The organism is Burkholderia sp. BCC1988 (assembly GCF_905339895.1).
Classification (GTDB): Bacteria; Pseudomonadota; Gammaproteobacteria; order Burkholderiales; family Burkholderiaceae; genus Burkholderia.
In genome coordinates, this window is record NZ_CAJPHA010000009.1 from 56,278 (window position 1) to 112,327 (window position 56,050).

Sequence of the window (56,050 nt, forward strand, 5' to 3'; positions counted from 1 at the left end):
GTGCCGCGAGCGCGCATCTCGCGTCGCACCTTATTAGTAGCACGTTGAGTGCAGTGCAGCAGCGAAAGCGACACTTGCTTACATCCGATACGAATCGAAATTGAAAGGGACTTGGCGAAGGCCGGCGATCGATGGTGTTCGATCGGCGAGTCGGGCGCCGCGCGCGAACGAGGCGGGGCGATGCGAACGCGTGAGATCCCGTTTGGGCGCACCGGCGTTCGGCGCTATCATCGCGTCACGTTCCATTTCGCCGGCGCGTTGCACGCCGGCCCAGCCTCATGCGTCCTCCTCGCCTCGACCAACTCGACGACCTCGACCGGCAACTCGTCGCGCTGCTGCAAGCGGATGCGCGCGCAAGCGTCGCCGATCTCGCGCGACAGCTCGACGTTGCCCGCACGACGGTCGTCGCGCGCATCGCGCGGCTCGAGCGTACCAACGTGATCGCCGGTTACAGCGTGCGGCTCGGTCAGGACGTGCTCGACGCGAGCATTTACGCATACGTCGGCATCATTCTCACGCCGAAGTTCGGCAAGGACGTGCTGCGCAAGCTCGACCGGATGCCCGAGGTGCAGCTGCTGTGCGCGGTGAGCGGCGAATACGACTATGTCGCGTGGTTGCGTGCCGATTCGCCGGAACGGCTCAACGACCTGCTCGACCAGATCGGCACGCTCGAAGGCGTCGAACGCACGACGACGTCGATCATTCTGTCGCGCAAGATCGATCGCGGCACGATCGGCGGATGACGCGTCGCATGCGGTGTCGCATGTGACGCCGCGGCGCGATTCGATTCGTCGCGCAGGCTTTTCCTCCTTTCCCTTTCCCTTGATGCCTTGATGCCCGCCGCCTGCGCTCGCGGCGGGGCGGGGCGTTGCCTCGTGCGTCCGCACGCGAGCGTCGTTGTGTCGAATGCGTGCCCGGGCGCGCGCAACAATTCATTTGCCTGCCATGTCCCGCCTTGCGTGTTCCTTCCTGTCCGGCCACACGCGTCCAGACGCGTCGATCGCGGCCCGTCTGACGCACGCCGTATACGCGTTTTTTAGATGATTTGGTCGTTGTGACGAAATGTGTGGTCATTTCGTCGAAAGTATCGGTCGTTTCGCATCATTCTTCGTCTTGGAACTGATTTTGCACGTCCCTAAACTGTGTTCATGGCTCGACGCCGTACACCAACACCAAACCCATCATCAGGAGATAAGCGCATGAAAATCGCCATCGTCGGCGCAGGTCTGATCGGCCACACCATTGCTCACATGCTGCGTGAAACCGGCGACTATGAAGTCGTCGCGTTCGACCGTGACGCTGATGCGCTCGCCAAGCTGTCGCGTGAAGGCATCGCGACGCAACGTGTCGATTCGGCCGACGCCAATGCGATCCGTGAAGCCGTGAAGGGCTTCGATGCGCTCGTCAACGCGCTGCCGTACTACCTGGCGGTCAACGTCGCAGCGGCGGCCAAGGCGGCAGGCGTCCATTACTTCGACCTGACCGAAGACGTGCGCGCGACCCACGCGATCCGCGAACTGGCCGACGGTTCGGACCGCGCGTTCATGCCGCAGTGCGGCCTCGCACCGGGCTTCATCGGCATCGCCGCGCACGAGCTCGTGAACGGCTTCAGCGAAGTGCGCGACGTGAAGATGCGCGTCGGCGCGCTGCCCGAGTATCCGACCAACGCGCTGAAGTACAACCTGACGTGGAGCGTCGACGGCCTGATCAACGAATACTGCCAGCCGTGCGAAGCGATCCGCGACGGCCGCAAGCAGTGGGTGCAGCCGCTCGAAGGCCTCGAGCATTTCTCGCTCGACGGCACCGAATACGAAGCGTTCAACACGTCGGGCGGCCTGGGCACGCTGTGCGAGACGCTGTCGGGCAAGGTCGAGACGCTCGACTACAAGTCGGTGCGCTATCCGGGCCACCGCGAACTCGTGCAATTCCTGCTCGAAGACCTGCGCCTGTCGAGCGACCGCGACACGCTGAAGTCGATCATGCGCCGCGCGGTGCCGTCGACGAAGCAGGACGTCGTGCTCGTGTTCGTCACGGTGACGGGCGTGAAGGACGGCCAGCTCGTGCAGGACGTGTTCACCCGCAAGATCTTCGCGAAGGACGTGTGTGGGATGCACATGAGCGCCATCCAGATCACGACGGCCGGCGCGATGTGCGCGGTGCTGGATCTGTTCCGCGAAAAGAAGCTGCCGCAAAGCGGTTTCATCCCGCAGGAAAAGGTGTCGCTGAAGGCGTTCCTCGCGAACCGCTTCGGCAAGCTGTACGAAGGCGGCACGATGGAGCGCGTGCACGAAGTCGCCTGACGATCGGTCTCAGGCACGAGGGCCGTGCGACGCCGGGAGCGCAACAGCGCTTCCGGCGTTTTTTTTGACGAGCGCGTCGAAGCCCGTCACGGCTTCACGGATCGCATTGGCGTCGGCCGAATCGACACGTTGCGTCGCGATGCCTTCACGCGACACGGTGAAGCGACGAGGAGCAGGGCGGTGCGCGCCGCTCAGGCGGGCAGCGGCGGAACGATCGTTGCCGCCGGCGGGGGCGGCACGATGCGGTACAGCAGCGCATCGATGTCCGCGTCGGACGGTGCGGTGTTGTCGAACATCACGATGCCGTCGCATTCGTGGCCGGTCGGCACGAAGCGGCGTTGCCGGTATTCGTCCCAGTGCGCGAGCTTGTACGCGTCGTTCGGATTGCCGCGCGCGACGATCCGCTGGTGCGCGACGTCTTCCGAGGTATGGACCCACACGACCGTCAGCGCGACGTCCGGCCCGATGCCGAGCCACGTGCGGTCGAGGATGCGCCGGTCACGCACTTCGCGCGACAGCGGGCCGACCACGAGCGCGCCGATGCCGAGCGCGAGGTTCTCGCGGGCCGTGTCGAGCAGGCCCTGGTATTCGGGATCGCGCAGATGCTTCAGGTAGAGCGGGCTGTCGCGGTCGTTCGGATCGGAGGTGAGGGCGCCCATCGCGGCCGAGCTGTAGCGGCCGTAGAGCGTGTCCTTGTCGAGCAGGCAGAAGGCTTCGCCGGTCGCGCGCATCAGCGGCCCGATCAGCCGCTTCGCGAGCGTGGTCTTGCCGGTGCCGGCATGACCGCAGAAGAACACCAGGTGCGTCACGAATACCGGCTCCCCGAATCCGTGCGCGGTGCGGCGGTGCGCTTGCCGTCGCGCGAGAACACTTCCGCTTCAAGCCACATCGCGTTGATGATGCCGAAGCCGAGCGCCACGCCGATGCCGAGTATCCACGAGAAATACCACATGGGTCTGTCTCCTTGAAGGTTGGGCGGCACGGCCGTGCCGTGCACCTGTCGAAGCGATGCCGTGCGCGAGCCGCGGCGCACGCAATCCGATCATGACCAATATCGGCGTGCCGCGCAAGCCGGGCCGCCCGCGCGGCAACCCGGTAAACTGGTGCGATAACGGCAACATGACGGACATCATGCTCATCAACTGTGCTGCATACCAGGACGGCCGCAAGCTGGCCGATATCGATATCGACGCCATCAGCGAATACGTGTCGAAACCCGAGTGTTTCGTATGGGTCGCGCTGAAGGATCCGACGCCGGACGAGATCGACCTGATGGGCGAGGAATTCGGGCTGCACGAACTCGCGCTCGAGGATGCCCGCAAGGGGCATCAGCGGCCGAAGATCGAGGAGTACGGCGATTCGCTGTTCGCGGTGCTGCACACGGTCGAGCTCGACCACGACGGTGAATTCAATGTCGGCGAGCTGAACGTGTTCGTCGGCCCGAACTACGTGCTGTCGATCCGTAACCATACCGAACAGGACTTCCGCGCGGTGCGCAAGCGCTGCGAGCGCGAGCCGCATCTGCTGCAGGAAGGGTCGGCATTCGTGTTCTATGCGTTGATGGACCAGGTCGTCGACCGCTATTTCCCGATCCTCGAGACGCTCGGCAACGAGCTCGAGGAGCTCGAGGACCGCATCTTCACCAAGGCCACGCCCGCGTCGTCGCGCGCGATCATCGAGGATCTCTATTCGCTGAAACGCCGGCTCGTGATGCTGCACCAGCACACGGCGCCGCTGATCGAGCCGCTCGCGAAGCTCACCGGCGGACGCATTCCGCAGGTCTGCAGCGGGATGGAGCATTACTTCCGCGACGTGTACGACCACCTGCAGCGGATCGTGAAGACGATCGAAGGGCGGCGCGAGATGGTCGTGACCGCGATCCAGGTCAATCTCGGGATGATCTCGCTTGCGGAGAACGAGGTGACCAAGCGGCTCGGCTCGTTCGCCGCGCTGTTCGCGATACCGACGATGATCGCCGGCATTTACGGGATGAACTTCGCGAACATGCCCGAACTGCACCTCAAGTACGGCTTCTACGGCTGCATCGGCGTGATGGTCGTAGCCGATCTCGCGTTGTGGTGGCGCTTCAAGCGGGCGGGGTGGCTGTAGCCGTGGCCCCGTGCACCGTCAGCGCGGGGCGTGCTTGCCGACCACGACGCGCCACGGACGCACGCGCCAGGACTTCACGAGGCCGTTCTGCACGTAGGGATCGGCGCGCGCGAACGATTCGGCGGCTTCCGGCGAATCGCCTTCGAACACGAGCACGGCCTGGTCGGCCGGATCCTGCAATGCGCCTGCGAGCACGAGTTCGCCGCGTTCGGTTGCCGCCCGCGCGAGTGCGAGGTGCTCGGCGCGGTACTGTTCGCGCCGGGACAGGTAATCGTCGACGAGTTCGTAGATCAGCTGGTAATGCATGGTCGCTCCCGGAATCGGCCGCCGCGGGATGGCGGGTGTTGGCTCAGTATAGGGCGAGGTTCGGTCTTTGTCGGCGCGGTTTGCGGCGGCCTCGTGGGTGCGTGGCCGGCCGATCCCCGGCGGCCGATGACGACGGTTTCAGGTCTCGACGTTCTTCCTTAAAATGCAACTAACGGTCTGGCGCAGATCCGCCGTCACATGTGGTGGGGTCCTCGTACGGGAACCGTTACCGCCCGTTGCGTCTCGTTGTGTCTTCAGGAAAGGCGGGGCAGGCAGACATGTTCCATGCGGATTCCGGGCCCGGATTGCGCGCGCCGGAAAAAGGGGGCCGAAGCCGGGGCGAGCGTCGGTGCGGGCGCTGTGCGAGGGCGTTTCCATTGGCCGCAATGCGACCTATGCTGAACAAACCCGGAGCGAACTTCGTTCGTCCGATTCGTCCAGAGAGGTGTGCCATGCCTGTATCAGCCACCCTGCAGGATTGCCTGCGCCAGAAGTCATCGCGGTACGAAGTCGTGTACCACCCGTATAGCCATACCAGCATGGAGACGGCCGCCGCCGCGCATATCCCCGGCGATCGCCTCGCGAAAACCGTGCTGCTCGAGGACGACGAAGGCTACGTCGCCGCCGTGCTGCCGACGTCGCACGCGGTGCGGCTGTCGGACCTCTGGGTCAAGACCGGCCGCCATCTCGTGCTCGCCAGGGAAATCGAACTGCGCGAACTCTTCAAGGATTGCGACCTGGGCGCGTTGCCGCCGGTGTGCATGGCGTACGGGATGAAGACGTTCCTCGAGGAACATCTCGCGCAGCAGCCGGAAGTGTATTTCGAGGCCGGCGACCACGAAGCGCTGATCCACATGATGCAGGATGAATTCCTGTCGCTGATGGAGACGGCCGAGCGCGCGTATTTCTCGCACAAGATGCAGGGGATGTGGTTGTCCTGATCGTCCTGTTGCGGGCGGTTTGCGGTGGTTGGAGACGGCGTCTGGCGGGCGGCCGTCGGGGGCATTGCGTGCCGCAGGTTTTGCTGAGGCGGGGTTCACGCTGCAAGAACGGTGGCTGCGCGTGACTGGTGAGGAAGGATTCGGGCGGTGTCTGGCAGGGATTTCAGGGGTGTTTTCGGGTAAATTTATGATTTGACATAATCTCAATTATCGATATGACTGGTGTGGGAGCAAAGTTGTAATGTCGCATCTGGGCAAAGTTGAAATGTCGTAGTTCGAGGGTTTCGGCGCATGCTGGCGGCGGTTTGAACTGCTGGAGCGCATCGTGGGCCAACCTGGACTGATCACCATGAGCATGCGGGAGCTGGATCGTCTGAAGGTCGTGGAAGCCGTGATCGAGCAGCGTCTGATGCCTTGGCGAGCCGCGGAGCGGCTCGGGATCAGTCGACGGCAGATTGAACGGCTGGTTACCCGATATCGTGCTGCGGGGCCGGCTGGACTGATTTCTCAGCGCCGTGGCCACGCCAGCAACCATCAATTGCCCGAGGATCTGGCGCACCGTGCCTTGAGCCTGATTCGTGAGCGCTACGCCGATTTCGGGCCGACGCTGGCTTGCGAGAAGCTGTGGGAATGCCACGGGCTGCAGTTGTCGAAGGAAACGGTCAGGAAGCTGATGACGGACGCTGGGCTGTGGATTCCGCGTCGGCAACGACCGCCCAAGGTCTATCAACCGCGAGCGCGCCGGGCTTGCCTAGGTGAACTGATCCAGATCGACGGCAGCGATCATCGGTGGTTCGAGGAACGGGCGCCGTCCTGCACGCTGCTGGTGTACGTCGACGATGCGACGAGCCGGCTGATGCATCTGCACTTTACGGCGACCGAATCGACCTTCAGCTACTTCGAGGCCACGCGAACGTACCTGGAGCGCCATGGCAAGCCGGTGGCGTTCTACAGCGACAAGTACAGCGTGTTCCGCAGCCCGAAGGCCAGCAAGACCGGCAGCAGCGTGACGCAGTTTGGCCGGGCCATGTACGAGCTGAACATCGACACGTTCTGCGCGAACAGCAGCTCGGCCAAGGGGCGCGTCGAACGTGCGCACCTGACGCTGCAGGACCGGCTGGTCAAGGAGTTGAGATTGCGCGGGATCAGTACGGTGGCCGACGCCAATGCGTATGCGCCCTCCTTCATCGCCATGTATAACGCGCGCTTCGCGAAGCCGCCGAAGAGCGACTTCAATGCGCACCGGCCGCTGCGAAACGACGAGAATCTGGACCGGTTGCTGACCTGGCGCGAAACGCGCCGGGTATCGAAGTCACTGACGGTGCTGTATGACCGGGTGCTGTACCTGCTGGACGATACGCTCGAGAACAGGAAGCTGATTCATCGCTATATCGACGTCTGGGAGTACCCGGATGGACGAATCGAAATCCGGGCCGACGGCGAGGTATTGCATTGCCGCCTTTACGACAAGCTGGCGGCGGTCGATCAAGGCGCGATCATCGAACACAAGCGTCTGAGTCACGCGCTGCAGGTGGCTGAAGCGGTTCAGGCGCAGCGTGATAACCGGCGGATCTCGGGTTCGCCCTCGCGCGCCAATCGAGGGCTGCCAGTGCGGGCCAAGACATCGTTACCAGGCGCCAAGAAACAGCGTGCGTTCACGGAAGCCGACATTGAAGCGGCCATCCTGCAGGTCGCTTCGCAAACACATCAAGCAGAATCGAACCAGCGGTCTGCCAAGGCCCGCTGATCGAGCGTAAGCACCCTGCTGCTTCAGGCCCGGCACTTCAACGCTGAATGAAGGAAAACCGATGAAACATGCGACATCTGTATTTAGCTGGCGCTACGACATCTGAATCCGGGTATGACAACTGGTTGTAGTAGCTTTTTAGAAATGTCGTGTTCTGGCTACTTAGAAATGTCGTGTTTTGACCTCGGTATGCTGGCCGGTTCTTTGCGGGGACCACGGAGCCGGCCATGTATCCAGGTGCACTGGTGACACTGAACATGCGAGAACTCGACCGTCTGAAGGTAATCCAGGCCGTGGTGGACATGGGACTCAAGCCCGGACGCGCGGCCGAACGACTGGGCGTGACCGTGCGTCAGCTCCAGCGTCTGGTGGATCGTTACCGTGAGTCTGGCGCCGCCGGACTGGCTTCGCGCAAGCGTGGGCGTCCCGGTAATCGGCGGCTGGACGCTGATCTGGCCGATCGAGCACTGTCGATCATCCGTGATCGCTACGCCGATTTTGGCCCGACGCTGGCCTGCGAGAAGCTCCCCGAATGTCACGGGCGGAGTTGCCTTCCGTCCGGACGCATCGTTGCCGGTTCACATCGACGCCCCGGGCGGGACCGTCATCGCCCGGAGCGCACCTGCCTACGTCGTCACGCTGGCGCTGGGTTCGAGCGCAGGATTGTTTTCCCCTGCCCCGGGACGGATCTTGAACCAGATCGAGTACATAGCCGGCAGAAACACCAACGTCAGAACCGTTCCGGCGAATGTTCCTCCGATAAGCGTATAAGCCAGCGTGCCCCAGAACACGGAATGGGTAAGCGGAATGAACGCAAGCATCGCGGCGACCGCAGTCAGGATCACGGGCCGCGAGCGCTGCAGCGTGGCCTCCACCACCGCATCGAACGGCGTCATGCCCGCGCGCGCGTTCTCTTCGATCTGGCCGATCAGGATCAGCGTGTTGCGCATCAGGATGCCGGAGAGCGCAATGAGTCCCACCAATGCGTTGATGCCGAATGCCTGATTGAACAGCAGGAGTGTCGGCACCACGCCGATCAATCCCAGCGGACTGGTCGCGAACACCATCATCGTGGCGGAAATCGAGCGCGTCTGAAAAATGATGATGAGCAGCGTCAGCGCAATCATGATCGGGAACAGCGGCGCGAGCGCAGTTGTCGCCTTGTTGGCCTCCTCGATGGAGCCGGCCTCCTCGATCCGGTAGCCGCCCGGCAGCTTCGCGATGATGGGCTGAAGCTGCGCGAGCATCGCGGTCGACACATCGGGTGGCTGCAACCCTTCGGCGATATCGCCGCGCACGGTGATCGTCGGCGTTCGGTCGCGCCGGCGCAGGATCGGATCCTCCATGCGGATGTCGACTTTGCCGACCTGCGAGAGCGGCACCCGCTGCCCTGCGGCGCCGATCAGCGTGAATCCGTCGATCCGTTGCGGGTCGAGCCGGATGTCGCCCGCCGAACGCGCGACGAGCTCCACGGAACGAATGTCCTCGCGCACGTGCGTGACGGGAATGCCGGTCAGCAGGAATTGCAGTTGTTGCGCGACCGAGCTGGACGTCAGTCCGAACGCCCCGAGACGATTTTGATCGAGCGTGAAATGCACGGTGGGAACGCGCGGCCCCCAGTCGGCGTTCACCGTTCGCATCATCGGGCTGGCGTTCATGGTCCGTTCGACCTGTGCGGCGATGGTGCGCAACGTCTGGGCGTCCGGGCCCATGACTCTGAACGCAACGGGGTAAGGCGAGTAAGGGCCGAACACCAGCTGCGTGACGCGAACCTGCGCCCCGGGCACCAACCCTTCCGCGATGACCTTGCGCAAACGGAATTTGAGCGCTTCCCGTTGTCGCTCGTCATTCGTGCGGATCACGATCTTCGAGAAGGACGAATCCGGCAACTCCGGAGACATGGCCAGATAGAAGCGCGGAGCGCCCTGCCCGATGTACGAGGTCACGATCTGCGCTTCCGGCTGCTTTGCGAGCCATGCCTCGACTTTTTCCGTTGCGGACGCGGTCTGCTCGATCGAAGTCCCATAGGGCATCTGCACTTCGACGAGCACTTCCGGGCGATCGGAAGTCGGGAAGAATTGCTTCTTCACGAGCCCCATGCCCATCACGGCGACCACGAACGATGCCACCACGATCCCGGCGACCATCCACTTGCGCGCGACCACGCGCCCGAGGAAGCGGCGAAAGCGCCGGTAGTTCGGCGTGTTGTAGATCGCCTCGTGGCCGCCTTCGATCACGGCGATGTCGGGTAACAGCTTGACGCCGAGATACGGTGTGAAGACGACGGCCACGATCCACGAGGTGACCAGCGCGATGCCGACGATCCAGAACATGTTGCTGGTGTATTCGCCGGCCGTCGAGCGCGCAAAGCCATTCGGCATGAAGCCGACAGCCGTGACCAGCGTGCCCGACAGCATCGGTGCGGCCGTGTGGCTCCATGCGTAAGCTGATGCCTGGACGCGGCTATAGCCCTCCTCCATTTTCACGACCATCATTTCGATGGCGATGATCGCGTCGTCGACGAGCAGGCCGAGCGCGAGAATCAGCGAACCGAGCGTGATGCGGTCGAAGCTCTTGCCCGTTGCGGCCATGACGACGAAGACGCCCGCGAGTGTCAGCGGCACCGCCGCCGACACGACGATGCCGACACGCCATCCCATGCTCGCGAAGCTCACGACCATCACCACGAGCAGCGCGACAAAGAACTTCACCATGAATTCGTCGATGGCCGAATGGATGTTGACGGCCTGGTCGGTCACCTTCGTGAGGCTCACGCCCAGCGGCAGCCCGGCATTGATCGATGCGACTTCCGTGTCGAGCGCCTTGCCGAGATTGAGCCCGTTCCAGCCGTCCCGCATCACGACGCCGAGGAGCAACGCCGGTTCGCCTTTGTTGCGAATCTGGAACGTGGCCGGGTCTTCGTAACCGCGTTCGACGGTCGCCACATCGGAGAGCTTCAGTGTGCGGCCCTGAACGACGATCGGCGTGTCACGGATGGTCTGCAGCTTGTCGAAGGCGCCTTCGACACGAATGAAGACCTGCGCGCCCGCCGTATCGATCGAACCAGCCGGCGTGAGAACGTTCTGGTTGTTCAGCGCGGCAAAGATCTCCTGCGGGGTCACGCCGAGCGTCGCGAGCCGGTCGTGCGAAAACGACACGTAGATCCGTTCCGCCTGCTCGCCGATGATGTTCACCTTCTTGACGCCCGGCACATGAAGAAGCCGCTGGCGTAACCCCTCGGCGTCGCGCACCAGCAATCGTTGCGGCTCGCCTTTCGCCTTGAGCGCGAACAGCGCGAACGTTACGTCGGAATACTCATCATTGACGAGCGGGCCGATCACGCCGGGCGGCAGGTTGCCCGCTTCGTCGTGCAGCTTCTTGCGCGCCTGATAGAACTCCTCGGGCACGTCCGCGGGCGGCGTACTGTCGAGCAAGGTCACGGTGGTGAAGGCCAGCCCCGGACGCGTATAGGTCTCGGTCCGGTCGTACCAGCGCAGCTCCTGCATGCGCTTTTCGAGCGGCTCGGCCACCTGGTCCTGCATTTCCTGCGCGGTCGCGCCGGGCCATGCCGTAATGACCGTCATCGACTTGACGGTGAATGGCGGATCTTCGGCCCGCCCCAGTTTCAGGAAGGCAATCACGCCGGCGATCGAAATCAGGATGATCAGAAACAGCGTGACCGAGCGCTCCCGCACCGCAAGAGCCGACAAATTGAAGCCGCTCATTGCGCTGCTCCTTGCGTGGAGACGGATGCCGCGGCCAGCTTGTCGTTGGCGAGACGCACGCGCTCTCCATCGTGCAACAACTGGGCACCGAGCGCGACGACCTGGTCGCCTTCGCGAAGATCGCCAGTCACCGTCGCACTGTCGTCGCTCAATGCGGTGACACGAACCTTGTGCCAGGTCACACGCGATTGAGATCGATCGACGGTCCAGACGCCGGTGCCGGTTCCCGTGCCCGGATCGAACAAGGCGCCGACCGGCACCACTATGCCGGCCTGTGTCTGGCCGGCATTGCCGGCGAGATCGATGGTCACGGTCGCGCCGAGCGGTGCATTCGAGAGCGCGCCCTCGAGGACGTATCTGGCCTCGTAGGTTCGTGTCAGCCGATCCGCAGAATCGGAGAGCTGGCGCAGGACGGCGGGAACGGGCTTCTGGTCCGCGCCGTAAAGCGTCGCCGTGGCAATCGAGCCGGACGCGGGACGCAGCGTCTCGGGAAGCTGGACGACGGCCTCGCGGGGGCCGGCATGCGCGAGCCGCACGACGATTTGTCCCGGCGCGACGACCTGGCCCGGCTCCGCCAGCGTCTCGACCACCACGCCGTCGGCGTCCGCCATGACGACGGCGTATCCGGAAGCATTGTTGGCGAGCACGGCCTGCGCCTGCGCTGCGACGAGCTGGGCCCTGGCGGAATCGGCGGCCGCCTTGAGCTGGTCGTAGGTCGATGCCGACACCGCCCCCGCCCCGACGAGATCCCGATACCGCGCCTCGTCGGCAGCCGTCTGCGTCGCGCGCGCCTGCGCCGCGTCCACGAGTTTCTGCTGCGCACGGGCCTGCAGCCCGAGATCGATCGGATCGATGCGCATCAGGGGCTGGCCGCGCTTGACCGTTTGGCCCGCGTCGACCAGTCGCTCGATGACTTTACCCTGAACGCGGAAACCGAGATCGCTCTGAACGCGGGCGCCCACAACACCCGAAAACGACCGGCTCGTACGCGCCGCGCCGTGAACGGCGCTTGTACGCACAAGTGGCGCCTCGGTACGAGGATCAGCAGCCGGATGCTCGCCGCATGCTGCGAGCGCAAGCGAAGCCAGGCCCAATGTGTAGACAAGACGATGGCGCCGGAACATGAGATCCCCTCTCGCAAAGAACAGGAGACCTCATTCTGATACCAGTGACCAAATCAGTCAATAGTCACAACAAGATTCATGGAGCGAGACTTCTAAGGACGAGGTTCGCGAGTTGGGCCGTCGCCTCTTCCGCACCATCGAGGTTGTACTGGAGCATCAACGGATTGAAGTAAGGCTTCATCACCAGAAAGATCGCATTCACCGCTTCGTCTGGCGGGGTCTTGCGTTCGAATTCGCCGGTTTCGCGTCCGAGTCGCAGGATATCGGCGATGAGTTGCCGGATCTGGTCCTCGTAGCCTTTGACGGAGGGCCAGGGCGATGCGGCCGCCTCGGCGGCGATATCGTAGAGCTTGCGATCCTGGAAGAAAAGCTGGCTTCCAGACGCAAGCAAGGTCTTGAACATACGGCGAAATTTCTCGGTTGCACCGTGCGCGCCGTCGACATTTTCGCTGACTGCGGCCACGATCGCGGCGAGCCGATTGGCGCAGATGACCTGACCGATCGCCTGTTTGGAGTCGAAAAATTTGTAAATATAGGCTTTTGAAAACCCGATTTCCTTCGCGAGGTCGGAGACCGTGGTTTTTTCGTAGCCATAGCGGCTGAAGTATTCCGTTGCGGCGTCGACGATCTGGGCGCGAACTTCGTGGTCCGAGGGGCCACGGGACGAAGAGGTGGAGGGAGTCGGTTTGTTCATGCGTCAAGCTTAGTCCGACGCTCGTCAGTTGACAACGTGTGACCATATTGTATATTGGTCACTATATTTCCTCTCCCGTTGTCGCTCCCGAGATGATCATGCCCTTGCGCCGTCCACTTGTTCTCCTGACTAGCGTCGCCGCCCTTTCGGCGTGCGCCGTGGGTCCCGACTACCACCGCCCGGATGCGCCGCTGGCGCAGCACTACATGACCCAGCCGCCCGCCCGCGCGGCAAAGGCTCCGGTTGCCGACCTGTCCGCATGGTGGGAAAGCTTCAACGACCCGCTGCTCACGCATTACGTTTCGCTGGCGCTGGCCGAGAACCTGGACCTGGCCCAGGCCGTCGCGCAAATCACTCAGGCGCGCGCGCGCCTCGGCACGGCCAACGCGGCGCTCCTGCCGTCGGCCTCGGTTTCCGCGTCGGCGGCACGAGCCTATCAGTCTGTCGATACGCCGTTGGGGCGAGTGCTCAATGCCACGCCGGGGTACGAGCGCTGGGGCACCGCGTACGAAACCAACCTGGAGGCCGGTTGGGAGATCGACATTTTTGGCGGTCTGCGCCGTCAGCGTGAAGCCGCGCTCGCCGATTACTCGGCAACGCAGGCGGCGGCAGTTGCCACCCGGCTTGCCGTCGCGGCCCAGACTGCCGATATCTACGTCACGATCCGAGGGCTCCAGGCCCGTCTGGATATCGCGACCCGGCAGGTGCAGACGCAGCAGGCGCTTCTCGCAGACGTGAAACTCCTGTATTCGAAGGGCGCGGCAGCCGACTATCAGGTTCAGCAGGCGCAAGGTGCGCTCGACCAGGTGCAGGCCAGCGTGCCCGTCCTCCTCGCGGCGCTCGATGCGGCGTCGAACGCCCTCGACGTGATGCTCGGTACACCTCCTGGCACGCACCGCGCAGAGCTGGGCTCGCCTTCCCCGATCCCCGTCGCGCCGGCGCTCGCGGAAATGGGCACGCCAGCCGATCTGCTGCAAAGACGTCCCGATCTGATCGCCGCCGAACGTCACCTCGCCGCCGCCAATGCGCGCATCGGCGCTGCGATCGGCGAGTACTACCCGACGGTCTCGCTGAACGCCTTCCTCGGCAGCGCGACCTCGGCCGCCGCCGGTACGTTGTTCTCGGGCGGCGCCAACCAGGCGGCCGGCCTCGTCGGGCTGCGCTGGCGCCTGTTCGATTTCGCGCGCATCGGTGCCGATGTCGACGCGGCGAAAGGCGCCGACGCGCAGGCGCTCGCGGCATACCGGCAGGCCGTGCTCCGCGCCTCCGAGGACGTCGAAAACTCGCTCTCGTCATTGGTGAATCGAGAGGCGCAGGCTGCCACGCTGTCGCATGCCGAGTCGTCGTTTTCCCGCGCCAAGGATTCCTCGATGACCGCGTACCGCAGCGGTGCAGCGAGTTTCATCGACGTATTGCACGCCAACGAGACCCTGCTCCAGGCCGCCGACGCGCGTGCACAGGCACAGACGGAATCCGCTCGTGCAGCGATCTCGACGTTCAAGGCGCTCGGCGGCGGCTGGGACCCGGCATCGCACGATGCGCAGACGACGCTGAGCTCACGCTGACGCCGCCGCCCTGCACTGGCGCGCGCAATGGAGCCTGCACACGTTCCTGGTTCGCGCAATCGCGGACCACGGGCGACTCGATTGCTCGCGGGGATTCGGTCTTTCGTCCAAAGCGCACGCGGAACGCGATGTGCAGCAACTCGATGGCGATGATCAAGGCGTCGTCCATCGATCTGCCGCGGTATCGGGGCGGTCAGACATCGGCCAGGTTGGTCGCGGAACCCAAGCCCTCGACGCCAGACCGGCTCGGAGATCGGCACGCAGATGCGCTCCCCGATCTCGAACCGCACCTCGCCCGACTGTTCTCCGAGGCTTGAGTCGGCGGCCGACGTAAGCGAGAAAACGGAGACGTACGGACCGTTGCCGTGATTGCAGTTCGATTCGATGCGCCAGCAGACGAGTAAGCCTGAGCCGCGGAAGGCACAGGAAGCGTATGCAGGTCAGGTCAGACGCGTTTTCGTACTCGCCGGTTTCGATTTATATCGATGCTATTGTGATAAGAAAAGTTATCCAGATAGATTCGATAAACCCTCGAAGTACCCGACGTGTCCGAGTACACCATCGCGCGGCATTGACAGCACTTCCTCGCACGAATCCCGGATTTCACGGCGATTCGACGTGCGGTGTCGCCCCCGATTGCTGCTTCGTTCTCAGCCGTGTCGATTCCCCTTCCGCCGCAACGATCGCGGTCGCGGCCGCCCCGTTCTTTCCCGCATTTGTTCCCGCGACGCAAGACTGTTGGTCCACGGTGGGTGTTCGAACTCCGGCGCGACGCGCCTAAAGTCTGGTCCATCGGATTCATCGATCCGGTCGGCACCCACGCCGAAAACCAGTCACCTGTCGAGGCAAATCATGAGCACATCCAAAGTCATCATCGTCACCGGCGCATCGCAAGGCATCGGCGCGGAGACGGTCAACGCATTCCGCGCCCAGGGCCATCGGGTGGTCGCGACGTCCCGTTCGATCGGCGCGTCGGACGATCCCGATCTGGTCACCGTCGCGGGCGACATCGGCGACGCGGCTGTCGCGCGGCGGGTGGTCGATACCGCACTCGAGCGCTTCGGCCGGGTCGATACGCTCGTCAACAACGCCGGCGTGTTCATCGCGAAGCCGTTCACGCAATACACCGCGGACGACTATGCGACCATCACCCGCGTGAACCTGGACGGGTTCTTCCACGTCACGCAGCGCGCGATCGCGGCGATGCAGCGCAACGGCGGCGGACACGTGGTCAGCATCACGACGAGCCTCGTCGACCATGCGAACAGCAACGTGCCGTCGGTGCTTGCATCGCTGACGAAAGGCGGACTCAACGCGGCGACGAAGTCGCTCGCAATCGAGTACGCGAAGGCCGGCATCCGCGTGAACGCCGTGTCCCCCGGCATCATCAAGTCGCCGATGCATGCGCCCGACACGCACGCGACGCTCGCTTCGCTGCATCCGGTCGGCCGGATGGGCGAGATGAGCGACATCGTCGGCGCGATCCTGTATCTCGATTCGGCGCCGTTCGTTACCGGCGAGATCCTGCACGTGGATGGCGGCCAGAGCGCCGGGCATTGAGTGGCGACGATGGGAGACTGCGCTGACGCGAACAACGCGAACAACGCGAACAACGCGAACAACGCGAACGGTGAGCGGAGCGCGGCGGTCCGGCAACGGCGCAGCCGCGCCATTCGCGCCCCGCTCTGCCCCGTTGCCGGCATTCCCCCAGACGCAGCTAGCGTGCCCGCTTGCCGGGCGCCTGTTGCAGATGTTCGACGAGAAAGTCGACGAACACGCGCACGCGCGAAGACAGATAGCGCGCATGGGGATACAGCAGCATGAACGGCCGCGACCGGCCGCCCTGGCCGGACAGCACCTCCGTGAGCGTGCCCTCGCGCAGATCCCGGTCGACGATGAAGCGATAGGTCTGGAACAGGCCCGCACCGCTGCGCGCGAGCGTGACGCCGGCGAGGACGTCGCCCGACGTGCCGTAGCCGCCGGTCGTCGCGACGTCGATTTCCGCCGAGCCGTCGTTGAACAACCACGGAACCGGCCGGCCGCTGCTCGGGAGCTCGAACTGGATGCATTCGTGCGCGTGCAGATCGTCGACGGCGCGCGGCACGCCGGCGCGTTTCAGGTAGCCGGGCGTCGCGACGACAACGAGTTCCGCATCCTCCAGCTTGCGCGCGACCAGGCTCGAATCCGCCGGCGCGCGGCCGCGGATCGCAAGATCGAAACCCTCCTCGGCGAAGTCGATGTTGCGGTTGCTCAGATGCGTTTCGACGCGCACGTCCGGATATCGCTCGCGAAACGCGGGTAACAGCGGCAACACGCGATAGTGTCCGTACGGCGTCGGCATGCTGATGCGCAGCACGCCGGCCGGCGTGGCCTGCTGGCCCGTCGCTTCGCGCTCGGCGTCGACGAGCTGCGACAGCGCATCACGGCATTGCTCGAAATAGCGCCGGCCGGAATCGGTCAGGCGGATCTGCCGTGTCGTCCGCACGAACAGGCGTACGCCGAGACGCTCCTCGAGGCGCGCGACCGAGCGGCTGACCGCGGCCGGCGTGACGCTCGCAGCCGTCGCCGCGAGCGTGAAGCTGCCGAGTTCCGCGGCCAGGCAGAACAGCTCGATGCTGCCGAGCAGCAGGTCGTCGAATTTTCTCTGCATGGGGCGCTCCTGCTGCTTCGTGCGTGGCGTGGCCGGCAACGCGAACGTAGGCATCACGGAATCGCGCTCGCGGCGAGCCGGTGCGCGCCGTTTCGTCGCGTGACGCTGAAGCAGCGAGTGTGCATGAATCCCGGCCGGGAAACCAGCGTACCGATGACCGTCGCCGACACCTGTTCGCGCCGTGTTGCGCCGCGCGCGATTCGTTACATCGCGTGTCGATTCAATTGCGCGAACGATATTTACCGGCTTCGACCGCCTCAATAGAGTGACTGCCAGAAACCCGTGCGAGTGAATCTTCCGAGCCTGGGCGCCTCTCAATTTTCCCCGAAGGAGCAAGCGATGACGATCGAACAGAAGCTGGCCGAACTCGGCCTCACGTTACCCGAACCGCCGCAACCGCTCGGCAGCTACACGGCCGTCAGCGAAGCCGGCAACCTGTTGTTCATCTCCGGACAACTGCCGCTCGTCGACGGCAAGGTTGCCTATACAGGCCGCGTCGGCGAACGGCTGAGCGTCGACGACGGGCGGCATGCGGCGCAACTCGCCGCGCTGAACGTGCTTGCGCAGATCCGCAAGCACCTCGGCGGGTTCGACCGCCTGCATCACATCGTGCGTGTCGAGGGGCACGTTGCGTCGGCGGACGGTTTTTTCGGCCAGCCGGCCGTGATCGACGGCGCCTCCGATCTGTTCGCCGCCGTGCTCGGCGACAAGGCCGGACACGCGCGCTCGGCGTTTTCCCAGCGCCAGTTGCCGGCCGACGCAGCCGTGATTCTGGTCGTGATCGCCGAAATCCGGCCGGCGTAGCCGCGTTGCGGTTGCGCGGGCAGCCGCCGTTCCGACGGCGGCCGCCCTGTCCGCGCCCGGAATGTCGCGCGACGCGATCTTTTCGATATAAGGGATGGAACGCCGCACATCCTTTCCCGGCAAGGACGTACACGATCCAGATACATTGAAATACAAAATATCGCATGCGATTTAATCGAATCCGCTTGACGAGGTTCGGCGTCTCGACCAAACTGCATCGCATGCGATCGAATCGCATTAGATAGAACCTTCCAACCTGACGGAGTGAACGATGAGCAAGATCGAAAAAGTGCTGTACACGGGCAAGACGCATACGACTTCCGGCGGCCGCGACGGCGCGGCGCGCAGTTCCGACGGTCGCCTCGACATCCAGTTGTCGTCGCCGGGCACCGCCGGAACCGGCACGAATCCGGAACAACTGTTCGCGGCCGGCTGGTCGGCCTGCTTCATCGGCGCGATGCAGCTCGCGGCACGTGCGGCGAAGGTGACGCTGCCGGCCGATCTCGCGGTCGACGCGGAAGTGGACCTGGGCATGGGCGGCAACGCGTACTTCCTGCAGGCCCGCCTGAACGTGAGCGCGCCGGGGCTCGACCGTGACGTCGTGCAGCACATCGTCGACACCGCGCATCAGACCTGCCCGTACTCGAAAGCGACGCGCGGCAACATCGACGTCGAAATCCGCATCGTCTGAACGTTGAATCGGGCGGCCAGGCGCCGCCCTCCCGAATCTCCTGCCATTTTCTTGTCGAGGTAAATGATGAAGACTCAACTGATCGCCGCCCTGCTCGTCGCCGTGTCCGCTGCCGTTGCCGCGCCGGCCTTCGCCAGTGAAGCCGTCGTGACGCGTGCGCAATTGCGCGCCGAACTCGTGCAGCTCGAACGGACCGGCTACCCGCTGAACCGCGCCAGCGACGCGACCTACCCGGACAACCTGCAGGCCGCGCTGACGCAGATCCATGCGGACGACGCGGTGGCCAACGCACCGTCGAACGCGGGCTACGGCGGCGACGCCGTCGCGTCGACGCAGTCGGGCCGACGCGCGGTCGTGCAGATGGCCGAGCGTTCGATCTATTTCGGTCGTTGAGCGCGATCCGCGATTCCGGACGAATCGCGCCGACATGCCGCACACGCCTGAACGCCCCGTTTCTTTCCATTGAATCTGTCGAGGTAAATGATGAAAACCCAAGTGATCGCTGCCCTTCTCGTTGCCGTATCCGCCGCCGTTGCCGTACCCGCCTTTGCCAATGAAGCCGTCGTGACGCGTGCGCAAGTGCGTGCCGAGCTCGCCCAGCTCCAGCAAGCCGGCTATGTGCCGGGCCGCGCGAACGATCCGCACTATCCGGACGACCTGCAGGCCGCGCTGACGCGTATCCATGCGAACGACACCGCCGCAGGCGATACGGCGACGTCCGGTTACGGCAACGACGCGGCAGCCGGCACGCAGTCGGGCAGCCGTCCTGCCATGTGGGTCGCCGAGCGCTCGATCTACTTCGGTCATTGAGCACCGCGCCGAAATCGACGACGTCATCCATCAAATAAAGCGCATGCGATATAAACGCATGCGCTTTTTGTTCGTCTGAGACCTGAATGGACGATCGCGTCTATGCTGTGCGACGAACGACCTTCAATCAGGGAGCAGGCAATGCGGCAAGCAACGACGGGGAACGAAGGAAGCGGAGCGCATCCGCTCGACAACGCCGTGTGGCATGCGCTCGCCGGCGAGCAGCAGCGTTTTGCGCTCGGCGACGAGCGCGCGCGGCGCTTTCCTCCCGAACTCGCGCCGTTTGCCGGCCTCGCCGAGCGCAGCCCCGCCGCTTTCGACGCGTTGCGCGCATTGATCGACGCGCACGGGCCCGCGGCACTGGTCACGCCTGACGAGATCCCGACGCCGGGCGGATGTTCCGTGGTCCGGCGCGCGGTGCTGCATCAGATGATCTGGCAGGGAACGCCTGACGATGCGCAGCCGCTGGAGCATGTCCGGCTGACCGACGGCGACGTACCGGCGATGCTCGAACTGATCGCGGCGACGGAGCCGGGTCCGTTCGGCCCGCGCACGATCGAATTCGGCGGCTATCTCGGTGTACGGAGAGAAGGACGGCTCGTGGCGATGGCCGGTCAGCGACTGACTGCCGGCGGCCATACGGAGATCAGCGCCGTGTGCGTGGATCCCGCCTTTCGCGGCCAGGGCCTCGCGGCCGGACTGATCCGCGCATTGATCGCGCGGATTCGTGCGCGGGCGGAAACGCCGTTTCTGCATGTGTTGTCGTCGAATCGCGTCGCAATCGAGCGCTATCTGGCGCTCGGTTTCACGATCCGTCGCGACATGCAATTGCTGGTGTTGGGGCGTGAGGATACCGGGACGGGCCAGCCCGAGCGTCAACCGTAAGCAACCGAGCGCAGCATTGCAAAAGTCGGTCCGGACGGCCGGAAAAGCATGGAAATCGTGGAGGAAGCCGGCTGCAATCGTATCGCCGGCTCGACATCGAGCCGGCGGCCAGGCTATTCGTGCTTTACTCGTCGATCGAATCGATCAGGTTGCCGCGCAGCGTGACGATCGCCTTCTGCATCTTCGCGAATTCGTCGGGTTTGAGCCCGGTGGCTTCGACGAGATTCATGTCGAGCCCCTTCTCGCGCACGCGGCGACCGCTTTTCGTCAGGCTCACGACCACCTGGCGCTCGTCCGACGGATCGCGGTGCCGTTCCAGATAGCCCATCGCCTCGAGCTTCTTCAGGATCGGCGTCAGCGTGTTCGATTCGAGGAACAGCTTTTCGCCGAGCTGCCCGACCGTCTGGTCGCCCTCCTCCCACAGCGCAATGATCGTGATGTATTGCGTGTACGTGAGGCCGAGCTCCTCGAGGATCGGCTTGTAGGCCTTGCCGAACGCGAGGTTCGTCGAGTAGATCGCAAAGCACAGGAACTCGGAAAGCTTCGGCGTGGCGGGCGATTGGGTTTCGGTCGGTTTCATGAGCATCCTCCATCGACACGGGAGCGTGTCGCAGATGAATGCATTATATATCGCGTGCGATCTTATCGGAAGCATGATTATCGTTTCCGATCGACGGCACGCGACGCGAGCGATGCCCGCTCACGCTCAGTCTCGATCGCCGTCGTTCCGGCCCCGGCGCTCGCCGTGCCGTTGCCGGCTGATCGACAGCAGCGAACACTGCACCGGATGCGCGATTTCGGTCGCGAGGCCGCCCGCGGCGAACAGCAGGATCGTCAGCCAGCGTTTCATGCATCCTCCACGACGGACAGGCTCGCGCCGTCGGCGACGGTCGCATCGAGCGCATACGGATCGACGCCTTCGAGGCAGCCGAGATTGACGCGCCAGCACGCGGGATCCTTGCGCGTCTGATGAAACGGGTAGACGCCGCACCGGCTGCAGAAAAAGTGACGGGCCGTGCGCGTGTTGAAACGGTAGGTCGTCAGCGCGTCCTCGCCTGCGACGATCTTCAGGTCGGCGGCGGGAAACATCGGGCTCATCAGCGCGCCGCGACGGCGGCAAAGGCTGCAGTTGCAGCGAACGGCCGGCGCAAGCGCGGTCCGGACCTGGAATTTCACGGCGCCGCAATGGCAGGATCCGTTGAACCATGTAGCAGACATGTCGTGCTCCTCGAGAGGTGATGTCTGCTTTATAACGAACCCGGGCGGACGCGTTGTATCGCTCTGTATCCGCGCGGTGCGCAGACACAGAGCATTGCAATTTTGTCGCGAACGGTGCGGATTTCAGCGCCTTCCGGCACGTCCGCCGCGCGCCGCGTGATCCGGCACTCAGTCCAGCGCGTGCTGCAGCCGCGCGATGGCCGCCCGCGTCTCGCGCTCGAGCGTCGCGAACAGTTCCGCCGCCGGCAGCGACCGCACGAGCGGCGCCGCCTGCCCTGCCCACTGCGCGCCGTAGCCGAACTCGCCCTTCGCCTTCGCGGCCGCATGCAGCGCCTTGCCGGCGTCGTACGCGATCGGATAGGCGGGCGTCGCCGGTGCGTGCGGATCGTCGCCGAGCGCGGTCAGCCGGTTCGCGATGCCGCGCGCGACACGGCCGGAGATCGCGGTCGTGAAGGTCGTGCGGTGCGCCGCGTCGCCGAGGATCGCGCGGCGATAACCGTCGTCGATCGACGTTTCCGGACACGCGACGAACGCCGTGCCGAGTTGCGCGGCCTGCGCACCGAGCGCGAGCGCCGCGGCGATGCCGTCGCCGTCCATGATGCCGCCGGCGGCGATCACCGGCAGCGCGCATTCGCGCACGAGCAGTCGCGTCAGCGCGAACGTGCCGAGCCGGTCGTCGTGCGCCGTCGAGTCGAATACGCCGCGATGCCCGCCCGCCTCGATGCCCTGCGCGACGATCGCATCGATGCCGGCCGCGGCGATCTGGCGGGCTTCGTCGGGATGCGTCGCGGACGCGAACAGCGTGATGCCGGCGCGCTTGAGCATCGCGATCGCCTCGTCGGACGGCAACCCGAAATGAAAGCTCACGACCGCCGGTTTTTCCTCGAGCAACATCGCGAGCATCGCATCGTCCGCGACGAAGCTCGTGTAGATCTCCGACAGCGCCGCCGGCGGCGTCGCGCCGTATTCGCGGAACACCGGCGCGAGCCACTCGAGCCACGCGCGTTCGACGGCGGCGTCGGCCCGCGCCGGCTGGTGGCAGAACAGGTTGATGTTGAACGGCCGGTCGGTGAGCGCGCGCGTGTCGCGGATCATCTTGCGCGCGCCGTCGGCGTTCGTCGCGCCGACGCCGAGCGAGCCGAGCCCGCCCGCGTTCGACACGGCAGCCGCCAGCGCGGGCGTGCTGACGCCGGCCATCGGCGCCTGGATGATCGGAGTGCGGACGCCGAGCGTGCGCAGCAGCGTCCGGTTGTCGGTCGGTCGATTCATGTCGTTGCCTCCTGCAACGTCCGGGATCGGAAGGCTCGGGCCGGCTGCCGGCCGAAGCGGCTTGGGTGGGTCCGGCGACGTCGCGGATGCGCGCTGCGTCGCGTGGACCCTGTCATGCGAATGCGAAAGCGGTGCCGGGTACGGCGGCTGACCAAACGACGACGCGGCCGTCGCGACGCGTGGTTGCGGCATCGCCTCCGCACGGCGTGCGAACCGGCCGTCCCGCAACTGCGCCCATGCTACGCCAGCGCGCCGCCCGCGGGTCAGCGCGCAGCGCTTCTACCGGCTGCGCACCCGATATGCGAGCGCCGCGCAGGCCGCCAGCAGCGCGGCCGTCACGAAGAACACCGAATGCAGGCCGAGCGTGACGCCGATCTGGCCGCCGATCACCGGGCCGATCACCTGCCCGCCGAACTGCGCGGACTGCAGGTAGCCGAGCATCTGGCCCGTCGCGCGCTCGTCGACCGACTGCCGGACCAGCTTGCCGATCGACGGCAGCAACCCGGCGAGCGTCATCCCCATCAGCACGCGCAGCGCGGCGAGCTGCCACCAGTGCGTGACGAACGCCTGCGGCAGCATCGCGAGCGCGGTCAGCAGCAGGCAGCCGACGATCACGTTCCAGCTGCCGATCCGGTCGGCGAGCGCGCCGAGCCGCGCGGCGGTCAGCATGCTGCCGAGTGCGGAGCCGGCCATCACGACGCCGGCGATGCGCGCCAGATGACTGCCGTCCACGCCGAGCCCGCCGATATAGACCGTGATGATCGGCTCGATCGACATGTTCGCGAGCAGCACCATCATCGCCGTCACGAGCAGCGCGGCGACCGCCACGCGATCGGTGCGCCGGGCCGGGTTCGCCGACGTTGCGCGCGCGTGCCGCGCGTGCGCGTCGGTGGCCGGATCGAAGTCCTCCTTCACGACGACGATCGTCAGCAGCGCGGCGACGGCGATCATCGCGCCACCCGCGAAAAACGTGCCGCGAATGCCGAACCAGCCCGGCAGCAGGCCGCCGACGAGCGGCCCGACGAGATTGCCCGCGAGCGCGCCGGTCGACAGGATGCCGAGCGCCCAGCCCGCGCGTTCGCGCGGCGCCTGGGTGCCGACCATCACGGTCGACGCGGACGCATAGCCGCCGACGAGCCCGGCGATCAGCCGCAGTGCCACGAGTTCCACCACGTTGTGCGCGACGCCGATCAGCGACATCACGACGGCCATCCCGAGCGCCGCGCGCACGAGCATCGGCTTGCGGCCGAAGCGATCCGCGAGGCGGCCCCACAGCGGTGCGGTGACGGCCGTGCCGAGGAACGTCGCGCCGAACGCGACGCCCGACCACTGGATCACGGCCGACTGCGCGTCGACGCCGAGCTGCCGCACGTACAGCGGCAGGAACGGCAGCAGCATGCTGAGACTCACGAGCGTCGTGAACGAACCGAACACGCACACGGCGAGATTGCGGCGCCAGTAGCGCGCATTGCGTTCGGCGTAGCCGGCGCTCGAGCGGCCGCCGTGTGCGGCGGCCGGTGGGTGGGCGGTCGTGCTCATCGCGCTCTCGCCGAGGAGATCATGTCGACCGCGAGCGCCAGCAACAGCGCGGCGGTGCCGACGCCGAACAGCGCTTCGTAACGGCCGCCGCTCGATGCGAACAGGTACGACAGACCGTAGGCGGCGACCGCCTGCATGATCGCGAAGCTGGTCGTCGCGCTGCGCCATGCGCGCTTCGCGACCGACGGATGATGCGCGAGCAGCTCGTTCACGCGGCCCAGCGCGAGCGGCACGATGCCGGGCGTGAACGCGCCGACGAGCAGGCTCGACACGATCAGCGCGGCCGGGCCCAGGCCGAGCAGCGGCAGCGCGACCGCGACGGCTTCGATCGCGAATGCGATCCGCAGTGCGCGGCCGAAGCCCGCACGGTCGGCCAGATGCCCGCACGCGAGCGGCCCGACGATCGCGCCGAGGCCGTACAGCACCCAGTACTGCGCGCCCGCGTCGACGCCCTTGCCGAGTCCGCGCGCGACGTAGTCGACGAGGAAGATCATGTGCGGGACGAGCCCGACCGCGTTGAGCCCGTATTCGACGTACAGCGCGCGCAGGCTGCCGGCCGGCAGGTTGCGCGCGTGCGCGGCATGCGCCGCGGCGGCGGCGGGCTGTGCGTCGTCGGCCGGCCAGCCGCGCCACGCGACGGCGGTCAGCAGCAGCGACACGATCGCGAGCCCGAGCCACGTGACGGTGAGCCCCTGCCGCAGCAGGATCGGCACGATCGTGCCCGATGCCGCGATGCCGAGCCCGATCCCGGTGAAGATGCCGCCGCTCGCGAAACCGCGCCGCGACGGCGGCACGTGCGTGAGGATCGCCGGCGCCGCGAGCACCATCAGCGCCCCGCCCGACAGGCCGGACGCGAAACGCCACACGAAGAACCACAGGAACGACACGGGCGCCGCGCACGCGACGAATGCGAGCGTCGCGAGCAGCATCATCGCGCGCAGCACGGTGGTCGAGCCGGCGCGGCGCGCGAGCGTGCCGGCAACCAGCGCACCGGCCAGATAGCCGCCGAGATTGGCCGCCCCGAGATACGCGGCGGTGGACGCGGGAAACCAGTGCGCACCGATGATCGCCGGCAAGAGCGGCGTGTACGCAAAGCGCGCCAGGCCGATGCCGATCAGGCTCGCACTGGCGCCGGATACCGTGCCGCGCCACACGTTGAACGCGGGGGCGTGCGGCCGGTCGAGAAGCGCTTGTTGCATGGAGACCTCCCATTCGCTGGGCGGATGCACGCGCATCCGCCGGTTGATGGAAGTCTAGATTGAACCGGGTATCGGGAGAATCCATGCAACACGGAAGCCATTCTTCCGTAACTCGATTCAATCTCCGTCGGTGATGGCCGCCAGCTGCGCGAAATGCTCGCGCAATCGCGGCGCGGCGAAATCGACGAACGTCCGCACCTTCGGCACCGACAGGCGTCCGTAAGGCGTGACCAGATGAATCGGCAGCGGCGCGTGCTCGCTGTCGCGCAGCACGATGCGCAGCGCGCCGTCCCGCACCGGCTCCGCGACGTGATACGAAAACAGCCGCGTGACGCCGTGGCCGGCGAGCGCCGACGCGAGCGCGCCTCGGATCGTGTTGACGATGAAGCGCGGCGCGAACTGGACCACCTGCGGCAGCGCCGACGGCGCGGACGGCGGAAAGCTCCACGAATCGAGCCCGAAGTGCGTCATCGAGATGATCCGGTGCCGGGCGAGATCGGCCGGCGCGGTAATCGGCGGATGGTTCGCAAGGTAGTCCGGCGACGCGACGACGACACGCCGCACCGCACCGACCGGCATCGCGACGAGCGTCGAATCGCTCAGGTGCGCGATGCGCAGCGCGACGTCGATGCCCTCGTCGATCAGGCTGACGGGACGGTCGAGCAGTTGCAGGCGAATCGACACGGCCGGATGGCGGTCGATGAATTCGTCGATGAGCGCACGCAGCACGTCTTCGCCCGCGGCGACCGGTGCGGTGATCGTCAGCAGGCCGCGCGGCGCCGAGCGTTCGTCGGCGATCAGCATGTCGGCTTCCTCGAGATCCGCGAGGATGCGGCGGCACGCTGCCGCGTAACGTTCACCGGCTTCGCTCAAGCGGATCGTCCGGGTGGTCCGGTACAGCAGCGCGGTGCCCGTGTGTTCCTCGAGAAATGCGAGCGCGCGGCTGACGGCCGCCGGCGAGCGGCCCAGGCGGCGGCTCGCGCCCGCGAGGCTGCCCTCGTCGAGCGTGGCGACGAACACCTTCATCGCATCGATTCGGTCCATGTCGTGTGCGGGGGCGCGTGGGGTCGTGTCGTGGGCGGGAAAAGCCAGCGAGCAGTCTACCGTACGCGTTGCGCAACGCGGGGGCAGCGCGGTCGTGCCGCTTCGTGAAATACTTCGGCCACGCGTCCTTGCGGAACTTCGAGATGACCGACTTGCCTGCCGTGCCCGCGTTGCGTTGCGTCGTCATGCGTTGCGCGTCGGCGTGCGTCGTCGCGTGGCTGGTCGCCGGGCCGGCGATGGCCGGCTCGTCGGCCGTGTCGCCGCCCGGGTTGCCGGCACCCGCAATCCGCACGCCGCAACGCATCCTGTTCGTCGGCGACAGCCTCACGCACGGCCGTTACACACCCGTGCGTTCGTACGGCGCGATGCATGCCGGCCGTCAGGCCGCAGGCGCGGCCGCGGCGCGGGTGATCGACGAGAACTTCGGGCAGACCGGCGCCCGCGCGGAACGCGAGCCGGGCCCGTGGGGCGGGATTCCGGGCATCTTCGCGCGGTTTGCCGTCGAAGCCGGGCTCGACTATGACGTCCATCTCGAAGCGATGTCGGCGACGAGTCTCGCCAAACACGACCGCGTTGCATCGGACGTGATCGACCGGCCTGTCTGGGACGCGGTCGTGCTGCAGGAGTTGAGCGCGAAGCCGCTGCCGTTCGTGCTCACGCATAGCCGTGCCAGCGATCCCGCCGCCTTCTGCGCGAGCGTCGCGAAGATCGCGCGCGGCATTCGCGCTGCTGCACCGCAAGCGCGCGTCTATCTGTACGAAACCTGGCCGGGCGCCGATCTCGCGAAAGCGCTGGCGGGCGAGCCGGGCAGCGCCGGCTTTCACGCGCGCTACGTCGAGCGTCTCGCCGACCTCGTCGCCGCGTATCGCGATGCATTCGAACGCGCCCGCCGCACCGATCCGTCGATCGTGGCCGTCGCGCCGGTCGGCCGCGCATGGCAGCGCGCGTGGATGGCGGGCATCGCCGATCCCGATCCGTATGCGCCGTCGGGTGCCCCGCTGCTGTGGTACGGCATGCGCGCGCACAACGACCCGCCGATCTCGCGGCTCGACTATCAGCATCCGGGCGTGACGGGCGCTTACCTCAGCGCGCTCGTGCTGTTCCAGCAGATCGCCGGCGTCGACGTGCGCACCCTGGGCGCGCGGGAGCAAGCAGCCGTCCAGCTCGGCATCGCGCCGGACCTGGCGGTGAAGCTGCAGGCGGTTGCGTCGGAGACGGTGCGGCATGAACGGGCCGACGTCGGGACCGGCACCGATGCCGGTGCGGCGGCGACGGACGAACGGTCCGATCCGTGCGCGTCGCCATGAACCGGATGGGCGGACGAGCGGCGGCGCTGCACATTCGGTGCGTCGCAGCGATCGATGAACGCTGACGAATGCAAGGTCCCGCGGCGTCGCTCCGCCTTTCCCTCGCGCGGCGCCGGCGGATTGACCGAGGATACCGAACCGTGCGGTACGCCATCACCATCACCGGCCGCCGAATCCGCGCAGCGCGGCCTATCGTTTTCCCTGCCCTGACCTTCCCGCCTCGGCTCGCCTTCCGTCCGACGCCCGCCCAGCGGGCGTTTCCCGGCCTTTCTGCGCGGGAAAGGATGCTTGAAGCATCCGCAATTATCGCGTCGCGCAAATTCGCCGACCATGTTTCGGACGATCGGCGCGATCCCGCGCATCCGGCCTTTCGCCGGCCTTGCGGGCACGTGCGCCGCGTCGCGCGACCGGGCCCGTGATGCCGGCCGCGAATAGCCGCGAACGGCCGGGCATCGCGCCACGGCAAATCGACAATCAGGAGACACGATGAACAGCCAATCCCTCGACCTTGGCGGCACCGCGGGCGGCCCCGCGTCCGCCGCATCGTCCGCGGCCCGGGCCGGCGCCGATGCGACGGCCCTGCCCGCCCGCGGCATCACGCTCGGCGAATTCATGGACGACTTGCCGGTCGGTGCGCTGCACCGGTTCGTCGTCTGGGTGATCGGCATCGGGCTGTTCTTCGACATGTACGAGATCTTCCTCGTCAGCACGATCGGCTCCGCGCTGCAGCACGAATACGGGCTCAGCCGGCAAAGCGCCGATTTCAAGCTGCTGCTCGCGTCGGCATTCATCGGAATGTTCGTTGGCGCGCTGTGTCTCGGCAGCCTCGCCGACCGCATCGGCCGGCGCAAGGCGTTCCTGATGACGCTCGTCTGGTACAGCGCGTTCTCGCTGATCGGCGCGTTCTCGGTGAACGCCGACATGCTCGTCGCATGCCGCTTTCTCACGGGCATCGGCGTCGGCGCGATCTACCCGGTCGCCGACAGCTTCCTGTCCGAAATCCTGCCGAAGGACAAGCGCGGACGGCTTGCCGCCTGGGCCTATACGACTTCGTACGTCGCCGTGCCGCTGGTCGGCTTCCTCGCGCTGTGGCTGAATCCGCTGCACGTCGCGGGCGTGGCCGGCTGGCGCATCATCCTCGCGATCGGCAGCCTCGGCGCCGTGTACGTGCTGCTGGTCCAGCACCGGCTGCCGGAAAGCCCGCGCTGGCTGCTCGCGCAGGGCCGCGCCGCGGATGCGCATGCCGCGGCGAAGCGCTTCGCGGATAGCGCGGGCGTGCGCGTGCCCGACCAGTTCGCGGCATCGGCCGAACCGCAGCGGCCGCTGCGCGTCAGCGAGCGCATCGCGCTGCTGCGCCGCCGGCCCTACGGCGCGCGCTACCTGATGCTCGCGGTATTCCACCTGTTCCAGGGCTTCGGCTATTACGGCTTCGGCACGCTCGCGAGCACGGTCGTCAAGAGCCGCGGGTTCGACGTCACCGACAGCACGCTGTTCATCGCACTGTCGTTCATCGGTTATCCGATCGGCTCGCTGCTGTCGATTCCGCTGCTGAACTGGATCGAGCGCCGCACGCTCGTGATCGTGTCGATCCTCTCGATCGCCGCGTTCGGGCTGTGCTTCGCGTATTCGGGCAATACGGCGCTGATCGTCTGTTTCGGGTTCCTGACGACCTGCGCGTCGAACGTGTTCAGCAACGCGTATCACGTGTATCAGGCGGAGATCTTCCCGGCGCGCGTGCGTTCGACCGCGATCGGCAGCACCTACTCGCTGTCGCGCATCGTCAGCGGCGCGCTGCCGTTCGTGCTGCTGCCGGTGCTGGCCCAACACGGCGCGGGAGCGATGTTCGGCGTGATCTCGGTCGCGCTCGGCATCGTCGCGGTCACGCTGCGCGTGCTCGGGCCGCTGACCACGCGGCGCAGCCAGGACGACATCAACCCGGTATGACGCGGTATGCGGCACGAGGCATGCGCATGGGTGCCCCGTGCGTCGCGCCTGGCGCGCGTTGAACGCAGGTCGCGCATTCCTCGCATTCAGCGCGTTCAGCGCGCCGACATGAAATCGAACAGCTTCGCGATGTCCGTGGTCAGCACGGTGCCGGCCTTCACGCCGACCCACAGCGTGCGCGTCGCCCACGCGTCGTCGAGCGTCACGACGCCGAGCCGCGCCGCGCGCTCGCCCGTCACCGCATCGCGCGGCAGCACGCCGATCCCGAGCCCGGCCTCGATCATTCGGCTCACGCCGTCGAAATTCGATACCTGGATGCGCAGCTTCAGCGAGCGCTCGGCCGCGAACGCGGCGTCGGTCATCCGCGCGAGCAGCGAACTGCCGTCGCTCAGGCCGACGTAGTCTTCATCGAGCGTCTCCGCGAAGCGGATGCTGTCGCGCGCGGCGAAGCGATGCCCGCGCGGCACGAGCAGCACGAGCTCGTCGCGCCGGTACAGCCGGCGTTCGATGCCGGGCGCCGGCACGTTGTCCGCGAACACGCCGAGATCGGCCTTGCCGGACCCGAGCGCATCGACGATCTCGTGACTCAGCCTTTCCTCGAGACTGACCTTGATGCCCGGGTTGTCGGTCAGGAACGCGGCGAGATCGGCCGGCAGGAACTGGACGATCGCCGACGTATTGGTCCACACGTGAATGTGGCCGCGCACGCCGGCGACGTAATCGCTCATCTCGTGCGCCATCCGGTTCACCTGCTCGATCACTTTCGCCGCATGTTCGAGCAGTGCGCGGCCCGCGGGCGTCAGCTCGACGCCGCGCGCATGCCGGACGAACAGCGCGCTGCCGGTCACGCTCTCGAGTTCGGCGATCCGCTTGCTGACCGCGGACAACGTGAGCTGACCGTGTTCGGCCGCCTTGGTCAGGCTGCCGTGCTCGGCGACGAGCGCGAACACGCGCAGCGACTGCAGATCGAAATGAAGCGGGTTCACCATGACGAAGATCCTGGGGTGTGCCATGCGGCGCGTGCGAACGGCGCCCGACCGGCTTGATGCCGATCATACGCCCGGCCATGCACGCGGCGAAATCGCGCGAAACGACGCAGGACGGCGCGCTCAGCGCGGCGCGATCGCCTGCAGTGCGGCGAGCATCGCGCTGTCCGGTCGCGCGAGATCGTCGAGTACCGTGAAGTGCTGCATGCCCGGCAGCCACGCGCGCGCAACCGGTTCGCCGGCCGCCTCGCATGCGTGCGCGTATTCATGTGCATGGCGCACGAGCTCCGGCAACTCGGCCGCGCCGACCGCGACGACGGTCGGCGCACCGGGGCCGACATGACGCAGCGGGCTGTAGGCGGCGATTTCCTGCGCGGTGAGTCGAAGCTTCTCGCCGAGCACGCACAGCGAGATCGGCTCGAGATCGACGAGCGGGCTGATCGCAAGCGCCGACACGACCGCCGGATGCGCGCGATACACGGCGCTCAGGTGACCGCCTGCCGAGTGGCCGCTCAGGTGGATCGGCCGGCCGCCGGTGCCGATGCGATCGGGATCGGCCGCGAGATGGTCGAGCAGCGCGCCGATCTCGCCGACGATGTCGGTCATCGATGCAGCCGGTGCGAGCGTGTATTCGGCGAGCACGACATCGAACCCGCGTGCGAGGGGCCCGGCGGCCGCGTACGCGAAATCTTCCTTCGCGCAGTGCTGCCAGTAGCCGCCGTGAATGAACACGAACAGCGGCGCGCCGGGCCGGCCGCAGCGCAGCCAGTCGAAGCGCTGCGCGGGGCGCGACCCGTAACGCAGGTCGCGCTGCGCGGGCGTCGCGGCGTAAAGCGCGGCACTGCGCGCCTGGCAGGACGCGAGTACCGCGGGGAAGTCGGGAATGGCCTTCGTGTTCAGGTAAGCGGCGTCGAGCGCCGCGCGGTCCATGCCGCGATAGAGGATCGTCATTCGGAATGTGCGTGGGTCGGATTGCGGATCCGCGGGACGCGCGTCGCGCCCGCTGCGAAGGCGGCGGACGGACCGGCGCCGATGCACGCCATTATCCGCAGTACAACGCGGCGCGCCTATCCGGAATCGGCGGGTGCGGTACGCGCCTGTCCGCTTTCGGCGGAGGATTGCTGCGTGGCGGGCGCATCGCGCCGGCGCATGCGGAACCGGCAGAACGGACGCGATGCTGCGCCCACGCCGCACGACAGCTCGGGATGACCGCCGCGCGCGCCGTGCAATTCAACGCAACGTAACTCAGATCAGCTCGGAGATCTCGATCAGGTTCAGGTCCGGGTCGCGCACGTACACCGACCGGATCTTCTGCGTCGCACCGGTGCGCTCGACGGGCCCTTCGACGATCGGCCATTCGACGCGGTGCAGATGCGCGATCACGTCGTCGAGCGGCACCGACGCGATGAAGCACAGGTCGAGCGCGCCGGGCACCGGCACGTGCGCCTTCGGCTCGAACTCCGCGCCGCGCACGTGCAGGTTGATCTTCTGGTTGCCGAAGCGGAACGCGAGCCGGCCCGCGCCGAAGGTTTCGAGCTGCATCTGCAGCACTTCGGTATAGAAATGCTTCGTCCGCTCCGGATCGACGCAAGTCAGCACGAGGTGGTCGAGGTGGTCAATCAGTGCCATGTGATTCGCTCCGGTTCGGTTACGAGAAAGCCTGCTGCGCCGGCATGTGGCCGGCTTCGGCGCGCGGCGACGGATGCAGGTCCGAGCGGCGCCCGGCCTTCAGGATCTGGCTCGGCACGTCATGCCCGATCAGCGCGGGCAGCCGCGCGGCGGCGGCGAGCACGCCCGCGAGGTCGACACCCGTATCGTAGCCGTCGAGCGCGAGCATGTGCACGAGCTCCTCGGTGCACGCGTTGCCGGTCGCGCCCGGCGCGTACGGACAGCCGCCGAGGCCGCCGAGCGATGCGTCGAAGCGGTCGATGCCGGCGTCGAGCGCGGCGAGCGTGTTCGCGAGCGCCATCCCGCGCGTGTTGTGAAAGTGCAGCGTGAGCTGCAGCGCACCGAAGCGTTCGCGCGCGCGTTCGGCCAGGTCGCGCACCTGGGACGGATACGCCATGCCGGTCGTGTCGCACAGCGTGAAGCCGTGCACGCCGAGATCCGCGAAGCGCTGCATCCACGCGAGCACGGTTTCCGCGCGCACGTCGCCTTCCATCGGGCAGCCCATCGCGGTCGACAGCGACACGTTGAGCGCGACGCCGGTGCCGCGCACCGTGTCGATCACGTCGCGCAGTTGCGCGAACGACTGCTCGCGTGTCATCCGCAGGTTCGTGCGGTTGTGGCTCTCGCTCGTCGACATCACGAGGTTCACCTCGTCCACGCCGCACGACAGCGCGCGTTCAGCGCCGCGCACGTTCGGCACGAGCACCGTATAGACGACGCCCGGCGCGCGCACGATGCCGTGCATCACGGCTTCCGCGTCGCGCAGCGCGGGGATCGCCTTCGGCGACGTGAACGACGTGACCTCGATCTTCGCGTAGCCGCACGCGCTCAACGCGTCGACGAGCGCGATCTTGTCGTCGGTGTCGACGAACGCCGCTTCATTCTGGAAACCGTCGCGTGTCGCGACTTCGTGAATATAAAGTCGTTGGGGATGGGGCTGGTTCATGTCGTCGTCCCGGTGGCAGGTTGGTCGCTTCAGATCACGCCGCGCGTGCGCCAGTCGTCGCGCGTCGCGGCATCGATGCCGATCGATTCGAGTACCGCGTCGGTATCGGCGCCGAGCGCGGGCGCCGGACGCTCGATGCATCCGGGCGTCGCGCCGAGTTTCGGCACGATGCCCGGCACGAGCACGGGCGTGCCGTCGGGCAGCGCGGCGTCGACGATCATGTCGCGTGCGCGGTAATGCGGATCGGCCGCGATGTCAGCGACGTCGTAGATGCGCCCGGACGGGATGCGTGCGTCGTGCAGCGCGGCGAGCACGTCGTCGAGATCGAGCCGCGCGCTCCATTCGCCGATCGCCGCGTCGATGCGCGCGACCTGCGCGACGCGCCCGTCGTTGTGCGCGAGCGCGGGATCGTCGCCGAGATCGGGGCGCCCGATCAGCGCCATCAGGCGCCGGAAGATGCTGTCGCCGTTGCCGGCGATCAACGCGTACCTGCCGTCGCGGCAGCGGTACGCGTTGGTCGGCGCGATGCCGGGCAGGCTGCTGCCGGCCGGCTCGCGCACCGCGCCGAACGCCGAGTATTCGGGCAGCAGGCTTTCCATCATGTTGAAGACGGATTCGTACAGCGCAACGTCGACGACCTGGCCCTTGCCGCCCTGCTGTTCGCGATGGCGCAGCGCGAGCAGGATGCCGATCACGCCGTGCAGCGCCGACAGCGAATCGCCGAGCGACACGCCGACGCGCACCGGCGTGCGGCCGGGCTCGCCGGTCAGGTGGCGCAGGCCGCCCATCGCTTCGGCGATCACGCCGAAGCCGGGCCGGTCGCGATACGGGCCGGTCTGGCCGAAGCCCGATACGCGCAGCATCACGAGCCGCGGGTTGATCGCGGACAGCGTCTCCCAGTCGAGCCCCCAGCCTTCCAGCGTGCCGGGCCGGAAGTTCTCGATCAGCACGTCGGTCCCGGCGACGAGGCGGCGCACGACGTCCTGCCCTTCGGGCGTGCGCAGGTCGAGCGCGAGCGAGCGCTTGTTGCGCGACTGCGCGGCCCACCAGACCGACGTGCCGTCGTGCAGCAGCCGCCATTTGCGCAGCGGGTCGCCGACGCCGGGCGGCTCCACCTTGATCACGTCCGCGCCGAATTCGGCGAGCATCCGGCCCGCGAACGGCCCGGCGATCAGTTGGCCGAGTTCCAGCACGCGGATACCGTCCAGGGGGCGCGTCATGACTGTCTCCTGAAAATCGTGTTGTCGATGACGGCGATCATGACGGCGTTCGCATCCGGCGAAAATCGATCGATGCTCAACCAGCCTTTCCTGAACGGAAAGGGGCGCGTGGCTCATTTCGCGGGCCAGCACGGCGGCTTCGTCGAGCGCCGCACACGCATCGTCCCAGCGGCGCCCGCGTGCGCCATCGCCTGCAGCACGACGGGGCGCTGCCACAGCGGCTCGTGCGACGGAACAGTGAACCGGGAAGTCGTCGGGCCGGCCGTGCACGGATGGCACCGACGTTTTCCGCGCGGGAAAGTGCGCTCGCGCAATGCGCAAGCCCGATCGCATGCGCCGTTGGCAGAATCGTTGCCGTTGCGCGCCCGCCGGGCGCCCGTCAGCGAGGCCCGCCATGTTTTCCAGTTCCTCTCCTGCGCAGATCGTGTTTCTCGACCGCGCGACGCTGTCGCCGAAGACCGTGCTGAAGCCGTTTCCGTTTCCGCACGCGCTGCGGACCTTCGAACGGACGGCCGCGGACGAAGTGGCCGCGCGTATCGGCGACGCGGACATCGTCGTGACCAACAAGGTCCGGCTCGACGCGACGGCGCTCGACCGTGCGCCGCACCTGAAAATGATTGCGATCGCCGCGACCGGTACCGACATCGTCGATCTCGATGCGTGCGCCGCGCGCGGCATCGTCGTCAGCAACATTCGCGGGTATGCGGTGCACACGGTGCCCGAGCACACGTTCGCGCTGATCTTCGCGCTGCGGCGCAGCCTCGTCGCGTATCGCGACGCGGTGCGCGCGGGGCGCTGGCTCGACAGCGGACAGTTCTGCTTCTTCGATCATCCGATCCGCGACCTGGCCGGCGCGACGCTCGGGATCGTCGGCGACGGCGTGCTCGGCCGCGCGGTGGCCGGCATCGCCCGCGCGCTCGGCATGCGCGTGCTGTTCGCCGCGCACGGCGCTGCGCGGGGCGCCGGGCACGTGCCGCTCGACACGCTGCTGCGCGACAGCGACGTGATCACGCTGCACTGCCCGCTCACGCCGGCGACCCGCGGCCTGATCGACGCGGCCGCGTTCGCGCGGACGGCGCGCCGGCCGCTGCTGATCAACACCGCGCGCGGCGGGCTCGTGGATGAAGGTGCACTCGTCGACGCGCTGCAGGCCGGGCAGATTTCCGGCGCCGGCTTCGACGTGGTCACGCAGGAGCCGCTGCCGGCCGCGCATCCGTTCCACGCGATCCTGTCGCATCCGGCGTTCATCCTGACGCCTCATGTCGCGTGGGCGAGCGACGAGGCGATGCGGGCACTGGCCGATCAGCTCGTCGACAACGTTGCCGCGTTTGCGCGCGGCGAACCGACGCAGGTGGTGTGACGCCGGTCGCTGCGGACCGAACCTGCGGGCCGCGCGAATTCGGGCCGTGCAGTCAGGGCCGTGTAAATGGGGCGCGCAGATGGCCCGCGCAAATGGAGCGGCCCCGCTCGATTGCTCGAAGCGGGGCCGACGGAATGGGGGCTGCTTACGCCAGCGACTCGGCACGTTACGGGTTCGTGCATCCGCCCTGCCTTGCGGCCGGTTTCCGAATTCCTGATGGGCGCTACTTCAAGGAATTCAGGCCGCCAAATCTGCAGGACGAGTCCAAAACTGATGAAACGGTGCCCAGGACGCCGTTCGCTGCCGCGCGCCGACCGGCGCGCGAGCCTCGACGCGAAGATCGATCAGTAAGCGGACATCTCGACGCAAGGATCGACCTTGGACGGCGAGCAGATGACCGAATACTTGGCGCTTTCGCGCATCAGCGCTTCGCCTTCGTGCAGCGCGATCTTGATCTCGGGGTGACGCTCGTACGCGAGGAATGCGGAGCAGAAGACCGCGGACATCACGACCAGGGAAAACACAAATTTTTCAAGGGATTGGAGACGTTCGGGCATGGTTCGACCTTTCTTCTAGGCCGTGATTATAGCTCGAATTAAGGGTTTTCCCTATATTCCGATCCGCATACCGAGGATGGGTTCGACCGGTACCCGGTTGCGGTTGTGCCCTTTTTTCGCCGCTAATCGGGCTCGAGCGCGGGTCGAACAAGATGGGGCGCCGCCACGGTCGCGGCGCCCGCCGGACCGTTCGCGCAGTCCGCCAGCGGTCCTGTGGAAAACGGTACGGCTCCGCTCGCCGGGAGCGTCCTCTGAAGAAAGCGCAGCGAAGCCCGTCGCCGGCCGCGTCACTGCGGTGCCGATGCGCCGCTCGCCGCGTTGCCGGGCCACGCCTTGCCGATTCTGTCGATCAGCGATTTGGCGGCGCCGGTCGCGATGGCCGCGTCGACGCCCGAGGTCTGCCACGAACCGTCGGCGGCCTCGACGAAGGTCAGGTTCGCGCGCGACGGCGCGTAGTCGTGGTTGCGCCACGTGACCACGACGTCGCACGTGTAGGTCCGTTCGCCGACCTTCCTGCAGTCGCCGTCGGGTTTCGCGGAGATCACGTCGGCCGACACGGGCAGCGGCTGGCCGAACAGCGCATTCAGGCCGCCGTGGTTTTCCGCTTCGAGCGCGCGGCGCACCGCGGCATCGACGTCGCTCGATCCGGGGCCGTCATGGAGCAGGTTGCAGGCGGCAAGCAGCGTGGCCGCACAGCCGAGCGTGAGCAGCGTGGGAAACTTCATGGAACTCCGCGAATCGGGTGAACGTCGGGCGGCATGCGGCGATGCGAGCGAACGTATCGCCGGGCCGGTACGCTGCGTAGTCTGCAACGTCCGTGCACGGTTCGCGGTATCCATTTGTAACCAATTGCACGGATGGCGCGCGCAAGCATCGGCGGACCGCCTGCATCGCTGCGCCGCCGCTGTCCTTCGCGTTGAGCCGCGTTAACGCACGCCGCCACACGTGGACGCCTACTGCCGCTCCTGCTTCACGCGACTCACGAGCTGCGTCGGGCTCACGAACTGCAGCGCGATCACGACCCACACGAGCGTGATGGCCATGTAGATCATCGCCATCGCGTCGATCGACTGCGGCGCGCGCACGCCGGTCGAGAACACTGCGTAATACAGCGCGACGACGAGCGTCTGCGTGCTCGGGCCCGCGGTGAAGAAAGTCAGCTCGAACATCCCGATCGTGCGCACCAACACGAGCAGCCCTGCCGCGAGCATGCCGGGCACCAGCAGCGGCAGCAGCACGTAGCGGAAATAGCGCCACGTGTTCGCGCCGAAGATGCGCGCGGCGGCTTCGAGGTTCGGATCGATCTGCTCGATGAACGGCGTCATCACGAGGATCACGAACGGCAGCGCCGGCACCAGGTTCGCGAGGATCACGCCCGGCAGCGTGCCCGCGAGCCCGACCTTGTACATCACGGTCGCCATCGGGATCCCGTACGTGACGGGCGGCACCATCAGCGGCAGCAGGAACACCAGCAGCGCGAAACGCTTGCCGCGGAATTGCACGCGCGCGAGCGCATAGGCGGCCGGCACGCCGAGCGCGACCGACAGCAGCACCACCGCGCCGACCACTTCGACCGTCACCCACAGCACGCTCGCGAGCTGGAAGTCTTCCCACGCCTTGGCATACCAGTGCAGCGTGAAGCCCTGCGGCAGCGGCGTGCCGAACCAGCGCGTCGCGACCGAGTTCACCGCGACGGTCGCGATCAGCAGCATCACGTTCAGCAGGAAGAACGCCATCAGCCCCCACACGAGCGCCTTCCACGCACGGCCGGCGAGGCTGCCGCGCAGTTTGCGCGGCTTCATCGCGTTGACCGGCTGCGTGCCGGGTGGGCTGTGCTTCGGCGGCCACGCCGGCGCGGCATGATTGTCGGTCGCCATCAGCCCTTGCCTCCCGTGACCGGACCGGTATAGAAGAAGCGGCGCGCGCCGAGCATCGACGCGACCACCAGCAGCTGCACGAAGCCCATCACGATCGCGATCGCCGACGCGAGCGAATAGTCGTAGCTCTCGAACGCGGCTTCGGCGGCCGCGATCGAGATCACCCGCGTCGGCCCGGCCGGCGCGCCGAGCAGCACGGCCGACGGGAACACCGAGAACGCCTGCACGAACGACAGGCACGCGGCCATCGTGAGCCCCGGCACGAGCAGCGGCAGGTAGATCCGCCGGAACTGCTGCCACGGGTTCGCGCCGAGCGTGGCCGCGGCGCGCGCGAGCGTCGGGTCGATGCCGCTGATGTACGACAGCATCAGCAGGAACGCGAACGGAAAGCCCGACACGATCAGCGACAGCAGCACGCCCCAGTAGTTGTGCGTGAGGCGCACCTCGTCGGTGTACAGGTGCAGCCCTTGCAGCGCCTGCGGGAACCAGCCGTTCGGGCCGAAGTACGTGAGCATCCCGTCGGCGACGAGCACCGTGCCGAGCGTGACGGGAATCACGAGCAGCGTCGTGACGAACTTCTGGTACGGCGAGTTGCGACGCAGCGCGAACGCCACGGGCACCGCGATGCCGACGTTGATCAGCGTCGCCGGCACCGCGAGCTTCAGCGTGACGAGCACGGTCGGCCACATCGCGGTGTCGGTGAAGAACTGCACGTAGTTCGCGAGCACGCCGCCGCCGTTCGTCGGCTGGAACGACAGCACGAGGCCGTACGCGAACGGATAGATGAACAGCGCGATGATGAACGCGAGTGCGGGCGTGACGAGCCACGCCTTCGCGTCGCGCACCGCGCCGCCGGTCGCGAGCGTGCTCATGCGGCCCTGCCTTTGCAAGTGCTGTTTCGACAGTGCCCGACAGAAGCATTCCGTTGCGCAGGAATGTGCGTCCGGCGGCGATCGGGGATGGTTTTCATGCTGGCCTCCCGGGGGCGCGCTGCCGCGCATGCGGCGTCGCGGCCGTTCATCGCGCGTCTCCCGCATAGACGAGCGTGCGCGCCGGGCTCACGCGCAGCCGCAGCCGTTCGCCCTGCGCGAATTCGCCGGCGATGCGCGCCCAGATCGGGCCGAACGGCGTGATCGCGCGAATGAGCGAGTCGCGGCCGCCGTATTCGACCGTTTCGACTGTCGCGTCGAAGGCGTTGTCGGCGCCTTCGTCCGCGCGCTCGACGTCGTCGGGGCGCAGCGCGACCACGACGTCCTTGCCGTCGAAGCCCGCCATCGGCACGCCGGTGATGCGCACACCCGCGGCGGCGACGTTCACGTAATCGCCGGCCATGCCTTCGAGCGTGAATGGCAGCACGTTGCGATAGCCCATGAAGCGCGCGACGTGCAGGTTGTGCGGGCGCGTGTACACGTCCTTCGGCGACGCGACCTGCTGCACGACGCCCTCCTTCATCACGACGATCCGGTCGGCCATCGACAGCGCCTCGTCCTGGTCGTGCGTCACGTAGATCGTCGCGCGTTCGAGTTGCGTGTGGATGCGGCGGATCTCGGCGCGCATCTCGATGCGCAGCTTCGTGTCGAGGTTCGACAGCGGCTCGTCCATCAGCACCAGCGGCGGCTCGATGACGATCGCGCGCGCGATCGCGACGCGCTGCTGCTGCCCGCCCGACAGCTGCCCGGGCAGCTTGCCCTCGTGGCCCACGAGCTGCACGAGTTCGAGCGCCTGCTGCGCGCGCCGCCGCGTTTCCTGCTTCGGCACGCCGCGCATCTTCAGCCCGAAGCCGACGTTCTCGAGCACCGACATGTGCGGAAACAGCGCGTAGTTCTGGAACACCATGCCGAAGCCGCGGCGCTCGGGCGGCAGCACGTCGATGCGCGTGTCGTCGAGCCAGATGCCGCCGCTCGTGAGCGGCTGCAGCCCGGCGATGCAGTTCAGCGCGGTCGACTTGCCGCAGCCCGACGGGCCGAGCAGCGCGACGAACTCGCCGCGCCGGATGTCGAGATCGAGCCCGTTCAGTGCGGCGACCTGCGCGCCCTCCGCGTTGGTGAAGCTGCGGCACACGCCGTCGAGCCGCAACCGTTCGAAACTGTGCTTCATTACGCGAACTCCGTCGGCGCGGGCGCCGCGGCACCCGCGGGTTCATCCGTCATTTCGACTTCTGCGACCCGATCTCGCGGTCCCACTTCTGGAACGCGGCGACCATCGCCTGCGCGTTGAGCGGCTGCACGTGCGGACGCTCCGCGAGCAGCTTCGCGTACTCGGGGCGGCCGAACTTCCTGATCACTTCCTGGCTGTGCGCGGGCGCCATCTCGAGCGTCACGCCCTTCACCGCCGGGCCCGGATAGAAGTAGCCGTCGTCGTAGGTCATCGCCTGCTGCGCCGGTTCGAGCAGGAAGTTCATCAGCTTGAACAGCACGTCGAGCTTGTCCTTCGCCACGCCCTTCGGAATCACCATGTAGTGCGCGTCGTTGACCCACGTCATGTTGTCGAACGCCTGGATCCGGAAGTCGGCCGGCACGATGCCGAGCGCGCGCGGGTTGAGGTCCCAGCCGGTGACGGTCACGGTCATGTCGCGCGTGCCTTCGCCGAGCTCCTTCATCACGGCCGACGTGCCGCCCGGGTAGTACGGCACGCAGTCGTTGAGCTGCTTCAGGAACGCCCAGGTCTTGTCCCAGCCGTTGATCGGATCCTGCGGGTTCTTGTCGCCCAGCACGTACGGCAGCCCCATCAGGAACGTGCGGCCGGGGCCCGAGTTCGCCGGGCGTGCGTAGATCAGCTTGTTCGGATGCGCCTTGCACCACGCGAGCAGCTGTTCGGGCGTCTTCGGCGGGTCGGCGACCTTCGCCGGGTTGTATTCGAGCAGCGGGCCGGCCGGCATGTAGGTCACTTCGAGGCCGAAGCCTTGCGCGACATCCTGCATCTTGCGCGGGCCGGGCGCGTACCGGTCGAGCACGCCGGGAAACGCGCCCGCGTTGTCGGGAAGCAGCTTCAGCCACAGGTTCTGCTCGATGCCGGCGGCCAGCGCGTCGGTGCCGGTCAGCACGAGATCGATGTCGGCGCGCCCCGCCGCCTGCATCGCCTTGATCTTGCCCGGCAGCTGCGGCGCGGGCGCGTTCGTGAACGTGACGTTCGCGACGAGATTCGGGTTCTTCTCCTTGAACGCCTCGATGGCCTTCTGCGTGAGCTGCAGGTTGCCCGCGACGTCGACGACGTTCAGCGATACGGGTGCGGCAACGGCTGCCGCGGCCGACAGCGTGAAACCCAGCGCGAGTGCGATCCGGCGGACACGGCGAGCGATCGGGGTGGCGTTCATGTCTCCTCACTTCGGTCGGTGGATGGGACCTTTCTTTTCAGGAAATCATGACGGCGTTATACGATGTCGGTCAACAAAAAACCGACTGGCGCGGGGCGGGAATTTCCCTAACAGAAGCCTTCCGGTAGTCGACGATTTGATGATTTCGCGGCGCGCCGGGGCAACAGAGGTTCGACGTGTTAGGACGTCGTATATCAAATTAGCGCTGATTGAAGCTCCGCGCGATCGGACGCCTGGGCAGCAATCGAGTCAGTGCGTGGTGTCGAGTGATCAAGAACGACTGAAAAGCCGACGACGCGACGTCGTCAGCGGGACAGAGACAATTCCCAGACTGCGCTGAAGTAATCGGCCAGTTCTTCGCTGCTGACATTGCCGTCCGCCACATCGACCATGAGGTCCTCGAGATCGGCGAGGCGAGGAATCGTGATCCCCTGCCGTTCCATATAGGTCAATGCACAGGTGAGACCGGTGCGCTTGTTGGCATCGTTGAAGACATGCCCGCGCGCGATGGCAACCGCATAGGTTGCGGCAATCCCGAACACGTCATCGAGGCCGGCGTAATGGGCGTGATTGTCGACGCGATGCAGGGCGGCCTCGACACCGCCCCGGCCGGCATGAGCAAATCCGCCCAAGCCGCCAAGGTCCCGGATTATCTCGTCATGAATCGTGATGACGTAATCAAGGTCCAGCAAATCAACGATCCTTCAACGCGATCAGCACGTCTCGGTGTTCGGAAATGACTTTTCGGGCAGCGCGGAGCACGTCACCTTTCTCGGTTTCCGTTGAAGCCTTGACTTCCGTCGTGGGCCGGATGATCGTGCGGGGTTTCAGTTCAACCCCATACAGCGTCTTTCTTTTGGGGGCCATGACAGTTTTCCATCATAAAAGCATGAATAATCAGCCGCTTGCCTGCGCTCGAACCGAGCGGCCGCGTTGGCGACAATCATAGCACCCGAAGTGGCGCCGAAGCGCCCGGACGATGGCGGCGACGTCAGCCCGACAAGCTGTAACGGCTTTTGCCGAGTGCCGCGACTTCCCCGATCAGCCGCTCCGCATCCCGCCACTCGCCAAACCCGGACGCCGGATTCAGATGCCCGACTTCGCCGAGATCGACGAGCTTGCTGCCCCACCCGGCCGCGAGCACTTCGACGCGTTCGAAGCGCGCGAGCGGATCGTTGCGGCTCGCGGCCACGACGCTCGGAAACGGCAGCCGCCCGGTCGGTACCGGAGTCCAGCCGTTCGCGGCGATCGCGTCGGGCGCCGGATAACCGGCGGGCATTGGCGTGTCGAGATCGGCCGGCGCCGCGAGCAGCGCGCCGTGGATCTTGCGCGTGGCCTGCCGTGCCCAGTGCACCGTGATCATCACGCCCGCGCTGTGCGCGACCAGAATCACGGGGCCGTCGATCGCGGCGAGCGCCGCATCGAGTGCCGCGACGCGCGCGGCGCGGCTCAGCTTGTCGGCTTCGAGCGGTGCGACGGACCGTGCGTTCGGCAGGCGTCGTTGCAGATGCGTCTGCCAATGGTCTTCGACGTGATCGCGCAAGCCGGGCACGATCAGGATGGTGGGCGCGGTCGCCAGGGTCATGCAGCCTCCGGGAGGGTTCGGTTCAGGAAAGGTGGGACGCGCGCCGTTCGCGTTCGACGCGCGCGAGATCGGCCGCGTAGCTCGCGCGTCCGATCGCGAACAGCACGGCGGCCGCGAGCGGCACGACGGGAATCCATTGCAGTGCGCCGACGAGGCCGGCGCGATCGGCGACCCACCCCGTCAGCAGGGGGCCCGGCGCCATGCCGAGCAGGTTGTTGGCGAGCGTGAGCGTCGCGAACGCCGATGCATGGATCGCGGCGGGCGTCAGGTTCGCGACCATCGCGCCCGATGCGCCGGACGCGCCCGCACCGACCAGCATGCCCGCGCAGATCAGCGCGAGTTGCAGCGGCCCGGGCGGCAGCCGGAACGCGGCGGCGAGGCACACGCCCGTCAGCACGCAATACGCGATCGCGGTCAGCCACTTGCGCTTGCCGTCGGTTTTGCCGACACGGTCGGTGACGATCCCGCAGCCGACCATCCCGACGCCCGACAGCAGCACGAAGCCGGCCGCAAGCACCGCGGCGCGGTCCGGCGCCATCGCGTAATAACGGTTCAGGTAGCTCGGCAGCCACGCGAACAGCGCGCCGGGCACGAACAGGTGCAGCCCGCTGCCGACATACGCGCAGATCACCGAACGCGATGCGAACAGCCCCGACATCAGCGCGCGCGCGCTGCCGCGCAGGTCGCGCGGCGCATCGGCATGGGGCCGGCACGGTTCGACGCGGCAGGCCGCGAGCCGCCGTTCGGTGACCACGCCGCGGTACGCGACGAGCAGCACGATGCCGAGCGCGGCCATCACGCCGAACGACCAGCGCCAGCCGAGATGCGCGCCGACGAGGCCGCCGAGCGCCATCCCGAACACGGAGCCGAACGCGCCGCCGGCCATGAACGCGCCGGTCAGCGTCGCGCGCAGGCGCGCCGGAAAGATGCTGAGGATCAGTGCGACGCCGACGCTGCCGTACGCGGCTTCGCCGAGCCCGACGAGGCCGCGCGCAACCAGCATTTGGGCGTAGTTGGTCGACAGCGCGCAGCCGAGTGTCGCGACGCTCCACAGCGCGGCCATCAGCACGATGCTGCGCACGCGGCCGAAGCGGTCGGCGAGCACCGACAGCGGGAACGTCAGCAGGCCGACCAGCAGCGCGACGACGCCGGACAGCGAACCGAGCTGCGTGTCCGACAGTCCCCACGCGTGCTTGAGGAGCGGAAACACGGCATTGAGCACCTGCCGCGACATGTAGTCCGACAGCAGCAGGCCGACGGTCAGCCCGAACACGAGCCAGGCATAGGCCGGCGCGCGCCGCCCGGTGGCCGCCACGTCCTGCAGCGACGGCTCGACGTGATGAATCAGCATGCGTGTCTCCTCCGGCACCGGTGCGGCAACGCGCCGGCGCGGCTTGCGCGGCCCCGCTCCGTTCGTCGGAGCTTGCCTCGCGCACCGCGCGAGGGTGGGTGCCGCGCCACATCGATCGGCGGGCGGCGCTCGCGGGCCGCCCGGTTGCACGGTCGCCCGGTGCGTCAGGCCGCGCGCAGCGGCACGCTCAGCTGGCCCGGCCGGCGGTTCGGCGCCATCCCGAGCTGCGCGAGCGTCTCGTCGACGCCGTCGTACTGCACGCCGATCCGGTAGATCGCCTTCGCCTCCTTGCCGGTGGCGATCTCGCGCCCGAGTTCGCGCGCGATCCGCGCGCACTGCTCGACCTGCTGCACCGACGTCATCCGGTTGCCCTTCTGGTCGATGATCGTGTCCTCGATCCCGCAGCGCGGATGCAGGCCCAGCGCCATCGCGACCGTGTTGATCGGCAGCACGTTCTTCATCAGCGATTCGAGCGTGATGCACGCGCCGTCCGGGCAGCGCCGCACGAATTCCATGAAGTTGTACGGATTCGGGCCGTCGAAGCCGCCGCCGATGCCGACCCACGTGACGTTCAGCGGCCCGCGATAGACGCCGCGGCGGATGATCCGCTCGAGCGTTTCGAGCGCATGCATGCCGGTGAGCTGGAAATGCGGCTGGATGCCGGCCGCCTGCAGCCGGCGCAGGTGCTCGTCGACCCAGCCGGGGCCGGCCGGCACGGTCATCTCGCGGTACGCGTCCCACAGCGCGGCTTCGTTCAGCGACGTGCCGGCGATGTCCTTGCGGTTCATCAGCTCGGTGATGTTCATCTGCACGGTGTTGATCGCGACCGTCACCTGGTCGGGCTTCGGCGTCAGCTCGGCGAGCATGTGGCGCGTGTCGTCGGACAGCCATTTCGCCTCGGCGCCGTCGCCTTCCGGCGCGAACGAGATCGAGCCGCCGACCTGCAGGATCATGTCGGGCACCGCCTCGCGCAGCCGGCCGAGCAGCTCGTTGAATTTCGACAGCCGCTTGCTGCCCTTGCCGTCGAGCTCGCGCACGTGCAGGTGCAGCACCGTCGCGCCCGCGTTGTAGCAGTCGACGGCCTTCTGCACGTGCTCGTCCATCGTCACCGGAATGTCTTCCGGAAAGTCGGCGGGCATCCATTCGGGGCCGTACGGCGCGACTGTGATGACTACCTTGTCCTGGTTTTCCGGGTGCAGCGAATCGTCGAGAAATTGCATGTCGTCCTCCAGTGGGAATCGTTTTAGTGCAAGCGTACGGGCGTGCGTATCCCGCCGCGCCGGGCGGCTGGCCCGGCGCGGCGTGTACAGGGTTGCGAGTCGGTTAAGGTGCGGGCGCGTTCAGAACGGCACGTCGCCGACGATGCCCGCGCGCTCCATCCTGCGCACGCACGGCGGGTAGTCCATCACCGCGTAATGCTGGGTGCTGCGGTTGTCCCAGATCGCGACGCTGTTCTTCTTCCAGCGCCAGCGCACCTGGTATTCGGGGATGTAAGCCTGGCTGATCAGGTATTGCAGCAGCTGGCCGGCGCCCGGATTCGCGTCCTGCCCGAAGCGCACGCGCCCGGGCGTATGGAAGTTCGTGAAGTGCGTCGTGAACGCGTTCACGTACAGCACCTTCTCGCCGGTTTCGGGATGCGTGCGCACGACCGGATGCTCTGCGTCCGGATACTGCGCTTTCAGCGCGAGGCGCTTGTCGACCGGCATCGCCGCGCCGAAGCTCGCCTCGATGCTGTGGCGTGCGCGCAAGTCTTCGATCTGCTGCTTCACGTGTTCCGGCAGGTTCTGGTATGCGAGCACCATGTTCGCCCACATCGTGTCGCCGCCAACCGGCGGACCCTCGATGCAGCGCAGCACACAGCCGAGCGGCGGCGCCACGCGCCAGCTCGCATCGCTGTGCCACGCATTCTCGTAGCGGTCGTTCGGCTGGTCGGGCGACTTGTAGATCCGCACGAGCCCCGGGCGCTCGGGATCGCTGCCGGCGACCGGATGATCCTCGAGCTCGCCGAAGCGGCGCGCGAACGCGACGTGCTCGGCGCGCGTGATGTCCTGGTCGCGCAGGAACAGCACGCGATGGCGCAGCAGCTGCGTGCGGATTTCGGCGAACAGGCCGTCGTCGTGCACGGCGTCGGCGAGGCTCACGTCCAGCAGCTCCGCGCCGATCGCACAGGTCAGGGGTTCGACTCGCATGCGCGTCTCCTCAGACGATGAATACCGACGAGCCGGTCGTCTTGCGCGACTCGAGATCGCGGTGCGCCTGCGCCGCGTCCTGCAGCGCGTAACGCTGGTTGATCTCGATCCGGATGCGGCCGGCCGCGACGTGCGCGAACAACTCGCCGGCCAGGTCGTTCTTCTCGGCCGGATCGGCGATGTAGTCGGCCAGCGCCGGGCGCGTCAGGTACAGCGAGCCCTTCATCGCGAGGCGCTGCGGGTCGAACGGCGGGATCGGGCCCGACGCGGTGCCGACGCAGACCATCAGCCCGCGCCGCTTCAGCGAATCGAGCGAGCCCTCGAAGGTGTCCTTGCCGACGCTGTCGAACACGACGTCGACGCCGGCGCCGTCCGTCAGTTCGCGCACGCGCTTCGCGACGTCCTCGCGGCTGTAGTCGATCGTATGGTCGCAGCCATGCGCGCGGGCGATCGCGGCCTTGTGCTCGCTCGACACGGTGCCGATCACCGTGAGCCCGAGCAGCTTCGCCCATTGCGACACGATCAACCCGACGCCGCCCGCGGCCGCGTGCAGCAGGATCGTGTCGCCCGGCGCGAACGCGTGGATGCGGCGCAACAGGTACGCCGACGTCAGGCCGCGCATCGTCATCGCCGCGGCCGTTTCGCAGGCGATCCCGGCCGGCAGCTTCACGAGCGGCGCGGCGGCGATCAGCCGTTCGGTGCTGTACGCGCCGAGCGTGTTCAGGAAGCCGGTGTAGGTCACCCGGTCGCCGGCGGCGACGTTCGTCACGCCGGGGCCGACGGCCTCGACCACGCCGGCGGCCTCGACGCCGATTCCGGCCGGCAGCGGCACCGGATACAGGCCGCTGCGGAAATACGTGTCGGCGAAGTTCAGGCCGACGGCCTCGTGCCGCAGGCGGACCTGCCCCGCGCCCGGGTCGCCGACTTCGACCGCTTCCCAGCGCAGCACGTCGGGGCCGCCGGTTTCGTGGAATCGCACTGCATGTGCCATCTGGTTCTCCGTAGGGTTTCAGTCGGATGCGCGTCACGCATCGTCGGGTTCGTCCGCGCCCGGCGTCGTCGCGGCTGAGCCGCTCGCCGGAGGCGCGTCCAGTTCGGTCCAGTCGGCGTCGCTCAAATAGCGCCGCGCGGCCGGGAAAATCACGCCTTCCATGCGCCCCATCTGCTCGAACGCGCCGCGCGCATAGACGGCGAGCGCTGCATCGAACGCGGCCGACGGCAAGCCGTCGGCGGCGAGCCGCGCCAGCGCGTCGAGCGCGTGCGCATCGCGGCGCCGCTGGCGGTCGAGCTCGTCGAGTTCGGCCGCGGTGCTCTCCGCCCGTCTGCGCAATGCCGCGCACAGGCGTGCTTCGGCGGACGGCCCGGAACGCGCGTCCTGCAGCGCCGCGAGCGACGCCAACGCGGCGTGCACCGCGAGCGTGCGGGCCGACTCGGCGGCCGGCCGCGTTGTCGTGGCCGGGTCTTCGCTCGCCAGCGTCGGCGCCTGCAACTGCGTCAGCGCCTGCAACTGCGCGCCGAGCGCGCGATGTGCGGCGAGACAGCGGGCCATCACGCGCGCCTCTGCCGGCGCACGCCGCGCCGGGCACACGAGCACCGGCACGCCGCTCGTCGCGAGCAGCAACCGCCGTTGCGCGGCCGCGCCGGCATCGGCATCGTGCGGCAGCGCCGCCACGCCGATCAGGTCGCAGCCGAGTTCGCCGGCGAGCGTGGCGGGCGTCGTGCCGCCGGCCGCCGGCTGACCGGCCCCCGGATCGCCGGCCGCCGGATCGCCGGCCGCCGCGATCGCATGGGACAGGCCCTGGGCCCGGGCGGCGGCTTCCACTTTCGCACCGTGTTCCGGCATCCGCGCTCCGGATAAACGCGAGTCGGAACCAGGCGATTGCGGCGCCGCGCCGGACAGCATGAACGTGACCCGCGCGCCGACCGCACGCGCCAGTTCGAGCGCATGGCCGATCGCGTCGATGCCGCCGGGCACGCCGTCGACCGTCACGAGCAGATGGCGATACATCGTGCCGCTCCGTTTATCCGGCGCTCGGCGCGCTGCGGCGCGCGCCGGTCGATACGATGTTCATGGCCCCTCCCCGTTGCATTCGTCAATCGCGTTCGTCACGCCTCGGAACCCATGCTATCGGCCGGGCGGCGGCGCGGCCCCACTCGCCGCGGGGGGGGATTGACGCGCGAACGCGGTTCGGCCGATCCTTCCCCCCACGCCCACCCCGGACGCCGGCCTGCACGGCAGCGCCGGATTCCGACTGCTGCCCCGATGGCCCACCCACCCGATCGCGCCGACGCGCCCCCCACCGAACTCGTGCTGAAGACGACCGCGCCGCGCGTGCCGGCGCAGTTGCTCGTGCGCGCGCGGCTGAGCCTCGCCGCGGCGGCGTTCGACGCCCGGCCCGTCACGCTCGTGCAGGCGCCGGCCGGCTACGGCAAGACCTCGCTGCTCGCGCAATGGCGGCGCGAATCGCTCGCGCTCGGCCGCGCGGTCGTGTGGCTGTCCGCCGACGAGCGCGACGACGCGCCGCGCCTGCTGCAGGGGCTCGTGCAGGCGGTGCGCACCGGTTGCGCGCGGCCCGCGTTCGGGCGCCTGATTCCGGACGGCGCGGCCCGCGCGCTGGAGGGGCTGACCGCGTGGCTGGCCGAGGTCGCGCAACTGTCGATCGACGCGCTGCTGATCGTCGACGATGCGGAGCGGCTGCCCGCCGCCGGCCTCGACGCGCTGACCTACGTGCTGCACAACGCGCCGCAGAACCTGCGGGTGGTCGTCGCGGCCCGGCGCGGGCTCGATCACGCGGCCGGCGACCTGCTCGCCGGCGGGCAATGCACGCTCGCGGGCCCCGACTGGCTGCGCTTCACGCTCGACGAGACGATCGCGCTGGTCGGCGCGCGCTTTGCGCAGCGGGTCGACGCCGACGCGTGCGCGCGGCTGTTCGAGCGCGTCGACGGCTGGCCGCTCGGGCTGCAGCTCGCGATGGCCGCGATGGCGCGCTCGGCCGATCCGCGCCAGGCCGTCGATGCGCTCGCCGCGCGCATGGACGGCACCCGCGACCGGCTCGTCGAACTGCTGCTCGCGAATTTGTCGGCCGACGACACCGCGTTCCTGACCCACACGAGCGTTGCCGACCGCCTGCATCCGTCGCTGTGCGCCGCGCTGCTCGACGACGCGGCCGCCCCCGGCCGGCTCGCACGGCTCGCGCGCGACACGCCGCTGTTCATCGCGTCCGACGCATCCGACTGGTGCCGGCTGCATCCGCTCGTGCGCGATACGCTGCGCGACCGTCTGACGACGAGCGCCGAAGCGGACCGCAGCGCGCTGCACGCACGCGCGGCCGCGTGGCTCAACGCGCACGGGATGACGGAGGAAGCGGCGCGCCACGCGTATGCGGCCGGCCAGTTCGAGACGGCATACGCGCTCGCGCAGCGCTGCCTCGAGGACGCGATCAAGCAGGGCCGCATCAACGACGTGCTCGACTGGCTCGCGCTGCTGCCCGATGCGGAACTCGACAAGCGCCCGACGCTGCGGATCGCGGTCGCGTGGGCGCTGGCGCTCGGCGAGCGCCATGTCGAGGCGCGGCGCCAGATCGCCGGCATCCTCGCCGACCCCGGCACACCGGCCGCGATGCGCTACGAATGCGCGCTGATCCTCAGTGCGGCCGCCTACTACGCGGACGAAATCGACCATTTCGTCGAGCTGTTCGAACCGTGGGCCGACTTCACGCCGCCCGCGGCGACCTGGCTCGCGCAGATGCACGCGAACCGCCTGTCGGCGCGCGCGATCATCGTCGGCGAACCGGCGCAGGCGCGCCGCTTCCAGCAGGCCGCGCCGCGCGGCGCGACCGCGGCCGGGTTCGGCTACGTCGCGCGCTGGGGCGAGCTGATCACCGGTCTTAGCTATCTGCGCGAAGGCCAGATCCGGCTCGCGGACGACGCGTTGTCGCCGGCGCTCGCGCGCGCGGAAGCGGACCTCGGCCGCCGCCATCCGCTGACCTGCATGCTCGCGGCGATGTGCGCGGCGATCGCCTGCGAAGCCGATCGCGTCGACCAGGCCGCCGCGCTGCTCGCGAACCGGCTCGACGTGCTCGAGCACGCGGGCACGCCCGACACCGTGCTGCTCGGCTACCGCACGGCCGCGCGCATCGCGCTGCTGCGCGGCGTCGAGCATCGCGCGATCGACCTGCTCGAGGCGCTCGACGCGATGGGCGTCGCGCGCCGGCTGCCGCGCCTGTCGGTCGCGAGCCTCGCCGAGCAGGTGCGCATTCACGCGGCGCGCTATCGCGAGGCGACCTGCCATGCGCTGGTCGAGCGGATCGATGCGATTGCCGCGGCCGAGTTTCCGTCGCACGGGCCGCTGTGGCGGCGCCCCGTCGTGCTGCTGCAGGCGATGGCGCACGCGGGCGCCGCGCTTGCCGCGCGCCGCTGGGACGATGCGTGCGCGGCGCTCGACGAAGCCGCCGTGCTGGCCCGCGAAATGAGCATGGGACGCGAGCGCATCGAGATCATGGCGCTCAGCGCGTTCGCGCTCGAACAGTCCGGGCACGGCGGCCGCGCGCTGCTCGACGAGGCGATGAACCTCGCGGACATGTTCGGCCTCACGCGCACGCTCGCCGACGCGCATCCGGCCGTCGCCGACTGGGCGCGCCGCATCGGCGACGAGACGGCCGCGGGCGACGGACCCGCCCGGCCCGCGCAGCCGCAGCCGCGCATCGTGCCGCCCGCGCCGCGCAGCACGGCCAGCCCGCGCGCGGTGCCGAGCGTCGTGCTGACGCCCAAGGAGCGCGCGATCCTCGAGCTGCTCGCGCGCAACCTGTCGAACAAGGAGATCGCGGTGGCGCTCGCCGTCGGCGAGGAAACCGTGAAGTGGCACCTGAAGAACCTGTTCGGCAAGCTCGACGCCAGCTCGCGCAAGCATGCGGTGCGCCGCGCGCTGGTGCTCGGGTTGCTCGAAAGCGCGCCTTGACGCGCGCGTTGCCCGCCTGCGCACGTCCGAAGCGACCTTAACTGGCCTTGAGCCGCCTCGATCGGCCTTGCCCGGCCGTTGATGACAACCGCGTTGCCCGGGTTCCCCGCCGATTCTCCGCAACCCTGCCCCCCGCGCATGGGGGGGAGCGGGCGCGCGCCGTTGCGTAGTCTTTCCGCACGGCTCGCACCGGCGTCGCACCCGGCGCCCTCCCGCCTGCCTCGATGCTTCCCCCGCTGCACCCGCCCGGGCTCGATCCCGGGCGGTCCATTACGATCTGGAGACTTCGATGAAGACGAAACTGGCCGCGCTCGCGGCGCTTGCCGGCAGTGCGGCGCTCGCGCACGCGCAATCCTCCGTCACGCTGTACGGGGTGGTCGACACGGGCCTGCTGTACCAGAGCACGTCGGCCGCGTCGTTCGGCCCGAACGCGCCGAACACCGGCAAGGTGTTCCGCATGAAGGACGGCGGCATCTATTCGAGCTTCTGGGGCATCAAGGGCAGCGAGGACATCGGCGGCGGCTACAAGGTCAACTTCAAGCTGCAGGGCTCGTTCGACAGCGGCACCGGCAGGATGCAGCTGAGCGACACGCCGGGCGCCGTCGCGATCTTCAACCAGGTTGCGTCGCTCGGCGTGTCCGGGCCGTTCGGCACCTTCACGGCCGGCCGCCAGATCGTGCCGATGATCTACGCGATGGCCGACACCGACGTGCGCAACGCGCAGTTCTTCGGCAGCGTGCTGACCGCGTGGCTCGGCCTGAACACCGCGGCCGGCTGGCCGGGGACGAGCACCAACGGCGCGATCGGCGCGCTGTACGACAGCAATGCGCTCGTCTATCAGTCGCCGACCTTCGCGGGCGCGTCGATCGCGCTCGAATACGCGCCCGGCGGCGTCGCCGGGCAGTTCCAGGGCGGCACGCGCGAATCGGTCGTGCTGCGGTATTCGAACTACGGGCTCAACGCGTCGGCCGTCTACTACAACGGCCACGACACGAATCCGGCGCCGGGTGTCGCGCCGACCGGCGTCGACAACAACCGCTTCATCTACGTCGGCGCGAAATACACGATCCGCGACTTCTCGGTGTCGGCGTCGTACGGCAACGGCAGGAATCCGTCGCATGCGGACAAGGTGAACCTCGACATGCTGTCGGCCGGCGTCGGCTATCGCTTCACGCCCGCGTTGCAGGTGACGTCGGCGGTGTATTACCTGAAGGACCGCAACCGTTCGGAAAACCGCTCGACGGCCGTCGTGCTCACGGCCGACTACAGCCTGTCGAAGCGGTCGATGGTCTATGCGCAGGTCGGCCACGTGAACAACCGCGGCACGATGAACCAGATGCTCGTGTACGGGCAGCCGGTCGCGCCCGGGGTCGGCACGACCGCGGCGATGGTCGGGCTGCGGCACAACTTCTGACGATGCAGCAGTGCGGTGTGGCACGGGTGCCGCAGCGCGCAGGGCCTGGCGCGATGTCCACAGGCACCCGTTCGCGACACGTCGATGCGTCGTCTGTTGAGGCGGCTGACCGAAACAGGCAGGCGCGCTGCGCGCGGCGGCGCACGGACACGACGCGCGGCCGCCGTCTGCAGCGATCGCGGGGATCGGCTACAGTGGGCGTCTTCGGCGCGCCCCGCCCGCCGGTCGATGCGTTCGTCCCGTTCCTGCCGCCGTGTCAGCGGCTGCCGGCGACGCGCGGCAGGCCGGCGGGGCGCGGATCCTCAACGTTGACGAACGAACCTCCATGCCCGATCTGTCCGCCTTCCCGATCACGAAAAAATGGCCGGCCCAGCATCCCGACCGTCTCCAGCTGTACTCGCTGCCGACGCCGAACGGCGTCAAGGTGTCGATCATGCTCGAGGAAACCGGGCTGCCGTACGAGCCGCACCTCGTGCGCTTCGACACGAACGACCAGCTGTCGCCCGAATTCCTGTCGCTGAACCCGAACAACAAGATCCCGGCGATCATCGATCCGAACGGCCCCGACGGCCGGCCGCTGGCGCTGTTCGAATCGGGCGCGATCCTGATCTATCTCGCGGACAAGACGGGCCAGCTGATCCCGAAGGATCCGGCGGGCCGCTACGAGACGATCCAGTGGGTGATGTTCCAGATGGGCGGCATCGGCCCGATGTTCGGGCAGGTCGGCTTCTTCCACAAGTTCGCGGGCCGCGACTACGAGGACAAGCGTCCGCGCGACCGCTACGTCGCCGAATCGAAGCGCCTGCTCGGCGTGCTCGACGCGCATCTCGCGAACCGCAAGTGGGTGATGGGCGATACGTACACGATCGCCGACATCGCGATCTTCCCGTGGGTGCGCAACCTTGTCGGCTTCTATGAAGCGGGCGACCTGGTCGGCTTCGGCGAATTCAAGCATGTCGCGCGGGCGCTCGACGCGTTCGTCGCGCGTCCGGCCGTCGCGCGCGGGCTCAACATCCCGGCACGCGGCTGAGCCGCGCGGCGGGCGCACGCGGTGCGGCCCGCCGTCTGTCCGGCCCGCCGCGGCGCGCGGCGGGCGGTTCACGCGCTGCCTTCCTTTTGCGCGTTTCCTGTCGGCGTTTCCATTTCCCGCTCGTCGCGTTCGTTCGACGTGACGATGCAGCGGCGCTACCTATCGGCCGACGCCGACGCTTCTCCTCCCAATCCCGCCAGCAGCTTTTCGAGCAACGCCGCAAGTTGCGCCTGCTCCGCCTCCGACAGCGCGGCCAGCATCGCACGCTGATTGTCGACGTGCGCGACCACCGCATCGTCGATCAGCGCGCGGCCGGCGTCGGTCAGCGCGACGAGCGTGCCGCGGCCGTCGGCCGGGTTCGGCCGGCGCTCGACCCAGCCGGCCTTCTGCAGCCGGTCGATGCGCGCGGTCATCCCGCCCGACGACATCATCAGCGCGTCGTACAGCGCGGTCGGTGTCAGCGCGAACGGCGCGCCGCTGCGCCGCAGCGTCGCCAGCACGTCGAACTCGCCCGGCTGCATCCCGTAGCGCGCGAACAGCGGATTGAGACCGTCGCGCGCGATCACGAGCGCGGCTTCCTGCAGCCGTCCCATCACGAGCATCGACGACGCATCCAGATCCGGACGCTCGACGCGCCATTGCGCGAGCGCATGCGCGGCTCGATCCATTAACCCTCCTCGGCTCACCAGTTATCTTGACGTCGAGATAAATGCGCATTTATCTTGATGTCGAGATACTTTACATGAAAATGCACGGCACGCAGGACGGAGGTGTCGTGCACCGATATCGAGGGCCACTCCATCATGAATCGCTTCACTTCCCCCGGCTGGCGGCTGGCCGCCATCGTACTGGTCGGGTTGAACCTGCGGCCCGCGCTGGCCGCGATCGGTCCGCTGCTCGACATGATCCAGCGTGCGACCGGCATCGGCGACGGCGCGGCAAGCCTGCTGACCACGATCCCGATCCTGCTGATGGGCCTGGGCGCGCTCGGCGCGCGGCGGCTGCAGCGCGTGACGGGGATCGCCGGCGGCGTGTGGCTCGGCGTCGTGCTGATCGGGCTCGCGTGCGCGTCGCGCTTCGGCGCGCAGCACGCGTGGCTGCTGCTCGCGAGCGCAGGTTGCGCGGGCATCGGGATCGCGATGGTGCAGGCGCTGCTGCCGGGGTTCGTGAAGGCGCATTTCGCGACGCGCATCGGCGGCGCGATGGGCGTCTATTCGACGTCGATCATGGGCGGCGCGGTGCTCGCGAGCGTCGTCGCGCCGTTCGCCGCGGCCCGCTGGGGCTGGCTGGTCGCGCTCGCGGGCTGGGCGCTGCCAGCCGCGGTCGCGGCGCTCGCGTGGCCGCTGGCCAGTCGTGGCGGCGACGCACCGGCGTCCGGGCCGACGGCCGCGCCGCCGATGCAGGCGCGGCCGTCGCGCTCGCCGCGGGCCTGGCGGCTCGCGATGTTCTTCGGGATCGCGACGGGTGCCTACACCCTCGTGCTCGCATGGCTGCCGCCGTACTACATGCGGCTCGGCTGGTCGCCGACGGCGGCCGGCAGCCTGCTCGGCGGCGTGACGCTCGCGGAAGTCGTCGCGGGGCTGGCGATCTCGGCGACGATCGACCGCCTGCCCGATCGCCGGCCCGCGCTGCACGCGGCGATCGCGTCGCTGTTCGCCGGATTGCTGGTGATGCTGGCCGCGCCGGACACGCTCGCGATGCCGGCCGCGCTGCTGCTTGGCGCGGG

The 56,050-nt window shown here is 67.7% G+C and carries 53 protein-coding genes and 1 pseudogene (1 of these 54 cut by a window edge); 20 read left to right on the forward strand and 34 right to left on the reverse strand.

The window, feature by feature from the left end:
- The first annotated feature begins 278 nt into the window (after nucleotides 1-278).
- Complete coding sequence (locus tag U4012_RS14770) at nucleotides 279-743, forward strand: Lrp/AsnC family transcriptional regulator (RefSeq protein ID WP_006481526.1); 465 nt, start codon at nucleotides 279-281, stop codon at nucleotides 741-743.
- A gap of 456 nt (nucleotides 744-1,199) precedes the next feature.
- A complete protein-coding gene (locus U4012_RS14775) occupies nucleotides 1,200-2,300 on the forward strand; it encodes a saccharopine dehydrogenase family protein (protein ID WP_040144221.1) in 1,101 nt (366 codons plus the stop codon).
- A 191-nt stretch (nucleotides 2,301-2,491) separates the two neighbouring features.
- On the opposite strand, the gene U4012_RS14780 is transcribed toward U4012_RS14775, so the two are convergent.
- A complete protein-coding gene (locus U4012_RS14780) occupies nucleotides 2,492-3,109 on the reverse strand; it encodes an AAA family ATPase (RefSeq protein ID WP_044848242.1) in 618 nt (205 codons plus the stop codon).
- Nucleotides 3,106-3,252, reverse strand: coding sequence for a cytochrome bd-I oxidase subunit CydX (cydX, locus tag U4012_RS14785; RefSeq protein ID WP_044848241.1), 147 nt, complete (start codon nucleotides 3,250-3,252; stop codon nucleotides 3,106-3,108). The genes U4012_RS14780 and cydX overlap by 4 nt, the downstream gene beginning before the upstream one ends.
- Nucleotides 3,253-3,431: 179 nt before the next feature.
- Between cydX and corA the strand changes: the two genes are divergently transcribed.
- A complete protein-coding gene (gene corA, locus U4012_RS14790; protein ID WP_044848267.1) occupies nucleotides 3,432-4,409 on the forward strand; it encodes a magnesium/cobalt transporter CorA in 978 nt (325 codons plus the stop codon).
- An 18-nt stretch (nucleotides 4,410-4,427) separates the two neighbouring features.
- Here corA and U4012_RS14795 read toward each other — a convergent pair whose 3' ends face one another.
- A complete protein-coding gene (locus U4012_RS14795) occupies nucleotides 4,428-4,715 on the reverse strand; it encodes a YciI-like protein (RefSeq protein ID WP_124485447.1) in 288 nt (95 codons plus the stop codon).
- Nucleotides 4,716-5,167: 452 nt separating this feature from the next.
- Here U4012_RS14795 and U4012_RS14800 point away from each other — a divergent pair, with 452 nt between their 5' ends.
- The 3 genes and pseudogenes from U4012_RS14800 to U4012_RS14810 all read left to right on the forward strand — a co-directional run.
- The gene (locus U4012_RS14800; protein WP_321799512.1) at nucleotides 5,168-5,656 is read left to right on the forward strand and encodes a YbaK/EbsC family protein; all 489 of its coding nucleotides are present in this window, start codon (nucleotides 5,168-5,170) and stop codon (nucleotides 5,654-5,656) included.
- Between the two features lie 349 nt (nucleotides 5,657-6,005).
- Nucleotides 6,006-7,403: an ISNCY family transposase gene (locus U4012_RS14805; protein WP_321799799.1), complete on the forward strand. Its 1,398-nt coding sequence runs from the start codon at nucleotides 6,006-6,008 to the stop codon at nucleotides 7,401-7,403.
- Nucleotides 7,404-7,630: 227 nt separating this feature from the next.
- A pseudogene (locus U4012_RS14810) lies at nucleotides 7,631-7,945 on the forward strand (helix-turn-helix domain-containing protein); the annotation flags it as partial.
- An 84-nt stretch (nucleotides 7,946-8,029) separates the two neighbouring features.
- On the opposite strand, the gene U4012_RS14815 reads toward U4012_RS14810, so the two are convergent.
- From U4012_RS14815 to U4012_RS14825, 3 genes are all read right to left on the reverse strand, one after another.
- Complete coding sequence (locus tag U4012_RS14815; protein ID WP_059544705.1) at nucleotides 8,030-11,128, reverse strand: efflux RND transporter permease subunit; 3,099 nt, start codon at nucleotides 11,126-11,128, stop codon at nucleotides 8,030-8,032.
- Nucleotides 11,125-12,252: an efflux RND transporter periplasmic adaptor subunit gene (locus U4012_RS14820; RefSeq protein WP_321799516.1), complete on the reverse strand. Its 1,128-nt coding sequence runs from the start codon at nucleotides 12,250-12,252 to the stop codon at nucleotides 11,125-11,127. Before U4012_RS14820 ends, U4012_RS14815 begins: the two co-directional genes overlap by 4 nt.
- A 76-nt stretch (nucleotides 12,253-12,328) precedes the next feature.
- A complete protein-coding gene (locus U4012_RS14825; protein ID WP_044843507.1) occupies nucleotides 12,329-12,946 on the reverse strand; it encodes a TetR/AcrR family transcriptional regulator in 618 nt (205 codons plus the stop codon).
- Nucleotides 12,947-13,038: 92 nt separating this feature from the next.
- On the opposite strand from U4012_RS14825, the gene U4012_RS14830 reads away from it, so the two are divergent.
- A complete protein-coding gene (locus U4012_RS14830; protein ID WP_415750379.1) occupies nucleotides 13,039-14,511 on the forward strand; it encodes an efflux transporter outer membrane subunit in 1,473 nt (490 codons plus the stop codon).
- Between the two features lie 852 nt (nucleotides 14,512-15,363).
- Nucleotides 15,364-16,071: an SDR family NAD(P)-dependent oxidoreductase gene (locus U4012_RS14835; RefSeq protein ID WP_321799519.1), complete on the forward strand. Its 708-nt coding sequence runs from the start codon at nucleotides 15,364-15,366 to the stop codon at nucleotides 16,069-16,071.
- 157 nt (nucleotides 16,072-16,228) lie between these two features.
- Here U4012_RS14835 and U4012_RS14840 read toward each other — a convergent pair whose 3' ends face one another.
- On the reverse strand, nucleotides 16,229-17,161 hold the full coding sequence (locus tag U4012_RS14840; protein ID WP_044843509.1) for a LysR family transcriptional regulator: 933 nt from the start codon (nucleotides 17,159-17,161) through the stop codon (nucleotides 16,229-16,231).
- 339 nt (nucleotides 17,162-17,500) lie between these two features.
- Between U4012_RS14840 and U4012_RS14845 the strand changes: the two genes are divergently transcribed.
- The 5 genes from U4012_RS14845 to U4012_RS14865 all read left to right on the forward strand — a co-directional run bounded on the left by U4012_RS14845 (nucleotide 17,501) and on the right by U4012_RS14865 (nucleotide 20,351).
- Nucleotides 17,501-17,965 (forward strand): RidA family protein, encoded by a 465-nt coding sequence (locus U4012_RS14845; RefSeq protein ID WP_321799521.1) that lies wholly within the window; start codon nucleotides 17,501-17,503, stop codon nucleotides 17,963-17,965.
- A 271-nt stretch (nucleotides 17,966-18,236) separates the two neighbouring features.
- Complete coding sequence (locus U4012_RS14850; RefSeq protein ID WP_124485459.1) at nucleotides 18,237-18,656, forward strand: organic hydroperoxide resistance protein; 420 nt, start codon at nucleotides 18,237-18,239, stop codon at nucleotides 18,654-18,656.
- Between the two features lie 66 nt (nucleotides 18,657-18,722).
- Nucleotides 18,723-19,049 carry a DUF4148 domain-containing protein gene (locus U4012_RS14855; RefSeq protein WP_321799800.1) on the forward strand — a complete coding sequence of 109 codons (327 nt, stop codon included), beginning with the start codon at nucleotides 18,723-18,725 and terminating at the stop codon, nucleotides 19,047-19,049.
- 90 nt (nucleotides 19,050-19,139) lie between these two features.
- On the forward strand, nucleotides 19,140-19,466 hold the full coding sequence (locus tag U4012_RS14860; protein ID WP_321799801.1) for a DUF4148 domain-containing protein: 327 nt from the start codon (nucleotides 19,140-19,142) through the stop codon (nucleotides 19,464-19,466).
- 141 nt (nucleotides 19,467-19,607) lie between these two features.
- Entirely contained in the window at nucleotides 19,608-20,351 is a 744-nt protein-coding gene (locus tag U4012_RS14865) for a GNAT family N-acetyltransferase (RefSeq protein WP_321799523.1), read from the forward strand.
- Nucleotides 20,352-20,475: 124 nt separating this feature from the next.
- Here the strand turns inward: U4012_RS14865 and U4012_RS14870 are convergent, their stop codons facing one another.
- The 7 genes from U4012_RS14870 to U4012_RS14900 form a co-directional block, all read right to left on the reverse strand.
- On the reverse strand, nucleotides 20,476-20,931 hold the full coding sequence (locus tag U4012_RS14870) for a MarR family winged helix-turn-helix transcriptional regulator (RefSeq protein WP_044843621.1): 456 nt from the start codon (nucleotides 20,929-20,931) through the stop codon (nucleotides 20,476-20,478).
- Between the two features lie 126 nt (nucleotides 20,932-21,057).
- Nucleotides 21,058-21,201, reverse strand: a complete 144-nt coding sequence (locus tag U4012_RS14875; protein ID WP_321799526.1) for a hypothetical protein — start codon at nucleotides 21,199-21,201, stop codon at nucleotides 21,058-21,060.
- The gene (locus U4012_RS14880) at nucleotides 21,198-21,569 is read right to left on the reverse strand and encodes a GFA family protein (RefSeq protein ID WP_044843515.1); all 372 of its coding nucleotides are present in this window, start codon (nucleotides 21,567-21,569) and stop codon (nucleotides 21,198-21,200) included. Before U4012_RS14880 ends, U4012_RS14875 begins: the two co-directional genes overlap by 4 nt.
- Nucleotides 21,570-21,737: 168 nt before the next feature.
- On the reverse strand, nucleotides 21,738-22,838 hold the full coding sequence (locus U4012_RS14885; RefSeq protein WP_124570515.1) for an NAD(P)H-dependent flavin oxidoreductase: 1,101 nt from the start codon (nucleotides 22,836-22,838) through the stop codon (nucleotides 21,738-21,740).
- Between the two features lie 279 nt (nucleotides 22,839-23,117).
- A complete protein-coding gene (locus U4012_RS14890) occupies nucleotides 23,118-24,377 on the reverse strand; it encodes an MFS transporter (RefSeq protein ID WP_321799530.1) in 1,260 nt (419 codons plus the stop codon).
- Nucleotides 24,374-25,576, reverse strand: a complete 1,203-nt coding sequence (locus U4012_RS14895) for a YbfB/YjiJ family MFS transporter (protein WP_321799532.1) — start codon at nucleotides 25,574-25,576, stop codon at nucleotides 24,374-24,376. The genes U4012_RS14890 and U4012_RS14895 overlap by 4 nt, the downstream gene beginning before the upstream one ends.
- Nucleotides 25,577-25,693: 117 nt before the next feature.
- Entirely contained in the window at nucleotides 25,694-26,620 is a 927-nt protein-coding gene (locus U4012_RS14900) for a LysR family transcriptional regulator (RefSeq protein WP_044843518.1), read from the reverse strand.
- 143 nt (nucleotides 26,621-26,763) lie between these two features.
- Between U4012_RS14900 and U4012_RS14905 the strand changes: the two genes are divergently transcribed.
- Together U4012_RS14905 and U4012_RS14910 are read left to right on the forward strand one after the other, a co-directional pair.
- Entirely contained in the window at nucleotides 26,764-27,927 is a 1,164-nt protein-coding gene (locus U4012_RS14905; RefSeq protein ID WP_321799535.1) for a hypothetical protein, read from the forward strand.
- Between the two features lie 486 nt (nucleotides 27,928-28,413).
- Entirely contained in the window at nucleotides 28,414-29,871 is a 1,458-nt protein-coding gene (locus U4012_RS14910) for an MFS transporter (RefSeq protein ID WP_321799537.1), read from the forward strand.
- A gap of 95 nt (nucleotides 29,872-29,966) precedes the next feature.
- On the opposite strand, the gene U4012_RS14915 is transcribed toward U4012_RS14910, so the two are convergent.
- The 5 genes from U4012_RS14915 to U4012_RS14935 all read right to left on the reverse strand — a co-directional run bounded on the left by U4012_RS14915 (nucleotide 29,967) and on the right by U4012_RS14935 (nucleotide 34,691).
- Nucleotides 29,967-30,860: a LysR family transcriptional regulator gene (locus tag U4012_RS14915; protein WP_044843520.1), complete on the reverse strand. Its 894-nt coding sequence runs from the start codon at nucleotides 30,858-30,860 to the stop codon at nucleotides 29,967-29,969.
- Between the two features lie 120 nt (nucleotides 30,861-30,980).
- Complete coding sequence (locus U4012_RS14920) at nucleotides 30,981-31,808, reverse strand: alpha/beta hydrolase (protein WP_257773225.1); 828 nt, start codon at nucleotides 31,806-31,808, stop codon at nucleotides 30,981-30,983.
- 294 nt (nucleotides 31,809-32,102) lie between these two features.
- On the reverse strand, nucleotides 32,103-32,486 hold the full coding sequence (locus U4012_RS14925; protein ID WP_044843522.1) for a VOC family protein: 384 nt from the start codon (nucleotides 32,484-32,486) through the stop codon (nucleotides 32,103-32,105).
- 19 nt (nucleotides 32,487-32,505) lie between these two features.
- The gene (locus U4012_RS14930; protein ID WP_321799542.1) at nucleotides 32,506-33,471 is read right to left on the reverse strand and encodes a hydroxymethylglutaryl-CoA lyase; all 966 of its coding nucleotides are present in this window, start codon (nucleotides 33,469-33,471) and stop codon (nucleotides 32,506-32,508) included.
- Between the two features lie 29 nt (nucleotides 33,472-33,500).
- Entirely contained in the window at nucleotides 33,501-34,691 is a 1,191-nt protein-coding gene (locus tag U4012_RS14935) for a CaiB/BaiF CoA transferase family protein (RefSeq protein ID WP_044843524.1), read from the reverse strand.
- 394 nt (nucleotides 34,692-35,085) lie between these two features.
- Here U4012_RS14935 and U4012_RS14940 point away from each other — a divergent pair, with 394 nt between their 5' ends.
- Nucleotides 35,086-36,051 (forward strand): D-2-hydroxyacid dehydrogenase, encoded by a 966-nt coding sequence (locus tag U4012_RS14940; protein WP_321799545.1) that lies wholly within the window; start codon nucleotides 35,086-35,088, stop codon nucleotides 36,049-36,051.
- 344 nt (nucleotides 36,052-36,395) lie between these two features.
- Here U4012_RS14940 and U4012_RS14945 read toward each other — a convergent pair whose 3' ends face one another.
- From U4012_RS14945 to U4012_RS15010, 14 genes are all read right to left on the reverse strand, one after another.
- Entirely contained in the window at nucleotides 36,396-36,608 is a 213-nt protein-coding gene (locus U4012_RS14945; RefSeq protein WP_044843526.1) for a hypothetical protein, read from the reverse strand.
- Nucleotides 36,609-36,895: 287 nt separating this feature from the next.
- Nucleotides 36,896-37,333, reverse strand: a complete 438-nt coding sequence (locus U4012_RS14950; RefSeq protein WP_044843527.1) for a hypothetical protein — start codon at nucleotides 37,331-37,333, stop codon at nucleotides 36,896-36,898.
- A gap of 228 nt (nucleotides 37,334-37,561) precedes the next feature.
- Nucleotides 37,562-38,485, reverse strand: a complete 924-nt coding sequence (locus tag U4012_RS14955; RefSeq protein ID WP_321799547.1) for an ABC transporter permease — start codon at nucleotides 38,483-38,485, stop codon at nucleotides 37,562-37,564.
- Complete coding sequence (locus U4012_RS14960) at nucleotides 38,485-39,357, reverse strand: sugar ABC transporter permease (RefSeq protein WP_321799549.1); 873 nt, start codon at nucleotides 39,355-39,357, stop codon at nucleotides 38,485-38,487. Before U4012_RS14960 ends, U4012_RS14955 begins: the two co-directional genes overlap by 1 nt.
- Before the next feature lie 145 nt (nucleotides 39,358-39,502).
- On the reverse strand, nucleotides 39,503-40,582 hold the full coding sequence (locus U4012_RS14965) for an ABC transporter ATP-binding protein (protein WP_321799551.1): 1,080 nt from the start codon (nucleotides 40,580-40,582) through the stop codon (nucleotides 39,503-39,505).
- Nucleotides 40,583-40,631: 49 nt separating this feature from the next.
- Entirely contained in the window at nucleotides 40,632-41,798 is a 1,167-nt protein-coding gene (locus tag U4012_RS14970; RefSeq protein WP_044843531.1) for an ABC transporter substrate-binding protein, read from the reverse strand.
- Nucleotides 41,799-42,103: 305 nt separating this feature from the next.
- A complete protein-coding gene (locus U4012_RS14975; RefSeq protein WP_044843532.1) occupies nucleotides 42,104-42,490 on the reverse strand; it encodes a type II toxin-antitoxin system death-on-curing family toxin in 387 nt (128 codons plus the stop codon).
- 1 nt (nucleotide 42,491) lies between these two features.
- On the reverse strand, nucleotides 42,492-42,665 hold the full coding sequence (locus U4012_RS14980) for a hypothetical protein (protein WP_174389514.1): 174 nt from the start codon (nucleotides 42,663-42,665) through the stop codon (nucleotides 42,492-42,494).
- Nucleotides 42,666-42,789: 124 nt separating this feature from the next.
- Nucleotides 42,790-43,383 carry an RBBP9/YdeN family alpha/beta hydrolase gene (locus U4012_RS14985; protein WP_321799556.1) on the reverse strand — a complete coding sequence of 198 codons (594 nt, stop codon included), beginning with the start codon at nucleotides 43,381-43,383 and terminating at the stop codon, nucleotides 42,790-42,792.
- A gap of 22 nt (nucleotides 43,384-43,405) precedes the next feature.
- Nucleotides 43,406-44,734, reverse strand: a complete 1,329-nt coding sequence (locus U4012_RS14990; RefSeq protein WP_321799558.1) for an MFS transporter — start codon at nucleotides 44,732-44,734, stop codon at nucleotides 43,406-43,408.
- Between the two features lie 164 nt (nucleotides 44,735-44,898).
- The gene (locus tag U4012_RS14995; RefSeq protein ID WP_044843535.1) at nucleotides 44,899-45,954 is read right to left on the reverse strand and encodes a 3-keto-5-aminohexanoate cleavage protein; all 1,056 of its coding nucleotides are present in this window, start codon (nucleotides 45,952-45,954) and stop codon (nucleotides 44,899-44,901) included.
- A gap of 120 nt (nucleotides 45,955-46,074) precedes the next feature.
- The gene (locus U4012_RS15000) at nucleotides 46,075-46,923 is read right to left on the reverse strand and encodes a TauD/TfdA dioxygenase family protein (protein WP_321799561.1); all 849 of its coding nucleotides are present in this window, start codon (nucleotides 46,921-46,923) and stop codon (nucleotides 46,075-46,077) included.
- 10 nt (nucleotides 46,924-46,933) lie between these two features.
- The gene (locus tag U4012_RS15005) at nucleotides 46,934-47,914 is read right to left on the reverse strand and encodes a quinone oxidoreductase (RefSeq protein ID WP_321799563.1); all 981 of its coding nucleotides are present in this window, start codon (nucleotides 47,912-47,914) and stop codon (nucleotides 46,934-46,936) included.
- Nucleotides 47,915-47,947: 33 nt separating this feature from the next.
- A complete protein-coding gene (locus U4012_RS15010) occupies nucleotides 47,948-48,931 on the reverse strand; it encodes a universal stress protein (RefSeq protein ID WP_321799565.1) in 984 nt (327 codons plus the stop codon).
- Between the two features lie 255 nt (nucleotides 48,932-49,186).
- Between U4012_RS15010 and U4012_RS15015 the strand changes: the two genes are divergently transcribed.
- From U4012_RS15015 to U4012_RS15025, 3 genes are all read left to right on the forward strand, one after another.
- Nucleotides 49,187-51,880 carry a LuxR C-terminal-related transcriptional regulator gene (locus U4012_RS15015; protein WP_321799567.1) on the forward strand — a complete coding sequence of 898 codons (2,694 nt, stop codon included), beginning with the start codon at nucleotides 49,187-49,189 and terminating at the stop codon, nucleotides 51,878-51,880.
- A 289-nt stretch (nucleotides 51,881-52,169) separates the two neighbouring features.
- Nucleotides 52,170-53,294, forward strand: a complete 1,125-nt coding sequence (locus tag U4012_RS15020) for a porin (RefSeq protein WP_044843540.1) — start codon at nucleotides 52,170-52,172, stop codon at nucleotides 53,292-53,294.
- A 325-nt stretch (nucleotides 53,295-53,619) separates the two neighbouring features.
- Complete coding sequence (locus tag U4012_RS15025) at nucleotides 53,620-54,324, forward strand: glutathione S-transferase N-terminal domain-containing protein (protein WP_044843541.1); 705 nt, start codon at nucleotides 53,620-53,622, stop codon at nucleotides 54,322-54,324.
- Between the two features lie 155 nt (nucleotides 54,325-54,479).
- Here U4012_RS15025 and U4012_RS15030 read toward each other — a convergent pair whose 3' ends face one another.
- Nucleotides 54,480-54,992, reverse strand: a complete 513-nt coding sequence (locus U4012_RS15030; RefSeq protein ID WP_321799570.1) for a MarR family transcriptional regulator — start codon at nucleotides 54,990-54,992, stop codon at nucleotides 54,480-54,482.
- Between the two features lie 135 nt (nucleotides 54,993-55,127).
- On the opposite strand from U4012_RS15030, the gene U4012_RS15035 reads away from it, so the two are divergent.
- Nucleotides 55,128-56,050, forward strand: the 5' portion of a protein-coding gene (locus U4012_RS15035; protein ID WP_321799572.1) for an MFS transporter. It continues 262 nt past the right edge of the window; 923 of the gene's 1,185 nt are visible here — the first part of the coding sequence; the start codon lies at nucleotides 55,128-55,130; the stop codon falls past the right edge of the window.

Bases quoted from the DNA above. Each gene is read 5' to 3' on its own strand.
- U4012_RS14855 (WP_321799800.1), top strand. From the start codon at position 18,723: ATGAAGACTCAACTGATCGCCGCCCTGCTCGTCGCCGTGTCCGCTGCC.
- U4012_RS14825 (WP_044843507.1), bottom strand. From the start codon at position 12,946: ATGAACAAACCGACTCCCTCCACCTCTTCGTCCCGTGGCCCCTCGGAC.
- U4012_RS14990 (WP_321799558.1), bottom strand. From the start codon at position 44,734: ATGCTGATTCATCACGTCGAGCCGTCGCTGCAGGACGTGGCGGCCACC.
- U4012_RS14860 (WP_321799801.1), top strand. From the start codon at position 19,140: ATGAAAACCCAAGTGATCGCTGCCCTTCTCGTTGCCGTATCCGCCGCC.
- U4012_RS14800 (WP_321799512.1), top strand. From the start codon at position 5,168: ATGCCTGTATCAGCCACCCTGCAGGATTGCCTGCGCCAGAAGTCATCG.
- U4012_RS14835 (WP_321799519.1), top strand. From the start codon at position 15,364: ATGAGCACATCCAAAGTCATCATCGTCACCGGCGCATCGCAAGGCATC.
- U4012_RS15010 (WP_321799565.1), bottom strand. From the start codon at position 48,931: ATGTATCGCCATCTGCTCGTGACGGTCGACGGCGTGCCCGGCGGCATC.
- U4012_RS14920 (WP_257773225.1), bottom strand. From the start codon at position 31,808: ATGACGATCCTCTATCGCGGCATGGACCGCGCGGCGCTCGACGCCGCT.
- U4012_RS14925 (WP_044843522.1), bottom strand. From the start codon at position 32,486: ATGGCACTGATTGACCACCTCGACCACCTCGTGCTGACTTGCGTCGAT.
- U4012_RS14795 (WP_124485447.1), bottom strand. From the start codon at position 4,715: ATGCATTACCAGCTGATCTACGAACTCGTCGACGATTACCTGTCCCGG.
- U4012_RS14940 (WP_321799545.1), top strand. From the start codon at position 35,086: ATGTTTTCCAGTTCCTCTCCTGCGCAGATCGTGTTTCTCGACCGCGCG.
- U4012_RS14950 (WP_044843527.1), bottom strand. From the start codon at position 37,333: ATGAAGTTTCCCACGCTGCTCACGCTCGGCTGTGCGGCCACGCTGCTT.
- U4012_RS14895 (WP_321799532.1), bottom strand. From the start codon at position 25,576: ATGCAACAAGCGCTTCTCGACCGGCCGCACGCCCCCGCGTTCAACGTG.
- U4012_RS15025 (WP_044843541.1), top strand. From the start codon at position 53,620: ATGCCCGATCTGTCCGCCTTCCCGATCACGAAAAAATGGCCGGCCCAG.
- U4012_RS14915 (WP_044843520.1), bottom strand. From the start codon at position 30,860: ATGGTGAACCCGCTTCATTTCGATCTGCAGTCGCTGCGCGTGTTCGCG.
- U4012_RS14830 (WP_415750379.1), top strand. From the start codon at position 13,039: ATGATCATGCCCTTGCGCCGTCCACTTGTTCTCCTGACTAGCGTCGCC.
- U4012_RS14970 (WP_044843531.1), bottom strand. From the start codon at position 41,798: ATGAACGCCACCCCGATCGCTCGCCGTGTCCGCCGGATCGCACTCGCG.
- U4012_RS14965 (WP_321799551.1), bottom strand. From the start codon at position 40,582: ATGAAGCACAGTTTCGAACGGTTGCGGCTCGACGGCGTGTGCCGCAGC.
- U4012_RS14815 (WP_059544705.1), bottom strand. From the start codon at position 11,128: ATGAGCGGCTTCAATTTGTCGGCTCTTGCGGTGCGGGAGCGCTCGGTC.
- corA (WP_044848267.1), top strand. From the start codon at position 3,432: ATGCTCATCAACTGTGCTGCATACCAGGACGGCCGCAAGCTGGCCGAT.
- U4012_RS14955 (WP_321799547.1), bottom strand. From the start codon at position 38,485: ATGGCGACCGACAATCATGCCGCGCCGGCGTGGCCGCCGAAGCACAGC.
- U4012_RS14845 (WP_321799521.1), top strand. From the start codon at position 17,501: ATGACGATCGAACAGAAGCTGGCCGAACTCGGCCTCACGTTACCCGAA.
- U4012_RS14840 (WP_044843509.1), bottom strand. From the start codon at position 17,161: ATGCAGAGAAAATTCGACGACCTGCTGCTCGGCAGCATCGAGCTGTTC.
- U4012_RS14885 (WP_124570515.1), bottom strand. From the start codon at position 22,838: ATGAATCGACCGACCGACAACCGGACGCTGCTGCGCACGCTCGGCGTC.
- U4012_RS14870 (WP_044843621.1), bottom strand. From the start codon at position 20,931: ATGAAACCGACCGAAACCCAATCGCCCGCCACGCCGAAGCTTTCCGAG.
- U4012_RS14945 (WP_044843526.1), bottom strand. From the start codon at position 36,608: ATGCCCGAACGTCTCCAATCCCTTGAAAAATTTGTGTTTTCCCTGGTC.
- U4012_RS15005 (WP_321799563.1), bottom strand. From the start codon at position 47,914: ATGGCACATGCAGTGCGATTCCACGAAACCGGCGGCCCCGACGTGCTG.
- U4012_RS14980 (WP_174389514.1), bottom strand. From the start codon at position 42,665: ATGGCCCCCAAAAGAAAGACGCTGTATGGGGTTGAACTGAAACCCCGC.
- U4012_RS14930 (WP_321799542.1), bottom strand. From the start codon at position 33,471: ATGAACCAGCCCCATCCCCAACGACTTTATATTCACGAAGTCGCGACA.
- U4012_RS15000 (WP_321799561.1), bottom strand. From the start codon at position 46,923: ATGCGAGTCGAACCCCTGACCTGTGCGATCGGCGCGGAGCTGCTGGAC.
- U4012_RS14985 (WP_321799556.1), bottom strand. From the start codon at position 43,383: ATGACCCTGGCGACCGCGCCCACCATCCTGATCGTGCCCGGCTTGCGC.
- U4012_RS14770 (WP_006481526.1), top strand. From the start codon at position 279: ATGCGTCCTCCTCGCCTCGACCAACTCGACGACCTCGACCGGCAACTC.
- U4012_RS14775 (WP_040144221.1), top strand. From the start codon at position 1,200: ATGAAAATCGCCATCGTCGGCGCAGGTCTGATCGGCCACACCATTGCT.
- U4012_RS14875 (WP_321799526.1), bottom strand. From the start codon at position 21,201: ATGAAACGCTGGCTGACGATCCTGCTGTTCGCCGCGGGCGGCCTCGCG.
- cydX (WP_044848241.1), bottom strand. From the start codon at position 3,252: ATGTGGTATTTCTCGTGGATACTCGGCATCGGCGTGGCGCTCGGCTTC.
- U4012_RS14910 (WP_321799537.1), top strand. From the start codon at position 28,414: ATGAACAGCCAATCCCTCGACCTTGGCGGCACCGCGGGCGGCCCCGCG.
- U4012_RS15030 (WP_321799570.1), bottom strand. From the start codon at position 54,992: ATGGATCGAGCCGCGCATGCGCTCGCGCAATGGCGCGTCGAGCGTCCG.
- U4012_RS14880 (WP_044843515.1), bottom strand. From the start codon at position 21,569: ATGTCTGCTACATGGTTCAACGGATCCTGCCATTGCGGCGCCGTGAAA.
- U4012_RS14935 (WP_044843524.1), bottom strand. From the start codon at position 34,691: ATGACGCGCCCCCTGGACGGTATCCGCGTGCTGGAACTCGGCCAACTG.
- U4012_RS14995 (WP_044843535.1), bottom strand. From the start codon at position 45,954: ATGCAATTTCTCGACGATTCGCTGCACCCGGAAAACCAGGACAAGGTA.
- U4012_RS14905 (WP_321799535.1), top strand. From the start codon at position 26,764: ATGACCGACTTGCCTGCCGTGCCCGCGTTGCGTTGCGTCGTCATGCGT.
- U4012_RS14960 (WP_321799549.1), bottom strand. From the start codon at position 39,357: ATGAGCACGCTCGCGACCGGCGGCGCGGTGCGCGACGCGAAGGCGTGG.
- U4012_RS15015 (WP_321799567.1), top strand. From the start codon at position 49,187: ATGGCCCACCCACCCGATCGCGCCGACGCGCCCCCCACCGAACTCGTG.
- U4012_RS14850 (WP_124485459.1), top strand. From the start codon at position 18,237: ATGAGCAAGATCGAAAAAGTGCTGTACACGGGCAAGACGCATACGACT.
- U4012_RS14900 (WP_044843518.1), bottom strand. From the start codon at position 26,620: ATGGACCGAATCGATGCGATGAAGGTGTTCGTCGCCACGCTCGACGAG.
- U4012_RS15020 (WP_044843540.1), top strand. From the start codon at position 52,170: ATGAAGACGAAACTGGCCGCGCTCGCGGCGCTTGCCGGCAGTGCGGCG.
- U4012_RS14865 (WP_321799523.1), top strand. From the start codon at position 19,608: ATGCGGCAAGCAACGACGGGGAACGAAGGAAGCGGAGCGCATCCGCTC.
- U4012_RS14805 (WP_321799799.1), top strand. From the start codon at position 6,006: ATGAGCATGCGGGAGCTGGATCGTCTGAAGGTCGTGGAAGCCGTGATC.
- U4012_RS14890 (WP_321799530.1), bottom strand. From the start codon at position 24,377: ATGAGCACGACCGCCCACCCACCGGCCGCCGCACACGGCGGCCGCTCG.
- U4012_RS14820 (WP_321799516.1), bottom strand. From the start codon at position 12,252: ATGTTCCGGCGCCATCGTCTTGTCTACACATTGGGCCTGGCTTCGCTT.